At 61.6% G+C, this 57671-nt stretch carries 38 protein-coding genes and 2 pseudogenes (1 of these 40 running past the window's edge); 20 read left to right on the forward strand and 20 right to left on the reverse strand.

The window, feature by feature from the left end; all coding sequences use genetic code 11:
• The 4 genes and pseudogenes from HMI58_RS04445 to HMI58_RS04460 form a co-directional block, all read right to left on the reverse strand.
• Positions 1-418, reverse strand: a pseudogene (locus tag HMI58_RS04445) (hypothetical protein); the annotation flags it as partial.
• Positions 415-1698, reverse strand: coding sequence for a serine/threonine-protein kinase (locus tag HMI58_RS04450; protein ID WP_171618282.1), 1284 nt, complete (start codon positions 1696-1698; stop codon positions 415-417). The pseudogene HMI58_RS04445 and the gene HMI58_RS04450, both read right to left, overlap by 4 nt.
• A gap of 123 nt (positions 1699-1821) precedes the next feature.
• Positions 1822-3234, reverse strand: coding sequence for an MFS transporter (locus HMI58_RS04455; protein WP_171586366.1), 1413 nt, complete (start codon positions 3232-3234; stop codon positions 1822-1824).
• Between the two features lie 180 nt (positions 3235-3414).
• Complete coding sequence (locus HMI58_RS04460; RefSeq protein ID WP_171618283.1) at positions 3415-4815, reverse strand: NAD(P)H-quinone dehydrogenase; 1401 nt, start codon at positions 4813-4815, stop codon at positions 3415-3417.
• 127 nt (positions 4816-4942) lie between these two features.
• On the opposite strand from HMI58_RS04460, the gene HMI58_RS04465 reads away from it, so the two are divergent.
• From HMI58_RS04465 to HMI58_RS04480, 4 genes and pseudogenes are all read left to right on the forward strand, one after another.
• Complete coding sequence (locus tag HMI58_RS04465; RefSeq protein WP_171618369.1) at positions 4943-5746, forward strand: purine-nucleoside phosphorylase; 804 nt, start codon at positions 4943-4945, stop codon at positions 5744-5746.
• A 26-nt stretch (positions 5747-5772) separates the two neighbouring features.
• The gene (locus tag HMI58_RS04470) at positions 5773-7509 is read left to right on the forward strand and encodes a phospho-sugar mutase (protein WP_171618284.1); all 1737 of its coding nucleotides are present in this window, start codon (positions 5773-5775) and stop codon (positions 7507-7509) included.
• A gap of 179 nt (positions 7510-7688) precedes the next feature.
• Positions 7689-7946: pseudogene (locus HMI58_RS04475) on the forward strand (winged helix-turn-helix domain-containing protein); the annotation flags it as partial.
• 78 nt (positions 7947-8024) lie between these two features.
• Complete coding sequence (locus tag HMI58_RS04480; RefSeq protein ID WP_171586370.1) at positions 8025-8306, forward strand: hypothetical protein; 282 nt, start codon at positions 8025-8027, stop codon at positions 8304-8306.
• Between the two features lie 114 nt (positions 8307-8420).
• Here HMI58_RS04480 and HMI58_RS04485 read toward each other — a convergent pair whose 3' ends face one another.
• From HMI58_RS04485 to HMI58_RS04500, 4 genes are all read right to left on the reverse strand, one after another.
• Positions 8421-9299: an aldehyde dehydrogenase family protein gene (locus HMI58_RS04485; protein ID WP_171618285.1), complete on the reverse strand. Its 879-nt coding sequence runs from the start codon at positions 9297-9299 to the stop codon at positions 8421-8423.
• Positions 9296-10801, reverse strand: a complete 1506-nt coding sequence (locus HMI58_RS04490) for an aldehyde dehydrogenase family protein (RefSeq protein WP_171586372.1) — start codon at positions 10799-10801, stop codon at positions 9296-9298. The genes HMI58_RS04485 and HMI58_RS04490 overlap by 4 nt, the downstream gene beginning before the upstream one ends.
• Positions 10802-10812: 11 nt before the next feature.
• The gene (gene deoC / locus HMI58_RS04495) at positions 10813-11832 is read right to left on the reverse strand and encodes a deoxyribose-phosphate aldolase (RefSeq protein WP_171618286.1); all 1020 of its coding nucleotides are present in this window, start codon (positions 11830-11832) and stop codon (positions 10813-10815) included.
• A 295-nt stretch (positions 11833-12127) separates the two neighbouring features.
• Positions 12128-15766 (reverse strand): PKD domain-containing protein, encoded by a 3639-nt coding sequence (locus tag HMI58_RS04500; protein ID WP_171618287.1) that lies wholly within the window; start codon positions 15764-15766, stop codon positions 12128-12130.
• A gap of 839 nt (positions 15767-16605) precedes the next feature.
• Here HMI58_RS04500 and HMI58_RS04505 point away from each other — a divergent pair.
• The 9 genes from HMI58_RS04505 to HMI58_RS04550 all read left to right on the forward strand — a co-directional run bounded on the left by HMI58_RS04505 (position 16606) and on the right by HMI58_RS04550 (position 28952).
• Positions 16606-17652, forward strand: coding sequence for a hypothetical protein (locus HMI58_RS04505; RefSeq protein ID WP_171618288.1), 1047 nt, complete (start codon positions 16606-16608; stop codon positions 17650-17652).
• Between the two features lie 200 nt (positions 17653-17852).
• Positions 17853-18890 carry a hypothetical protein gene (locus HMI58_RS04510; protein WP_171618289.1) on the forward strand — a complete coding sequence of 346 codons (1038 nt, stop codon included), beginning with the start codon at positions 17853-17855 and terminating at the stop codon, positions 18888-18890.
• Positions 18891-18949: 59 nt separating this feature from the next.
• On the forward strand, positions 18950-19831 hold the full coding sequence (locus tag HMI58_RS04515; RefSeq protein WP_171618290.1) for a hypothetical protein: 882 nt from the start codon (positions 18950-18952) through the stop codon (positions 19829-19831).
• A 13-nt stretch (positions 19832-19844) separates the two neighbouring features.
• Positions 19845-20780: a glycosyltransferase family A protein gene (locus tag HMI58_RS04520; RefSeq protein WP_171618291.1), complete on the forward strand. Its 936-nt coding sequence runs from the start codon at positions 19845-19847 to the stop codon at positions 20778-20780.
• A gap of 1230 nt (positions 20781-22010) precedes the next feature.
• Positions 22011-23615 carry a hypothetical protein gene (locus tag HMI58_RS04530; protein WP_171618293.1) on the forward strand — a complete coding sequence of 535 codons (1605 nt, stop codon included), beginning with the start codon at positions 22011-22013 and terminating at the stop codon, positions 23613-23615.
• Positions 23612-25162, forward strand: a complete 1551-nt coding sequence (locus tag HMI58_RS14915; RefSeq protein ID WP_318779134.1) for an oligosaccharide flippase family protein — start codon at positions 23612-23614, stop codon at positions 25160-25162. Before HMI58_RS04530 ends, HMI58_RS14915 begins: the two co-directional genes overlap by 4 nt.
• 158 nt (positions 25163-25320) lie before the next feature.
• Entirely contained in the window at positions 25321-26979 is a 1659-nt protein-coding gene (locus HMI58_RS04540) for a DNRLRE domain-containing protein (RefSeq protein WP_171618295.1), read from the forward strand.
• A gap of 213 nt (positions 26980-27192) precedes the next feature.
• The gene (locus HMI58_RS04545) at positions 27193-28119 is read left to right on the forward strand and encodes a hypothetical protein (protein WP_171618296.1); all 927 of its coding nucleotides are present in this window, start codon (positions 27193-27195) and stop codon (positions 28117-28119) included.
• Between the two features lie 170 nt (positions 28120-28289).
• Positions 28290-28952 carry a hypothetical protein gene (locus HMI58_RS04550; protein ID WP_171618297.1) on the forward strand — a complete coding sequence of 221 codons (663 nt, stop codon included), beginning with the start codon at positions 28290-28292 and terminating at the stop codon, positions 28950-28952.
• Between the two features lie 60 nt (positions 28953-29012).
• On the opposite strand, the gene HMI58_RS04555 is transcribed toward HMI58_RS04550, so the two are convergent.
• Complete coding sequence (locus tag HMI58_RS04555) at positions 29013-29864, reverse strand: sulfotransferase (protein ID WP_171618298.1); 852 nt, start codon at positions 29862-29864, stop codon at positions 29013-29015.
• A 216-nt stretch (positions 29865-30080) separates the two neighbouring features.
• Between HMI58_RS04555 and HMI58_RS04560 the strand changes: the two genes are divergently transcribed.
• The 3 genes from HMI58_RS04560 to cysC all read left to right on the forward strand — a co-directional run bounded on the left by HMI58_RS04560 (position 30081) and on the right by cysC (position 33535).
• The gene (locus HMI58_RS04560; protein ID WP_318779133.1) at positions 30081-30989 is read left to right on the forward strand and encodes a sulfotransferase; all 909 of its coding nucleotides are present in this window, start codon (positions 30081-30083) and stop codon (positions 30987-30989) included.
• Positions 30990-31094: 105 nt separating this feature from the next.
• Positions 31095-32222, forward strand: coding sequence for a sulfite exporter TauE/SafE family protein (locus tag HMI58_RS04565; RefSeq protein WP_225667892.1), 1128 nt, complete (start codon positions 31095-31097; stop codon positions 32220-32222).
• The gene (cysC, locus tag HMI58_RS04570; protein WP_171618300.1) at positions 32219-33535 is read left to right on the forward strand and encodes an adenylyl-sulfate kinase; all 1317 of its coding nucleotides are present in this window, start codon (positions 32219-32221) and stop codon (positions 33533-33535) included. Before HMI58_RS04565 ends, cysC begins: the two co-directional genes overlap by 4 nt.
• Positions 33536-33557: 22 nt before the next feature.
• Here the strand turns inward: cysC and cysN are convergent, their stop codons facing one another.
• Genes cysN through HMI58_RS04585 form a run of 3 tightly spaced genes read right to left on the reverse strand, consistent with a single transcriptional unit; the run spans position 33558 to position 36541 of the window.
• Positions 33558-34808, reverse strand: a complete 1251-nt coding sequence (gene cysN / locus HMI58_RS04575; protein ID WP_171618301.1) for a sulfate adenylyltransferase subunit CysN — start codon at positions 34806-34808, stop codon at positions 33558-33560.
• Positions 34808-35728 (reverse strand): sulfate adenylyltransferase subunit CysD, encoded by a 921-nt coding sequence (gene cysD, locus HMI58_RS04580; RefSeq protein WP_171618302.1) that lies wholly within the window; start codon positions 35726-35728, stop codon positions 34808-34810. Before cysD ends, cysN begins: the two co-directional genes overlap by 1 nt.
• 39 nt (positions 35729-35767) lie before the next feature.
• Positions 35768-36541, reverse strand: a complete 774-nt coding sequence (locus HMI58_RS04585; protein ID WP_171618303.1) for a 3'(2'),5'-bisphosphate nucleotidase CysQ — start codon at positions 36539-36541, stop codon at positions 35768-35770.
• Positions 36542-37347: 806 nt separating this feature from the next.
• Here HMI58_RS04585 and pssD point away from each other — a divergent pair.
• A complete protein-coding gene (pssD, locus tag HMI58_RS04590) occupies positions 37348-37797 on the forward strand; it encodes a PssD/Cps14F family polysaccharide biosynthesis glycosyltransferase (protein WP_171618304.1) in 450 nt (149 codons plus the stop codon).
• A gap of 650 nt (positions 37798-38447) precedes the next feature.
• On the opposite strand, the gene mfd is transcribed toward pssD, so the two are convergent.
• A complete protein-coding gene (mfd, locus tag HMI58_RS04600; RefSeq protein WP_171618306.1) occupies positions 38448-42071 on the reverse strand; it encodes a transcription-repair coupling factor in 3624 nt (1207 codons plus the stop codon).
• Positions 42072-42287: 216 nt separating this feature from the next.
• On the opposite strand from mfd, the gene HMI58_RS04605 reads away from it, so the two are divergent.
• The 3 genes from HMI58_RS04605 to nhaA are packed head-to-tail and all read left to right on the forward strand — an operon-like array spanning position 42288 to position 44431.
• Positions 42288-42791 carry a DUF2505 domain-containing protein gene (locus HMI58_RS04605; protein WP_171586377.1) on the forward strand — a complete coding sequence of 168 codons (504 nt, stop codon included), beginning with the start codon at positions 42288-42290 and terminating at the stop codon, positions 42789-42791.
• A 12-nt stretch (positions 42792-42803) separates the two neighbouring features.
• Positions 42804-43025 carry a hypothetical protein gene (locus HMI58_RS04610; protein WP_171586378.1) on the forward strand — a complete coding sequence of 74 codons (222 nt, stop codon included), beginning with the start codon at positions 42804-42806 and terminating at the stop codon, positions 43023-43025.
• A 53-nt stretch (positions 43026-43078) separates the two neighbouring features.
• Entirely contained in the window at positions 43079-44431 is a 1353-nt protein-coding gene (gene nhaA / locus HMI58_RS04615) for a Na+/H+ antiporter NhaA (RefSeq protein ID WP_171618307.1), read from the forward strand.
• Here the strand turns inward: nhaA and sufU are convergent.
• The 7 genes from sufU to HMI58_RS04650 form a co-directional block, all read right to left on the reverse strand.
• A complete protein-coding gene (gene sufU, locus HMI58_RS04620; RefSeq protein WP_171618308.1) occupies positions 44428-44898 on the reverse strand; it encodes a Fe-S cluster assembly sulfur transfer protein SufU in 471 nt (156 codons plus the stop codon). The two genes, nhaA and sufU, sit on opposite strands and share 4 nt — an antisense overlap.
• Positions 44898-46196, reverse strand: a complete 1299-nt coding sequence (locus HMI58_RS04625; RefSeq protein ID WP_225667891.1) for a SufS family cysteine desulfurase — start codon at positions 46194-46196, stop codon at positions 44898-44900. Before HMI58_RS04625 ends, sufU begins: the two co-directional genes overlap by 1 nt.
• Positions 46197-46278: 82 nt before the next feature.
• Positions 46279-47775, reverse strand: coding sequence for a sugar transferase (locus HMI58_RS04630; RefSeq protein ID WP_225667890.1), 1497 nt, complete (start codon positions 47773-47775; stop codon positions 46279-46281).
• A 459-nt stretch (positions 47776-48234) separates the two neighbouring features.
• On the reverse strand, positions 48235-50874 hold the full coding sequence (locus HMI58_RS04635; protein ID WP_345890612.1) for a LuxR C-terminal-related transcriptional regulator: 2640 nt from the start codon (positions 50872-50874) through the stop codon (positions 48235-48237).
• Positions 50875-50917: 43 nt separating this feature from the next.
• On the reverse strand, positions 50918-53569 hold the full coding sequence (locus HMI58_RS04640) for a LuxR family transcriptional regulator (protein ID WP_171618311.1): 2652 nt from the start codon (positions 53567-53569) through the stop codon (positions 50918-50920).
• A 457-nt stretch (positions 53570-54026) separates the two neighbouring features.
• Positions 54027-56627 carry a helix-turn-helix transcriptional regulator gene (locus HMI58_RS14920; protein WP_171618312.1) on the reverse strand — a complete coding sequence of 867 codons (2601 nt, stop codon included), beginning with the start codon at positions 56625-56627 and terminating at the stop codon, positions 54027-54029.
• 95 nt (positions 56628-56722) lie between these two features.
• A protein-coding gene (locus HMI58_RS04650) for a LuxR C-terminal-related transcriptional regulator (protein WP_171618313.1) crosses the window boundary here: on the reverse strand, positions 56723-57671 show its 3' end. Its footprint extends 1382 nt past the window's final position; 949 of the gene's 2331 nt are visible here — the last part of the coding sequence; its start codon lies beyond the right edge, outside the window; it ends in the stop codon at positions 56723-56725.

Consider the following 57671-nt stretch of genomic DNA (forward strand, 5'->3'; position numbering starts at 1 on the left):
CGGCCGGGGTGGCCGGCGGGGGCACCGGCGTGTTCGTGGTCGGCTCGGGAGCGGGTGCCGGCCCGACGGGTCCGGTCTGGCCCACCTCGGCCGCGATGGCAAGGAGCAACTCGTCGATGGTCGACTGGATCTGGGTTGCCCGTTCGGCGGTGACAGTGCCTTGCCCGCGCGCCACGGTGACTTCCTGACGCAGTTCGGCGGCGAGCTGCGTGGCGGCTACCTGATCCCCGGCGGCCGCTGCAGTGGCAATCTCCCGGACCGAGGCCTGGAAGCTTGCCGCCGCGTCCGGGTCCAGCGCCGGCGCCCCACAGCCCGACAGGAGCAACGCGGCACCCAGCGATGCCGCCGCCCACTGACGGTGCGCCCGCCCAGCGCGGCCCCACGTAGGCGGTCTTCCCGGAACGTGTGCCCGGCTCATGGTTGCACCCTCTCGTAGAGCTCGTTCAGGAGTTCGCCAGTGGTGCCGGGTACCGAGGGAAGCTCCTCCATCGGCGCCTGGCCACCCAGGTTCAGGCCAAGAATGACAACCAGACCGACAACCACCACCGCGGCTGCAGCGAGCACACCCACCAGCCAGGTCCGGCGTCGGCCGGGTCGGGAAGTGCCGGACCGGGACCCTCCCGCCTGGCCGTGCGTGGAGGGGGCTCGGCCGGACCGGTCATGGCGGGGCTCATCACCAGTGGGCAGGGTGCGGGTACCCAGAGCGGTCCCCCGGGAGTCGTCAGCGGGCCAGAGGCCGGCCGACGACTGGGTCTCGGTGACGGCGGGCCCCGTCGCGAGGACAGTGGTGGGCGCTGGTTGCCGGGCGGGTTCGTCCGGCAGGGAGAGCTGAAATGGCCGGGCCACCGGGGTATCCGCGCGGAGGACCTCGGTGCGGGGCTCGGGTTCCTTCCACTGGGCGAACTCGGCGGCGACGGCACCGGCGGTGGGCCGGTCGTCGGGGTTGTCTGCTGTCATCCGTGACAGCAACGATTGCCAGGCTGGCCCGAGTCCAGCCGGAATTGCGGGCGGCCGGTGCAGCCTGGCGACAGCGGTTTCCAGGCTCGTCCCGGGGTAGGCCCGCGCACCGGTGAGGCATTCCAGCAGGACCAGCCCGAGCGAGTAGATGTCAGTCGGCGTTCCGACGGTCCCGCCACGCGCCTGTTCGGGACTGAGGTAGGCGGCGGTGCCGATCGTCTGGCCTGTGGCAGTCTGCCGGGCGGCGTCGTAGAAGCGGGCGATCCCGAAGTCGGTGAGCAGGTAGCCGAAAACCCCACTGTCAGGATCGGTGGTGCGGGTCAGGATGTTTGACGGTTTGATGTCGCGGTGCAGGATGCCTCGCTGGTGGATATACGCCAGCGTCCGGGCCACATCCCATCCGGCCGAGCGGACGGCGTCGGCTGGGAGCGGGCCGTCTGCCAGCAACGCCCCCAGATCGGGGCCCTCGACGAGTTCCATCACCAGGTAGGTTGACCCGGATGAGGTGCTCGACGAATCCATGTCCAGCACCCGCACCAGTCCCGGGTGGTGCAGTCCCGCAAGCAGCCGCGCCTCGTCCGATCCGCGGGAGACGCCGTCGGCGGCCCCTGGCCGGAACAGCTTCACCGCCACGTCCCGGCCGAGCCGGGTGTCCCGGGCGTGGTAGACCTCCGCCATCCCGCCGACGCCGACGACGCTGCCGAGGAGGTAGCGTCCGTCAGCCAGTGATTGGGTACTCATGCCGCCTCCGCTGGTTGATTTCCTGACCGATTCTACGTGGGACGCATTCCACGCCCCCAGCACCCGGTCACGACGACGGCGCGGCACCCGAGGGTGCCGCGCCGTTGTGAAGGGGTAAGACGGTTACGCCACGTTGTTGTCGTAGTCGTGGTCGCGGGTTTCCCTGCTGAGCCAGAGTGCGATGAATGTGGCAACAGCCGCTGCACTGAGGTACAGGCCCACCAGCAGCGTGCTGCCGTCGGCCAGTTGCCACAGGGCGATGGCGACGAACGACGCCGGTGCCGCACCGATGACGCTCGACATGTTGTAGGCGACCGCAGAACCGGTGTAGCGGACGTTGGCGGGGAACAGTTCCGGCAGGATCGCCGCCATGGGACCGAAGGTCAGGCCCATCAGGATGAAGCCGATGATCAGCAGGGCCATCGCACCGGTGGTGCCCGCACCGAACAGTGGCACCCAGGTGAACCCGAACAGCGCGATCCCGATGGTGGTGGCCATCAGCATCTTCCGGCGGCCGAACCTCTCGGCGAGCGGACCGGAGACGAGGGTGAAGATACCGAAGAACACGACACCGATGATGAGCATGATGAGGAAGTCACCGCGGGCGATACCCAGCCCGGGGACGAAGGCCTCGGCTGCAGCGTCGTCGAAGCCTCGCCCGGCCGCCTCGGCGGCGGCACGTGCGTCCTCGACCGATGCGGGGGTGGTGCCGAAGGTGAGGGTGAATGCGGTCATCAGGTAGAACAGCACGTAGGTGGCGAACATGATGAATGTGCCGAGCAGCAGGGGACGCCACTGGTGCTTGAAGACGCTGGCCAGGGGCAGCTTCACTACCTTGCCCTTGTCCTTCACCTGCTGGAAGGAGTGGCTTTCGATGAGCTTGAGCCGGACGTACAGTCCAACGATGACCAGCACGGCGCTGAGCAGGAACGGTACCCGCCAGCCCCAGGCCAGGAACTCCTCGTTGCTGAGGGTGGCGTTGAGGTAGACGAACAACAGGTTCGCGAGGATGAAACCGATCGGAGCACCCAGCTGCGGGAACGTGCCGTAGACGGCTCGCTTGTTCTTCGGTGCGTTTTCGGTGGCGAGCAGTGCGGCACCGCTCCATTCGCCGCCCAGGGCGAGACCCTGGAAGAAGCGCAGCAACACCAGCAGCGCGGGCGCCAGGATGATCCAGCCATCCACCTGCGCGGTCGGGAGCACACCGATGAGGAAGGTGGCGATACCCATGGTCAGCAGCGACGCGACCAGTGTCCCCTTGCGACCGATCCGGTCACCGTAGTGGCCAAAGATGATCGATCCGAGGGGGCGGGCCACAAACGCGACGCCGAAGACGGCGAAGGAGCTCAGGATCGCGTTCGCCGGGGTGGCGTCCGGGAAGAACAGCGCCGGAAAGACCAGCACCGACGCCGTGGCGTAAATATAGAAGTCATAGAACTCGATGGTGGTTCCGATGAGGCTCGCGAAGATGACGCGGCCCTTGGGATTCTTCGGCTTGGAAGCACCGGCGTCCACGGCGGACGGGGTTGTTGACATGTCTGCGGCTTTCTCTCACTACGGCGGGCCAAAGGCACCGCGATCAGGTGGCTGAATGCATCAATCAGACCAGCAAGGTCCAACAGGTGGATAAATTTGTCCAGTATGTGGACAGCGCAACTGAGAGCTAGGCTACAGCACCGCTGACCGTTAGGGCAGGGTGCAGGGAACTTTTTGTTTCTAGAGCCTGACGTGCAGGCGTCGTGCGGCTTCGGAGATTGAGCCGGTCAGCGACGGGTAGACGGTGAACGTGTTGGCTACATCGTCCACATGCAGCTTCTTCGTGACGGCCAGCGCCAAGGGGAATATCAACTCCGAGGCGCGGGGCCCGACGACGACACCGCCGATCACCGTTCCGGACCCCTTGCGGGAGATGATCTTCACAAATCCGTCGGTCACGTTCATCATCTTTGCGCGGGCGTTGGTGTGGAGGGAAAGCTTCACGACGTCGCCCTGGTAGCGGCCCGATTCCACGTCCGCCTCGGAAACCCCCACGGTGGCAATCTCTGGGGCAGTGAAAATATTGGAGGCAACCTGCTTGAGCTTCAGCGGGGTGACACTGTCACCCATCAGGTGGGCCATCGCGATACGGCCCTGCATGGCGGCCACCGATGCGAGCGCCAGCACCCCCGTGCAGTCCCCCGCCGCGTACACGTTCGGGGCCGAGGTGCGCGAGACACCGTCGACCTTGATGTGCCCCGACTCGGTGAGCTGGACTCCCGCATCCTCCAACCCGATGCCCGCGGTATTGGGGATGGAGCCGACCGCGATGAGGCAGTGGCTGCCCTCGACCGTCCGTCCGTCGGACAGGGTGACGACAACGCCGTCGCCCTGCCGCTGGACGCCCTGGGCACGGCACTCCGAGAGCACGGTCATGCCGCGGTTCCGGAACACGTTCTCAAGCACCTCGGCGGCGTCGGCGTCCTCGCCGGGGAGCACCCGGTCACGGCTCGAGATCAGGGTGACCTTCGAGCCGAGTCCGTCATAGGCGGATGCGAATTCAGCCCCCGTGACCCCTGAGCCGACCACAATAAGGTGCTCGGGTACTTCGGTGAGGGTGTAGATCTGGGTCCAGTTGAAGATCCGTTCACCGTCGGGCTGCGCCGTGGGCAGTTCCCGGGGGTGCGCACCAACCGACAGGAGGATGGCGTCAGCCTCGACCGTGGTGGTTTCGTCGCCGGCCGTGACCTCCAGGCGGTGGTTGTCGAGCAGTTTTCCCTCGCCGAGGAGGATCTTCACGCCCACCCGCTCCAGTGCACGGGAGATGTCAGCGGACTGCTCGGCGGCCAGGCGCAGCAGTCGTTCGTTGACCTGGCCCAGGTCCGCGTGGGCAGCCTTGGTGTTCTCAAATCGCACACCCAGCTCATGCGCGGAATCGACCCGGGCCATAATGTCAGCGGTGGCGATCAACGTCTTCGACGGCACCACGTCGGTGAGGACAGCTGCCCCGCCGAGCCCCTGGCGCTCCACGATGGTGACGCTGGCACCGAGAGAGGCAGCGACCATCGCCGCCTCGTATCCGCCGGGCCCGCCGCCCAGGATGGCAATTCGAAGGGCACTGAAATCTAGTTGGCTGGTCACAACTGACCATTCTGTCCTATCCCTGCTGCGCTCTCAAACGGTTAGGGCGGTCCGCGCACGTCCCCGCCGGTGGCAGCGGGCCGGGAACTGAGGGTAAGTTTGATCAGTGATCGAGAACTCCACGTCAATGACGCCGACCGACCCCTTCGACCTGGCACGCGCCGCGGCTGAGTTCATCGCCGCCGAGACCGGCGTCGCCAGCCACGATATTGCCCTGGTGCTGGGCTCGGGGTGGGGTGAAGCAGCCAACCTCATCGGGGAGACCACCCACACCCTCGAGGCATCGGACATCCCCGGGTTTTCCGCCCCCGCCGTGGAGGGACACGTGGGGACTGTGCGTTCGGTTCTGACGACGTCGGGCAAGCGCGCCCTGGTGGTCGGCTCCCGTACCCACTACTACGAGGGCAAGGGCGTCAGGGCAGTGGTCCACGGCGTCCGCACCGCGGCCGCCGCCGGGGCCAAGGTGATGGTGCTGACGAACGGCTGCGGCGGGCTGCAGGAACAGTGGACCCCCGGCACCCCGGTCCTGATCAGCGACCACCTGAACCTCACCGCCACCTCCCCCCTCGAGGGCGCCACCTTCGTGGACCTGACCGACCTCTACTCGTCTCGGATCCGCGACCTCGCCCGCGAGGTCGACCCGACCCTGGACGAGGGCGTGTACGCACAGTTCACAGGCCCCCACTACGAGACACCCGCCGAGGTCAGGTATGCGAGGACCATCGGCGCCGACCTGGTCGGCATGTCCACGGCGCTCGAAGCCATCGCTGCACGTCACGCCGGCATGGAAGTCTTCGGGATCTCGCTGGTCACCAACCTCGCGGCGGGCATCAGCGCAACACCGCTGAGCCACGCCGAGGTCATCGAATCCGGCGCCGCCGCCGGACCCCGCATTTCACGCCTGCTTGCTGACATCATCAGCCGGCTCTAGAACCTGACCAAAGGTAACCAGAAGTCATGACGCACGCCGACCACCAACCACTCCTCGATGCTGCCCACGCCTGGGCCGCCGAGGATCCGGATCCGCAGACGACGGCGGAACTTCAGGCACTCCTGGAGCGGTACGCCGACGACGACAGCGCCACCATGGTGGTCCAGGAACTGCAGGACCGTTTCAGCGGCCCGCTCCTCTTCGGCACCGCCGGCCTGCGGGCCGCCCTCGGAGCCGGGCCCAACCGGATGAACCGCGTGGTGGTGCGCCGGGCAGCTGCCGGCGTTGCCGCCTACGTGCTCGGGATCGCCGACGGCGCCTACACCCCCCGTGCCGTCGTCGGATTCGATGCCCGCCACAATTCCCGCATCTTCGCTGAGGAGACGGCGGCGGTCTTCACTGCCGTCGGCATCCAGACCTTCCTGATGCCGACCGAGCTGCCGACCCCGGTGCTCGCCTACGCGGTCCGCGCACTCGAATGCGAGGTGGGGGTGATGGTGACGGCCAGCCACAACCCGCCCCAGGACAACGGCTACAAGGTGTACCTGGGCGGACGTGCCGTCGACGACGCTGGACGGGGCGCCCAGATCGTCGCCCCGCAGGACACCGAGATCGCCGACCGGATCGCAGCGATCGGCAGCCTGGACAGCATCGTGCTGGCGCCCGAGGGTTGGAACATTCTGCCCGGGAGCATCGCCAAGGACTACGTGACCGCTGTGGTCGGCCTTGCTGACCGCGAGAGGTTCCCAGACCGGGACCTGTCCATCGTGTTGACGCCCATGCACGGCGTGGGCGGACAGACCGCGCAGGACGTCCTGGCCGCAGCAGGCTTCGGGTCAGTCCACGTTGTCGCCGAGCAGGCCGAGCCGGACCCCGACTTCCCGACCGTCGACTTCCCCAACCCCGAGGAGCCGGGCGCCCTCGACCTTGCCCTGGCGGCAGCTGTAGCCCAGGACGCCGACCTGGTGCTGGCCAACGACCCCGACGCCGACCGGGTTGCGGTTGCAGCGAAGGATCCGGCCACCGGTGAGTGGAGGATGCTCCGTGGGGACGAGACCGGGGCGCTGCTCGGCCAGCACCTCGCCGCCCGCCTGGTCCAGGACACCGCGTCCGACGCTCCCGCACCGGTTTTCGCCAACTCGATTGTCTCCTCACGGTTGCTGGCAGGTATCGCAGCGGCGGCCGGCATCGCCCACACCGAAACCCTCACCGGGTTCAAGTGGATCTCCCGTGTGCCCTCCCTGGCCTACGGCTACGAGGAGGCGCTGGGTTACTGTGTGGCCCCCGAGAAGGTCAGGGACAAGGACGGCATTTCCGCGGCCCTGCTGATGGCCGAGCTGGCAGCAGCCACCAAGGCGGCTGGCCGGACCCTGTTCGATCTGCTGGACGACCTGTCACTGTTGCACGGGTTGCACGCCAGCGACCAGCTGTCCGTCAGGGTCGGCAGCCTCGGACTGCTGGGCGCCATGATGAACCGGCTGCGGGAAAACCCGCCGCAGGCCTTCGCCGACTCAGCGGTCGACGTCGTCCAGGACCTCCTCCTGGGCCAAGCCGGGCTTCCCCCCACCGATGGGCTGCTGTTCCTCACCCGGGACAACACCCGCGTGATCATCCGCCCCTCCGGTACCGAACCCAAGCTGAAGTGCTACCTCGAGGTGGTGGAACCGGTCGAGTCCGCCGCTGAGCTGGAGGACGCCAAGGTCACCGCGCGGGCACGCCTGGACGCGGTGCTCAGGGACGTCGAGGAGTCGCTGGGCCTGTAGGCGGGTGCCCACTGTTGTTTTTCGGCGTTCACGTCCGCGAAACACCTGGGCAATCAGGGCTACCTACGGTGAAGTGGTCCAGCCGCCGTTCCAGCCCCGGAGATCGACCAATGCAGCTCGCAGCCCCCACTGGCTCCCCCTCCCTGTCCCGCCGGGCGGTCCGGTACGAGGGTTCTTACGGCAGCATTGAACTCCGCGGCAGCACCCTGCGCATCAACGGGGCTCCGGTCCGCCTGGCACCGGCGCCGTTGGCCGTCTTCGGAGCGCTCCTCGAAGCCCGTGGTGCGGTCCTGACGAGAGCCCATCTGGCGTCGATACTCCCGGGCGTCGCGGACGCGCACGCCCTCGATATGACGGTCAGCCGGCTGCGGAAGGCACTCCCCGATCCCCGGCTGGTCGCGACGGTGGTGAAACGCGGTTACCGGATACCGGTCTGAGCGCCGCTGCGCCGCCTCGCGCCCGCGTGCAGTTATGGTTAAGGGAGTATCGTTTTCGCACATCTTCGAGGAGACTCAATGGCACACCCCACGACTTCGGCATCCTCGGAGCGGTCCGCTCCAGCCAAGCAGCCCACCCACTCCGGGGAAGGCCACCTCGTCAACAACCTGGTGACGTTCGCAGTGATGATGGTCATGTTCCTCGGATCGATTTTCGCCCTGACCTTCTTCGACCAGAGCAACGTCTGGGCTTTCGCCGTGTGCCTGGGCCTGTTCTTCCTGGCCTTCTGGGTACCGCAGACTCTCCTCGGGCGCTCCGACACCGGTCCTACCCTTGCCAAGGGCGACCGCAAGGCCTAACCCGGGGCGCACAACAACCGCACACAAAAGTGGCGGACCAGCAGGACAGTGGTTGAGCAACCACTCCCCTGCAGGTCCGCCACTTTTGTGTGAGCGGGATCCAGACCGGTAGGCCTAGATCAGGCCCTTGGTATGCCAGACTGTCTTCGTCTCGGTGAAGAAGGTGATCCGGTCGATCGAGGGGGCGCCGGCGTCGGGCCCGGTCTCCGGGGGCAGCACCCGCTTGAGCGTTTCCGCCGCCGTGATCTGCAGGTCCACCCAGTCGAGGTGCTCGGCACCGAGCAGGTCCAGTGCGTTCACATCAGCGTGGGAGGCCAGCCAGGGCGCGATTTCCGCTGGCGAGCCGCTGAGGATGTTCACGACGCCGGCAGGCACGTCGGAGGTGGCCAGCACTTCTCCGAGGCTGAGCGCAGCGAGGGGTGCCCGCTCGTTGCCGATGACCACCACGGTGTTGCCGCTGACCAGCACGGGGGCGACGGCCCGAACGAAGCCGAGCAGCGAGCCGGATCCCTGCGGTGCGATGACCGCCACCACGCCGGTGGGCTCGGGGGTGGACAGGTTGAAGTAGGGGCCGGACACCGGGTTGGCATTACCCGCCACCTGCACGTACTTGTCAGCCCAGCCGGCGTACCAGACCCACAGGTCAATGGCCTCGTCGACCTGGGCAGTCGCGGCAGCGGCCGATACACCCTCGGACGCCGCAATCTCGTCGGCGAACTGGGCACGGCGCCCATCGAGCACCTCAGCGATGCGGTACAGCACCTGGCCCCGGTTGTACCCGGAGGTACCGGCCCAGCCGCTGACAGCCCCGCGGGCGGCGGTGACGGCGTCGCGCGCGTCCTTGCGCGAGCCCTTGGCCGCGTTGACGGTGTTCAACAGGGGTCCACCCTTCTTGGTCGGTACCTCGTAGACGCGTCCGGATTCGCTGCGGACAAACTTGCCGCCGATGTAGAGCTTGTAGGTCTTCGGTACGCCTAGCCGTGCAGCGCTCATTTGGAGCCTCCCAGTGGGGTCTTGGACATGAGGGCCGAGACAACCGATTTCTCAGCGGTGCCCGACGACGCCGGTGCGAGGTAGGCACCCAGACCGTGGCGGCCACCCTCCCTGCCGTAGCCGGATTCCTTGTAGCCGCCGAACGGTGAGGCGGGATCGAACTTGTTGAAGGTGTTGGCCCAGATCACACCGGCACGCAGCTTGTCGGCGACAGCCAGCACGCGGCTGCCCTTGTCCGACCAGATGCCAGCCGACAGCCCGTAGGGGGTGTTGTTGGCCTTCGCGATCGCCTCGGCAGGGGTGCGGAAGGTCAGCACCGAGAGCACCGGCCCGAAGATCTCGTCCCGGGCAATGCGGTGGCTGGTGGACACGTTGGTGAAAATGGTCGGCGGGAACCAGAAGCCCTGCTGTGGCAGGTTACTGTCGGGGCTCCACCGGGTGGCGCCCTCCTGCTCCCCAATGTCGGAGAGTTCACGCATCCGGCCGAGCTGGGACGCCGAGTTGATCGCCCCAATGTCGGTGTTCTTGTCGAGGGGGTCACCGACGCGCAGGGTGGACAGCCGGGCCTTCAGCCGGTCGACCACCTCGTCGTGGATCGATTCCTGCACCAGCAAGCGGGACCCGGCACAGCAGACCTGCCCCTGGTTGAAGAAGATCCCGTTGACGATGCCCTCGATGGCCTGGTCGATCGGCGCATCGTCGAACACGATGTTCGCGCCCTTGCCGCCCAGTTCGAGGGTGAGCTTCTTGCCGGTGCCGGCGGTTGACCGGGCGATGGACCGTCCGACGGCGGTGGAACCGGTGAAGGCGACCTTGTTGACGTCGGGATGGTTGACCAGCGCTGAGCCGGTGGGGCCGGCACCGGTGACAATGTTGACGACACCCGCTGGCAGGTCGGCCTGCTGCAGGATCTCGGCGAACAGCATGGCGGTCAGGGACGTGGTCTCCGCAGGCTTGAGGACCACTGTGTTGCCGGCGGCAAGGGCCGGGGCGATCTTCCACGCCAGCATCAGCAGCGGGAAGTTCCACGGAATCACCTGGGCAGCGACACCCAGCGAGCGGGGGTTGGGGCCCATCCCGGCGTGGTCGAGCTTGTCGGCCCAGCCGGCGTAGTAGAAGAACCAGGCGGCGACCAGGGGCACGTCGACGTCGCGGCTTTCCTTGATCGGCTTGCCGTTGTCGAGGGTTTCGGCGACCGCCAGTTCACGGGCGCGTTCCTGCACCAGGCGGGCGATCCGGAACAGGTACTTCCCCCGGTCGGTGCCGGAGAGTTTCGACCAGGTCTTTTCATAGGCGCGTCGGGCGGCGGCGACGGCGGCGTCGACGTCGGCCTCGCTGGCGCACGAAATGGTGGTGATCTTCTGCTCGGTGGCAGGTGAGATGGTAGTGAAGGATTCGCCGTTGCCGGGAACGAACTCACCGTTGATGAACAGGCCGTACTCGCTCTTGAGGTCCAGGATGGCCGTGGACTCCGGGGCGGGTGCGTACTCGAGAAAAGTCATGGGTTGGATCCTTAGTCGATCGTGACGTAGGCAGGGCCGGAGTAGCTGCCGCTGGTGAGCTTCTGACGCTGCAGGAGCACGTCATTGAGAAGGCTGGAGGCGCCGAAGCGGAACCGGTCCGGCTGAAGCCAGTCCTCCCCCACCGTTTCGGCGACGGTGACCAGGTACTTGATGGCGTCCTTGGAGGTTCGGATGCCGCCGGCAGGCTTCACCCCGATCTTCTCCCCGGTGAGCCGGTGCCAGTCGCGAACCACTTCAAGCATCGACAGGGTGACCGGGAGGGTCGCCGCTGGGGCTACCTTGCCGGTGGAGGTCTTGATGAAGTCGCCGCCGGCCAGGATCGACAGCCACGAGGCGCGCCGGATGTTGTCGTAGGTGTTGAGCTCCCCGGTCTCGAGGATCACCTTCAGGTGGGCGTAGGAGCCATCGGCGCGGCGGCAGGCTTCCTTCACCGCAACGATCTCGTCGAAGACCAGGCCGTAGCGCCCTGACAGAAAAGCACCGCGGTCAATGACCATGTCGATCTCGTCCGCACCGGCTGCCACCGCGTCGGCGGTGTCGGAGAGCTTGACCGACCGTGAGGCCCGCCCACTGGGGAACGCCGTGGCGACCGCTGCGACGTTGATCCTGCCGGCGGCGTCGGCGTCGTGGGCCCTGCCCAGCGCCTCCACGGCGTGGGGCACCATGTCTCCGTACACGCAGACTGCTGCGACACGGGGGGTGGACAGGTCGTCGGCGTCGGGGACCAGCGCCTTGGCGACGAGGGATCTCACCTTGCCCGGCGTATCTGCACCCTCCAGGGTGGTCAGGTCGATCAGGGAGATGATCTTGTCGAGGGCCCAGGCCTTGGAGGTGGTCTTGATCGACCGGGTCCCGAGGGACGCTGCACGTGCCTCAAGGCCTACGGCGTCGACGCCGGCGATGCCTTCGAGGTAGCGTTTCAGGGCCTTCTCGGTCAGGTCCCCGCCGATCACTTCCAGTGCCCGTGACGCAGGCGCTATAGCGGTGCTCCCGGTGGCAGTAGTTTCCATCGTTGAGTGTTCTCCGTACTTCGGTTCGGTGCCACGGCGGGACGGTTCCCACAGTCGGGCGACAGGGCCGCGGCGACGCTGCTGAACGGCTGGTTTCCGCAGGCTGTGGGACAGGGGGTCATACCCGTGTGGTCGCGTTCGACTTTACCACCGCGCTCCGGGCACAGCGATGCGCTCCGGCTTGCGCGACGGGGTATAGCTGGCCACAAGATTGCCCAAGAACGAGAACAGCGGACCCCTCCACGATCCGTGATCGTGAGGGCCCGCTGTTCCTTTTGCTATATCGCTCCGCTGGCTAAGGCGAACTAGGTTTGATGACGACGGTGCCCATCACGGCGTTGCCCGTGGCGCTGTTCGCGGTTGCGGTCAACCCACCCGCGGTGGGCACGCTGACAGGCCCGTTACTGTCTCCCGCGAGCCAGCTCATATGCCCGGCACCCGTACCCGCTCCGGTCTGCCGAACTGTCACCCCACCGGGAGCAGTCCAGCCGGTGGTGGCAGCAGTTTTGTCCGCCCAATAGGACAACACCCAGTCACCAGCCGCCGCAGGCAAGGATGGAGTCGTGTGCTGTGCACGGCTGACGGTTTCCGTCTCCAGGTCAAAGGAGGCCGCGGCAATCTGCGCCCCACGGTACACAGCAATGACGAGAGTCCCGCGGTTAAAGTTTGCCGTGCGCACCGATACCGTGGATCCCGCATCGGCTGCGGTGGCGATCCGCCCGTACATCACGGACCGCATCGAGGTGGTGGCACCTTCAGCCGATACGTCCCATCCCGGGGGGTGCGTAAGCCCCACCGTTCCCGAGTTTGTGGAGAACATCGCCACCATCACATCACCTGCCTGAACCTGGGCTGGCACGGTGGCACTGTGTATGGCTGCCGACCCGGAGTTGCTGCTTGCCGCTGATGCCACAAACGTGACCGGTGTCGTCGGTTCCGTCTCACCGCTCACCACGATGCTCCGCGAAACGGTTCCCGTCGCCCCAGCGTTATCCGTCACGGTCAACGTCACGTCATAACTACCCGCCTCAGGAAAAGTACGCGTAACAATTTCCCCCTCGGCTGCAGGCCCACCCGCGAAAGCCCACACATGGCTACTGACTTCACCGTCGGGGTCCGACGAATCGGACCCGTCGAACGTACAGGTCAACTCCACACAGGAATCAGTGAAGCTTGCCGTCGGCGCCTCATTCACCGGTGGAGCGGCGCTGACGGTCACCTCCTGCGTGGTCGAGGATGTGGCACCGTCATCGTCAGTGACCGTAAGAGTCACGTCGTAGGTTCCAGCCGATGCAAACTCCCGGGTGAAGACTGCTGCCGTCCCGGATCCGCCGTCGCTGCTGGTCCAGGCGTACGACCCGATGGTCCCGTCTGAATCGGTCGACCCCGCGCCATCAAACGTGCACTCAAGGCCATCACATGCCTGGGTGAAGCTGGCCGACGGCGGCTCATTGCCCGGCGGAGGAGCCGTTCCTGGCTTGGCGATCAGAGCCTTCGCCGTCCAGTTGGTGCCATCCAGGGCCGGACCACTCACGGTGGAGGACGTTCCGGAAACGGTTCCGTCACCTACCGACTCCGTCCAGTCCAAGGCATTCAGATTGCCGTCCGCGGAAGCCCAATACAACGTGTCGTCGGCCAGGAACATGCCCCGCACGTTGCTCCAGGTCGTACCGCCCGTCGGGCCGGCAATAGTGAACCGCTGGGCCCCGACAATCCCACTGTCAATCTCGAAGTGCCGCATAAACAGACTGGTTTGGCCTGCCAGCGTGAAATAAATGCGGCCATTGGAGTAGAACAGCCCCGTCATCGACTGCATTTCATTCGCGAAGTTCGCCAGGCCGTTCAAATTGACGACTGTGGGTGCGCCAATCTGTGATCCGTTAAAGGATCGTTGATGAAGTTCCCCGTTGGCCATTGCAAGATACATGGATCCGGCGGCCACGAACCCGCCGCGCACACTGTCCCACAGGACGGCACCCGTCACAGTCGGGCTAGCCTCTGCCCCCTCACCACCCGTGAAATACAACTGGCTCAGCTGGTTGGCTTGGCCGGGATCAGGAGCGGGCGCATCAAGATCGAAAATCTCGATCGCATTGACCAGAGGATTTTCAATGACATGAAGGAATTCGACGTCCACTGTGCCGTCGCTGGTGATATCCCGCGTGAGCATGGTTCCCGTATCGTGACCCACGCTGGCGTTGATGTCATAGTTCTCGAAGGCCATCTGGCCGTCGACCGTCATTGAGAACACTCTGGAACCATTGGCCTGGGTACAGGAGCAGCGGTCCGAAAGGTAGATTCTCACCTGGATGTCCTTGCCCGCGGTTACGGGGAACGACCATTTCATCTCGGGTGCGCTTCCTGCGTCCCAGCGTTCGGTCGAGAATACCGACCGGGGAGTACCGGCAGGCACGGCCCCAGTAACCTGCGGAACAGCGGCGTAGGCCGCAGCGCTGCCCGTATTTCGATAGGTGCTGCCCGGCGGGACAACATCGCCAACCCAGTCCGGCCCTGCGTCAATGGACGGGATAGTATCGCCGCCTGCATTGACCCGGTAGAGGTACCGCGGATCCACCGAGCCATTCGGGCTGCCGCTCTGCAGCACATCAACTGGTAACGCGGGTGCCGAAGCCTTCGGTATTGCCGTTCCACCGGCCAGCGGGAACAGGGCGATCTTCGCACGATATTGGTATCGTGCGATGCGATCTGTGTCGGACCCGACCCACAATCCTTGCGACGTTGCGAGAAGATCGAAGACACCACGGCCACGGTCCCTGCCAGGATTCCACTGCATCGGCAGTCCGCTGAGTGCGCTCAGCGCCCCGATGCCTTCCCGCTCTACGGCACCTGGCCCGACAGCGTCAGCGCGGAACGGGTTGTTCATCCAACGATTGTGTCCGCCGAAGTAGACAGTATCTCCGGTTGCTTCCAGGGCGTAAACGCTGTCACCACCTGTGTAATCCACCCACACCGGGTCGATGGCGGGCCCGCGAGCGTCGGTCTGCCACCGGGATACGGTATCGCAGAGGGTCGGCGGACCGCTGCCGTACCCGCCCATGGAGCCCAGCACGAAGTAGGATCCGTCGGGCGAAATGTCAAGGTCGTTCAGGTAGTACGCGAAGACGGAGTAGCAATTCGGCTTCCACCGATTGGTTTGCCAGTCCGCCACCGTTGATGTGGCCGAAGACAAATCAACCATTCCCACCTGAACTCGATCCAGGCCATTCATGGACGTGAAATTTCCGGTCACCACCATGGTCCGACCATCCGGGGTGACGTCAAACTTGTGGACGAAGGTGTTCCCGCCGAGGTGGGTCCCGGCGAAGACGATGTTGGTGTTGGTGCGAAGGGCACCGGAGACAGGATCCAGTTCGGCGAGCGCGGTCCGTGCCTGGCCCCTGACGGCGGTGAATTCTCCGCCGATGAAGAGCCGGTTACCGGAGAGTTTCATGTCGTGGACGACTGCGTTGATATTCCCCGCATTGAATGCGGTGATTCGGGCTCCGTTGCTCAGAGCAAGCCGCACCACCTTCGGGGTGCTGGCACCATTGAGCATTCCAAACTGCCCACCGATGTAGACCGACTGCCCATCCGCGGCGGCGACCACGCTGCGCACGGTGTTGTTGAACTGCGGCGCAAAACCGGTGCTGATCTGACCGTTGTTCTTGTTGAACGCAACGACACCGTTGCGCGTCAAGACGGGTCCGCCGGCACTGGCCTGAACCTGAGTAAATGACCCCCCGAGAACAATCGTGTCACCGACCTCGGCGACTGAGAGCACAATTCCATCAAGCACATGGGGCGTGTAGTTGACGGGTGTTGAACGGACCACCGATGACAGAGTCTGTTCTGATGCGGTTGCTGCTCCGGGAATCGCGACACCGAAGCCAGCAACCATTAGCAACCCAAGAAGGATCGAAATGAATCTTTGCACTGACATTCCTCTTCCAGTTTTGGCTTACGCCAGAGCGGAATTGCCGCACCCCCTTGTGCAGCAAACTGAGACCGGACGAGGCCTCGGATGCATCATTATGTGATCAAACATTTCTAAAATAAACACTCAAAGCGCGGATCTGATACTGGTCTTTCGTCAACCGCTACTCGCTTTTCGGACGGCCATACCGGTAGTCACCGACCAGCCGATCGGTTCCGAGGCGATCCTCGCTGAAAAGGCGACCGGTTCCGGGGCCTAGCTGCCCAGGTTGAGCTCGAATTTCCGTGAATCGTCGCCCGCAGCACTGATCTTCAGCGCCGCTGGCTGTCCACGCCTGCGATGTCCGCCCCTCCCACTGTTCCGCGACGGAATACTCGACGAACACGTCGCACCACTCTCGTAGGCCACTCCCAAAAAGGTGGTGATCGCACTATGCTTTCGATCACCGAACATGAATCAAATGAAAATACGAGGGAATCTTGGATCTGGGGACAAGAGGGCACGGTCGGCCGCGTCTTCCGGCTGCCCGGTCAACGAGCCGCTTGTTCCCTTCCTTAGGCCCGTCCTGGCCATTCGTCTTGTTCTTCGCCGGTTTCCCACTTTGGTGGGCTCTCGGCTTTGGGGTACTGGGATTCCTGCTGATGGCAGTCCCTCTTGGCTACCACCTGCTCCGTAGACGGGCGCTCAGGGTCCCACCGGGCTTCGGTGTCTGGCTGCTATTCCTCACAGTCGTCTGTATCGGGTTCTTCGTTCTCTGGGAACCGGTCCCCGGACTGCTTCCAGAAGCTGGCGCCCAACGCATCTTGCCGTGGGCTTATCGCGTCGTATGGTTTGTTTCGGTGACCATTGTCCTCCTCTTCATCGGCAACAGCTCGGAGAAGGAGCTTCCGACAAAGCGCGTCGTCCTCTTGATGGCATGGATGTTTGTCATCACCGTGGCCGGAGGCTACGCTGGCCAATTCTTGTACCGGATTGACTTTCCCTCACTGCTCGAAATCGTTCTCCCCCGCTCGGTCGCGTCTAACAATTTCCTCAATAACCTCATTCACCCAGGGTTAGCTCAAGTACAGAGCATATTGGGGTACGAGAACCCGCGTCCGAAGGCTCCATTCGAGTACGCCAACTCGTGGGGAGCAAACTTCGGGATGTTCCTGCCGTTTTTCATGCTGTCGTATATTTACACCAAAACCACCACCCAGCGAATCATCTTCGCTGTTATTTTAGTTGCTGCAATTCCACCGGTAATTTTCTCGCTCAATCGAGGGTTGTGGTTCGCGCTGCTAGTAATGGCAGTATTTGCGAGCGTTCGTCTTGCGATAAAGGGAAAGTGGTTAGCAGTCGTAGGTCTCGGCCTAGTGGCGGTCGCCTCCTATCTGGTCTTATTGCTGACTCCCTTGGTAGACCTCATTTTCGCCCGTCTGGATAATCCCCACAGCGATGAGGGACGGTCCAACCTGGCGGACACTGTTCTGCAACTGGTGGTTTCATACTCGCCAGTCGTGGGGTTCGGCGCACCCCGTGCCCGACAAAGTAACTTTTTCTCGATCGCAGGAGGTGCAACAGCCGATTGCGCCCAGTGCGCTCCTCCTCAGTTGGGCACCCAAGGCGCACTGTGGTATCTGATTTTCGCCACGGGTTTCCTCGGTCTAGCTCTATTCGTCTTTTTCATTGTCCGAAGCACCATACCTGCGCTCAGACACCCGGAACCGACAGCTTCCGCCATGGTCTACCCGACATTGTTCTTCTTCTGTGTCATTCCCTTTTACGACACTATTTCTGCACCCCTCATGACCTTGATGATAGGTATCGGTCTGCTCTGGCGGCTTGAACGGCAGCGCGCTGTGCCAGCCCCCCATCACATCTCGACCTCGAAGGAGTCCCCCTGATGCGGACAAAGAGACGAAGCCAGCCGCTCATAGACCTAATCGCAACCCTGGAGGACCTGTACCCGGGATCCTCTGTTGACGTTGGATGGGCTTCATCAAATGGCACGGAATTTCGGCTTGTTCCGGGCCCCCGCCGTCCCCGCATAGTGGTACCCGCAAAGTCCCGCCGCGCAGCATCAGAGGCGATAAATCGCCCCAGCATGAACGACAGTTTCTGGCGCTCAGCGCCTCGCCGCCTGCTGTCTACTGCCTTGTCCACCGGCTTTGGTTCGGCACTGATGCCGTTAGGGCTGTCGGTTGGCCCGTCTCCGGATTCGATCAGCGTCTACCTGTCGGAGGCAGTGGGAGAACCGGTGCTGCTTTCGCTCACTGTCGGCGCTGCACGAGCCAACAGGAAACCTATCCTCAACGTTCACCGAAGCGATGGTACGGAGATAGGGTTCGCGAAAGTTGGACTGACCCCGCTCTCGAACCGCCTGGTAGCGCATGAGCACCGTGCGCTGCTGTCTTTGGTCTCCGCCGCGCCGGACGGCTTCACAGCACCCACCCCGCTCCATCACGGCGTCTGGCGCGGCAACCAAGTGTTGTTGATGTCCGCCCTTCGCTCAGACAGACAACAGGTCAACGGGCAGTTGCCGATCGAGGCGGCAGCACAAATTGCTGCAACGACGAAAATCCAGGTCGTTTCCATTGAATCCAGCGGGTGGGTTGCGGAACTTTGTCGCTCCGTCGAACAGTTCCGTGCCACCGAGGACGAGCGGCTGGCCTTGGCTCTGGACCGGTTCGTCCAGACTTACGGAGACCTTGAGCTCCCCTTTGGTGCCTGGCACGGCGATTTTGGTCCGTGGAACCTTGCCTTGACGTCCGCCGCACCGATGATCTGGGACTGGGAACGATACGATCTCGAAGTGCCTGTGGGCAGCGACGTGATCCATTACGTGTCACATCAAGCACTAAGACGGCAGGGTGATCTGAGTGCTGCCAGGAAGGTTTTGGAGGATTCATGCCGACCGGCCCTGCGCCAAGTCTTGAGGGCCGCAGGTCTTCCTGGCTTCGCCAACAACCCGATGGCACTTGACGCGATTGTCATTGCGTACCTGCTAACTATTGCCGTTCGGTTCACCTCGGACAGCCTCACCCCCCAAGGCCGACCAGTCCAGGCTTTGGCCAGATGGCATCAGTTGGTCATTTCCGACCAACTGGAACGCACTGTGACACGAGCGCTTGAACGACCTTAGTCAGGGGACACGTATATGAACTATCTCTTTGTTGCACGCCGTAGTGGGACCATAAGCCGATGATCACCCGAGGGGATCTCTACCTGCCGGTCGAGGGGCTGAGCCCTTCCGCTGAAGTCCAATCCGGTCATCGGATCGGGTTCGCCCGGCGGCACTGGGTTCTCTTCGTTGTCTTGACTACGCTCTCTCTGACTGTGGGCTTGACCCTCCACTATCAGAGCGAGCCACGCTACACGGCGCGGACCGACGTTGTGGTCCTCGCCGTATCGGACCTAGCGACCGAAAGTTCAAGGCCGGCTGACGTTTCCATTGACTCCGCAGTACAGGTGCTCCTTTCTGACCGGGTCCTCGGTGAAACCGCACGAGCGCTTGAATACCCCGGCCGTTCCAGTGGGTTGCTCAACGACATGACTATCTCTCCCATAGTCAATTCCCGCATCTTGCGGATTTACGTTTCATCCCTGCAGCCGGAGGTTGCCTACAATGCCGTCAACACCCTGGCCGAAGATTTTCTCAGAGCCCGCCAAGTCTCTTTGTTGGCCGCTGACAACACCCGTTCTGAATCTATTCAGGCGCAAATCGAGTCCATCGACCTCAGCCTCGAACAATTGGACAATCGAGTCTTCCTCACGGACGATAGTGCGGCTGATTCCACTGCTGAATTGACAGATGAACGGGCTGCCCTTCAAACAGAACTTGCTGCCATTGCCGTCAACGTACCGGAACCAGGTTACATATCGCATATGGACCCAATGCCTACCGACAGTGGGCGGACCGGGCTTCCGATCATTGCAGCGTCTTCTGTGGCGCTTGGCTTTGCTCTGGCAGCGCTGATCGGGGTGTGGCGAGATCGTCGCACCACCCCACGACGCCGCCTCAACCAACCAGCCCAGAAGTTCGCCAACGGAACGGCTACCACCGGTTCCTCACGGCCCCGATAGATTGGCTATTCGCGTGACCCATCCTGAAAATATCCCGACCGGTATGGTCGATGTGATCGTCGCGACTCGTGACCGACATGAACTACTCCTGGAATGCATCGACGGCATTCTCCAGCAGACCTATACCGGCCGAATCCGCATTACCGTGGTCTATGATCGCAGTGTCCAGCGACCAGGTCTCGAACTGAACTCGGACCTCCGCCAGGTTCGGGTCATGGACAACCATCGCAAGCCCGGGCTGCCAGGATCACGAAACTCTGGCCTTCTGGCTGCCGAGGCCCCTCTCGTCGCTTTCTGCGACGACGACGACAAGTGGAGGCCTGACAAGTTGGTGCGCCAGATAGCTGCCATCCTCGAGAACGAGACCATAGGGTGCGTGAGCGGTATTGAGGTGCACTACGGAGACAAACGGATCACGCGGATTCCTGCGGTGAGCCAGATCACTCAGGACGGGTTAGCCACTAGCCGCCTGACGGGCGCCCACCCGTCCACCTACCTGTTCAATAGGGAGTACCTGTTGAGTGAGGTCGGTCTTGTCGATGAGGAACTACCGTACGGATATGGCGAGGACTATGACCTGCTGGTGCGCGTGGCGCAACGCGGTCGTATAGCTGTCCTTCAAGAGGTGACCGCCGACATTCTTTGGCACCCCGACGGCTCATATTTCTCGCAACGGTGGGAAGCGATGGCGGACGGAGTCGATTATCTTCTGAAGAAGCACCCGTTCATTAGTGCCAGCAGAACCGGCGCAGCCTGGATGGAAGGTCAGCGAGCCTTCGCGCTGGCAGCACTGGGAAATCGACGCCGAGAAGCAGTCCGCTCTGCCACTAAGTCCCTGTCCCACAGCCTCGGCGAACCAAGGGCCTACTTGGCCCTGGCCATGACCATCAACTTGATCCGGCCAAGGACAGTTCTGAAAGTTCTGAACTCGCGCGGGCGCGGTATCTAGCTCGGCAGGCGGGCCCGCCTGAGCCGATAACCCAGCCGCATTGGCAGGCTGAGAAGCCCGGCAACTCGCCGATCACGCGCTGGCATCTGTTCTTGCCAATCCGAATCCTTCCGGATAGGTAATGTTCCGGTGCGAAAGCGCATAGGATTGCCGGCCACAGTGTGGTGCGCGGACAGGACGACCGCGCTATCGGTAATGTGTGAGGTATCGGTCTCCCACGGTTTCATACCTGCGAAGGAGAGTATTTCGTCAATTGTTTGCCGCGGCCGGGCCATGAACTCCTCATAGTGCACCGTTTTCACGGGAACACGCAGCAGCGATAGGGCATGGAAAAGGGCCCCGTAGATGGACCAGTTGAAGACCGCAGCAGCGGTGGAGTAGCGGGGCATATACGCTTCAGCCGAACCAGTCTCGGGTCGTTTGACAACTTTCGCCCACGAATAAGCTACTCCCCTGGGGTCTCTCACAACCAGAACGCATTTAAGGTGGACCGATGACCGTCGCAGTAAATAAGCGTAGGCTGGGTGCTTGCTTGAATCGATCAGGAGACTGGCGCCGCCGAGACTCTGGGCGGCACCGTACATGGCGTCGAGACGACGCAGCAACCTCTCTCGCTGCATTCGGCGCGTGGGACCTGTGAAACCGGTGATCAGCTCCACCAGATATCGATTACGCACCACGGATGTGCGATCCCGCAGTGCGGTAGAAGAGTCAATGCTGTCCCATCCGGCAAAAGCCTGCTGACCTACTGCAGTCCAAAATGGGCATTCAGAGAACGGCCGCGAGCAGCCGCATAAATCGTCGTCACGAAGCCCCCGCTCCCACAAGTGGAGAACCTCGCCCAATCCAGTGACATTCGGGCATTCAGCCAGGCAACGCTCCAAGAGGGTGGACCCGCTCCTCCCGAACCCTCCGAGCATTAGGACGGTTGGAGCGTTGTCCTCGCGCTGTCGGTCCTGTTCTTCTTTCGCAACACGCAGAGCTGGTCTTCTGAACATGGCGAGCCGTTTCCCCTATCCGGATCAGTGTCCCCGAGTGCTCCGGAACGATTGATCTCAATTCTGTCCCGATGGACCAGGCAAGACGGTGCCAATTCATGGTTTGCTGGGCCGCTACAGGACCGAGACAATTCGTTGTCAATATTCCGTCGTTTGGGCAGTTGGTTATGTCAGAATAGTCCAAGCAGCCATACTTCGGGTCGTTCGGTACGACAAATTGTGGGGAAAGTATATGTTTGATGATTCCACCGCCCGTTCTGCCTTTTTCACCCGTGCAATCAGCAGGCAGTGGCAAGTCCTCGCAGCAGCTATCGTGGTCGGCCTGTTGGTGGCAGCGGCTTATGTGACCACCAACGCCGCGAAGTACTCATCGACGAGCATCGTGTTCCTGGAACCGCTCGCAGGTAATCCGTATTCGCCTGCTACTCCGCCGTCCCGTGCTGAACAGTTGGCCGCACTCACTACAGAGGCCGGTCTCGTCTACACGGACGCAGTTGTTGATTTGGCCTCGGAAATTGGAACGACTCAGGGTCGCGACCTTGGGGCCAACATCAGAAACAATGTTGTCACCGAAGTTCCGTCGAACTCACAAGTGGTTCAAATCACCTACACCGAGTCCACTCCCGAGCTCGCCCAGGCAGGCTCACAGGCCCTGGCTGAGGCCTATCTCCAGTACCGCAAGGTGCGCGCGACGCGGGTCGTGGAAGCCCGCAGCGAATTGAGCACCCAACAACTTGAGTCCATCTCGGCCCTTCTCGATGGAGCAACTGAGGCTCTCAACGCCGCAAGTGAACTCCCCGAGAGCGATCAAGCTGAAGCCCTGGACTTGGAACAGCAAGTCATCCTCTATGCGAATCAGCTTGCACAGGTCCGCCTGGATCAGACCGATGCAGCCGCCACGTCGATCTTGCCGGGCGATATCATTAGCCCGGCCCCTCTTCCGTCAAGTCGAGATGGCGCCCATCCGCTATTGGTTGCTACGGGTATTCTCCTGATGACAATATTTGCCGGCATCCTCTTGGCACTCATCCGTGAGCATGCCGATAAGAGGATCCACAACAGCCAGGACCTCGTGGCGTCCGGCGTTACACCGATCCTGGGTGGAAGTAACCTTGAGCTCAACAGGTCTGATGATTCGGCGACGCGTGAAAAGTACCGTCGCGTGTACAACTCCTTACGCCACCTGACCACCACGCCGCATAATGTCCTGATGATTTCTGGCGCTTCAAACCAGACTCCTACCTGGGAAGTTGCGGCGGGTATAGCCGAAGCACTCGAGGAGGCTGGCCTACCGGTAACTCTCGTGCTGGCCTCCGAAGGCGCTCCGAACATCACAGACCCCGAGTCGGCAGGACTGACCGATCTCTTGTCCGGGCGGCATCGGTCTGCGAGCGCGCACGAGCTTTTAGTGGAAGTATCTGGGCTCATATCTCTTCTCGGAGTCGGAACGCAGCCGAATCGGCTGGGATCGCTCGTTCAAAGTCACTCGCTTGAGACCGTCTTTGTAGACCTCAACAGCTCTGGACTGGTCATCATTGCCGGCCCATCGGTGAATTCGGCTACTGGAGGGGCACTGGCCCGAGTGTCATCAGCAGTTCTTTTGGTTATCGAGGAGAACGAGACAGAGATGTTCGAGGTGGTGACAGCCCGGGAGGCCCTCGAACAAACCCGGACGGAGGTCGTGGGTGGAGTGCTGCTCCGCTCATCGAAGAGGTCATCGAAGAGGTCACGGAAGCCTGTCGAAGGGTCAATCTTCAACCTCCGAGGGCAGGATCCGACTCCGAGGCATGCCTCGGTATCGACCGAGGCCGGTCTGCAGCACCCGACTCATACGTGAGGAGCGAAGAGCTACCGTCAGCCAAACCCGGAGGTCCTGACGGGAAAACTGCCGTTTCAACGATCGCGAGGTCGGGTGGCGCGAACCTCATGGGCGCCGCGATTTCCGCACTGGCGAGTTTTGCGATCGTTATTCTGGTCTCACGAATGTGGAGCCTGGAGGTCGCGGGTTCCCTATTCGCAGTAACTTCAATCTTTCTCATCGTGCTCGCGCTGTCCCAATTGGGAATCGATCAAGGGCTGGTCAGGTTTATTGCCTGGAATACAGCACGGGGCGACGGCGGTCATAACCGCCACCTGATCACCCGCGGCCTGGGCGTTGCACTTGGGACAAGTGTTGTCATGCTGTTGGTCGGGCTTGCCTTGGCACGCCCCCTCAGCCGCCTATTGGACGGAGACGGCAATTCCGAGGCAATTCACTCGATTATTGTGGTTTTTGTTGTCGCCTTGCCGGTGGCAGCCGCGTACGAACTACTCCTAGCCATCACGCGTGGTCTGGCAAAGATGCGACCGACCATTCTGGTTGACAGGATATTCCGACCCTTACTGCAGCTGGGAGCAGTAGCGTACGCCGGTATCACAGGAGCTGATTCCGGCGGACTTGCACTGGCCTGGACTGCACCCTATGGGGTGGGCCTAATGTGTGCACTAATTGGCCTGTGGCTGATCCGACGTGCAGACCCCGGGGTTTTCACATCTGCACCGTCTATCAACAGAAAGGCAATCTCGTCGGAGTTCTGGCGTTTCACCATCCCCAGGGGCTTCACCCGCCTTGCACAAGTAGGGCTTCAGCGAGCCGATATCGCTATTGTTGTCATCGTTGCTGGCCCCGACGCAGGGGCGCTTTATACGGCGGCCACGCGGTTCCTTGTCATGGGGCAGCTTGCAGCCAGCGCGATACAGCAAGTCAGTGAGCCACAAGTAGCCAGGCTGTTGGCCGTACAGGATATCGATGGCACGGCAATGGTTGCGCGTCGGCTCACAGTGTGGACAGTCCTGCTCACCTGGCCAATCTACTTGGTCATAGCGGTCTACGCCGAGTTCCTGCTGGAGCTTCTGTTTGGCAGCGCTTACGGTGAAGGGGCACTCAGCCTACAGATCCTTGCTCTAGCGATGTTGTTCGCTACCGCCATGGGCCCGCTTGACGTTCTCCTCCTGATGGCGGGGCGCAGCAGCCTTTCGCTCATCAATACGATGACAGCACTTATTGTCGATGTTGCCGGGTGCCTCCTCCTCATTCCCCACCTCGGCATCACCGGGGCCGCGATCGCTTGGGCAGCTGCGATCCTTGTCAAGAATGTGTTGTGTTTCATCCAGGTGAAGCGATCACTCGGCATCACGCCAGCATCGAGGGAAATGGCGGTGGTATCTCTAACCCTCGGCGTACTATTTGGAGCGCTACCTTGGCTCTCCCATCATCTTGTGTCAGTTCACTCCTCCGTTGAAGTGGGAGTGCTTTGTGCGGTCACGACTGGTTATCTCACCCTTGTGTGGCTGCGGCGGGGGCAGCTTTTGGCTGGCCGTTCACGGGCCCTTCCACTTGGCTAAGGGGTTGCCGCTCGCACAGGAAGCGCGTCCGCGTAACATCAGGCCCGCGGTTTCTCTTGTCAAGAGAGTATTGTTACGATCTGGTCACCATCACCTATCAAAATGGTGCTTCGACTTGCTAGCTGGGGACAGGTAAGCAGCCGAATTGGAGTCTACCCATGGTGAACATCACCAAAAAAACAACTAGATCGATGCGTGGGTTGCGTGCAGCCTCACGACTTTCCAGGCGAGACAGCATCCGGCCCTTGACTGCCGCCGGTGCAATCGCCGTTCTTGCGTCCACAATGTTGGTCGCGGGAACAGCAGCCCAGGCTGCCACGACGTCTGCAAGCACCGCTGACGCCTACACCATTTCAACGATGCCAAATGAGAACCGTGGCGATTCTGACAAGATCGCCGTGGGACTGGATGCTCAGGACCAAAAAACGGGCTATCTAAAATTTGACCAGTTCACCTACCCTGGCCCCAGCGATGAAGTCGAGCTCGAACTCTCGCTCACTGGCGGGGAGCCAGGAGAGTTGATGATCCACCAGATCACTTCGGACTGGACCGAGCAGGCCATTACCTCCGCCAAAGCTCCGGTGGAGGGTTCCCTTGTCGGTCGAACAACCGTATCGGGGGGGTCGGGCACGGTCAGAATACCTCTGAATAACCTTCAGCTTTCAGACGGCGCCTTATCGCTGTCGCTGACCCGCGACGGCGAAGGCGTGAGCCGGATAGCCTCCCGGGAGCTTGGCTATGAGAAAGCACCCAAAGTTGTCGTGAGCGGGGAGACAGAGCAGCCCGCGCCCCAGCCAACACCTCCTCCGGCTCCTGTACAGCCGCCGGCGCCAGCCCCGCCGACCGCCGACCCGAGCTGCAGCGTTTCAGCGAAGCTGGTACCTAGTTGTGGGAGCTGGTTCGGTGCAAGCGCAAACCCGCTAGGTGGGGAAAGCTGGGACACCGCACTCACCGACTTCGAACAGACCGTGGGCCGAACGATGGACATCGCACACTACTACAAGCGCGGACAGAGTGCCCTATTCCCTAGCAGCGGCGAGTTGCGCCGCCAAGACGAGGCAGGCAAGAATCGGATCCTTTTCTACAATTGGAAGCCAGTCGGTCTCACCTGGCGTCAGGTCGCGGACGGCGCCGCAGACGGCTACCTCCGGGATCTTGCCTCTCACATGAATGACAACGCGCAGAAGGCCTTTTTCCTCTCACTCAACGCTGAGATGGAAGACATGGTGAATCAGACCCCTGGTTCCGGCCAGACAGCATCTGATTTCAGCGACTTCTTCCGTCATGTGGTTCAGGTGTTACGCGCCAACGGTGTGAACAACGTCGTCACTGTGGTGAATTACATGGGGATCGAGAAGTGGGGGGAGATGCCCTGGTTCAACGAGCTCTACCCCGGCAACGATGTCGTTGACTGGATTGCTCAAGACCCCTACGCCTTCGGTAAGCCGCCGGTCTGGCTGACTGACTTTGAGGGAATGGTCAACCGTACCAATGGAGGCTGGCCCGGTTTCTACAACTGGGCAGCGACGAATTTTCCTGACAAGCCACAGATGTTGGCAGAGTGGGGTGTAGACGAGGATCCGAACTACCCAGAATACAAGACCGATTTCTTCGAAAGTGCGAACGGCCAGCTGGCCCAGCATCCGAAAATCAAGGCTTTGGTCTACTGGAATTCTTCGGGTTTTGACAAAAATGGGAATCCAATATTGGTTGGCGAAACACGTGCCGACTCTAAGCCAAGCACTCTCTCGGCGTTCAGGAGCTTTGTTGACAGTGATAGTTTGACTGCACCTCGCGAGAGCTACTTCGGGGAATGATCCTCGCTCGTTGAGACGGGTGGGGCCGCTAGCCACTATTGCGGTCCCACCTGATGCTTTTCCTGGGAGCTGCGGTTAGGATCGAAATCTGGGCCGAGGGGGCGAGTGATGAGATTGGGACGAACTGTTGCGATCGGCGTAGCCATTTCTTTGCTGGCAACCTCGTGCAGCGCACCCGAAGAGTCTCCGGCACCGTGTCGGATACTCTTCGGCGTGGCAGCGAATCCTGTTCCCGGCGAGAAATGGGATGCGGCGCTCATCAAGTTCGAGGAATCCGCGAACAGAAGTGTAGATATTGTTCATTACTACAAGCGTGGACAGGAAGATCTCTTTCCAAACGAGAACGAACTTCTCAGGAGGGATGAGCCGGGCCAACCGCGAACCCTTTTCTATAACTGGAAACCTGACGGTCTAACGTGGCGCCAAGTCGCAGATGGGGCCGCTGACCCCTACCTGACGGATTTGGGGAAGCACTTGCAACGGTACGCCGATCAGCCCTTTTTTCTCTCTCTTAATGCGGAGATGGAGGACGAGGTCGATGAAACTGTCGGTTCGGGTCAGACTGCGGACGACTTTCACGACTTCTTTCGCCACACGGTGGAAGTGCTGTCACGCGACAATCCAGTCAATATGACCACAGTGATGAACTACACGGGTAGCCAGAAATGGGCGGAAATGCCTTGGTTTGAAAATCTCTACCCCGGCAGCGACGTTGTCGACTGGATCGCCCAAGATCCGTATGCCTTTGATCTGGAGGCAACCCCCGATCTCCTGAGCCTGGTGAACCAGACCGACGGCGGGCGTTGGCCGGGGTTTTACAACTGGGCCGCAGCCACCTACCCGGACCGACCCCAAATGCTCGCCGAGTGGGGTGTCAATGACTCGGCTGACCTCCCAGAGGCGAAAGCAGCATTCTTCGATTCGGCAGAGGAACAATTAGCGAGGTTACCCAAATTGAGGGCACTCGTCTATTGGGATCATTCAGGCGTGGACGCCAGTGGGACACCTTTGCCAGTGGGTCGCACGAGTGTCAGCACATCCCCAGAGTCACTCGCAGCTTTTCAACGGTTCGTCGGTGGACCAACCCTTAGTGAGAACCGGATTTGCCCGATCAGGAGTTCGCTCAAGCCGACAGAATGACCTCTATACCTTGCGCGTGCACTCGGTTAGGATAACTTCACCTGTACCCCTACGGGATACTTGCAGTCTCCGCCGGAAGGCCACGCATGAATCGCTCCGTCCGTTTCCTTACCGTCGCCATCGCCATAACGTTGACCGGTTGCTCTGGCGCACCGTCACCGGAGCCCTCGGTGAGCGACGCCGTCCCCGAGAGTCCGGTGACGTCCTCTCAGTCTTCAGGCGAACCGGATACGACTGGTTCTTCAGGCGAACCAAGCTTTTCACCTCCAGTTTCACAGCCGGCCCCAGATGCTTCAGCGTCCGCCGGATCTGATTCCGAAACCGAGGAACCAGGTCCTGAACCCACGGCCGGCTCCGAAGCGACACCGGCCGTGCCGACCGGCCTCAACGACCGTGGCAATCTGGAAGAAAGCGTTGGTGAGGTGAGCATCTTTCAGGCGGAATCCGGCACGGAATTTGCGGCCCTGGAAGCCGAGGAGATCCAGACCGATTTTCAGTGCACTGGGGCTGCCGCTCAAGAAAGCGTCAACGGTCAGTTCGTTGCCATCAGCTTTTCCGTGGCGGCGCAGCCAGAACTGGCAGAATCGGGGTGGCCCTCCCTCTACATATCTGCGCGTGAATTCAGGGCGTGGGACGCCGATGATGAACCAGTCCCCGACCCGGTCGGTAGCAGCGCTGGCTGCGTAGAACCGGACGAATTACTGCCGAGTCCGGTCGAACCGGGGGAGGATTTGAAAGGCCTGATCATTCTCGATGTGCCCACAGGGAGCGGCTCCGCAGCGTTTACCGTCGGTGGCTTTGAAGGATCGTACGGCTGGGAGTGGGAATGGTGAGGGCTTCTGCCAGCCTTCACCAGTCTCCGTAGCAAAGCTGCCCAGCCTTCCCGCTTCACGCTAACACCAGGACAGAGGGTGCCCAAGCATCTCAGCAAGTCGTCTGTTCGACTCGTCGAACTCGGCATCGAGCCGGTTCCTGATCGATTCAGGCATGGCCGAACTCGGTCGGGAGTTCGCACGGATCGACTCTTGGGGAAACCAATGGGGCAGCTCAAGAAAGCCAAGCAGCTCGGACCATTGGGGCAACCCCGGGGATAGGAAGATCTCTGAATCCAGAACCATCACATTGTTGCGGCCAACTGCCGAGAACAGCCGTTCCAGCTGGGTTGCATAGAGACCACGTCCCACGTAGGCGTGATGCTGGTGGGAAAAGGACTGATACCCAGGATCTGCGATGATGCGCTCATGTTCGCCAGCGAGCCGTTCCGGTTCAGCATCCAGCGCGGCCTCAAACGAGAGGGTCTCAAATCCTCGACCAGTTTCTTGCTTGAATGCCGAATAGGCGCGTTCAACAGGGTCCCGCAGCAGCACGATCACTTTGGCTTCGGGTAATTCGGCGGAGATCCGTGAGCCAGCAAGCGGATGATACAGGTAATAGGGGCTGGCTTCACCCGTGATTGCTTGCTGACCTCTCGTGGCACGCATCAATGGAAAGTGCGCGGCATAAAACTTGGGCCCTCGCCGGAACCTATCTGCGGTGTCGAAATAATGGATGCCCTTGGTGACCCGCGGCGGGTGCACATTCGGGTGGCCAGCCAACAAGCGGAAAAGGCTGGTCGTACCGCATCGTTGGGCGCCCGCGATCAAGAAGCCTGGCCGCATTCTGTGCCCAGGGGTTATCTGGCCGACACCGGTCAGGGCCGACCGCAAACCGCGTCGCCCCAACGTCCTCATTGCGCTGTTCACCATGCGACTATCCCCCTCGTGAATGCCCGTCTCGGCTGTGCTAATCAGTTTTATCAGCGGGGACTGTGAAAGTACACCTTCAGATCTAGGTGCTGGGATGACCCCACCACTTAGACGCACACGGCCCCGGTGGTGGATCGGTCTGGTCTGCTCTTGCGCCGCTCAGGAGGCTCTCATAGCATCAGCAGCAGGTAGAACACCAAACCAGGGGGCAAACCAGTGGCTATTGATGACCACTCAAGTGAGAGCACTCACCAAGGACGATGCCCCATCTTGGTCACAGGAGTGCCTCGTTCGGGCACCACATGGCTTGCCCGTGAGCTTGCCGGCGCCCCGGGGACTGCTTTAGCGGGACGTGAACCCATGAACCCCAGGGGGTCGCAGTACGGTCTTGGGGGTACGTTGCGGGAGTGGGCGAGACTCGAGGAGTTCAGTCCGCGCCAGGCTCGTCTACTGCGCTCTGCCTACCGCGGGCTGAATCCGTTTGTCTACAGCCGCTATGGACAGCGGCAATGGGCGGCAGGGTGGCCGTGGACCCGAATGATCATGAAAGATCCCTTTGCGATGCTGTCGCTGCCGGCGGTCGTATCAACGACCATGGCACGTCCGGTCTTGATCTATCGCCACCCTGGCGCGGTGCTCTCGAGTTACCGGCGAATGAAATGGACAGCGGATCTGGACGAAGTGCGTCGGGTGATCGCCCCTTCGATCGAGGACTTTGGCACCAGCTCTAGTTCTGGAGACCATCGGGACGTCTTAGAGATGGCACTTTTTTGGGCAATGCTGAATCAGCAAGCGCTGGCCGACATGGAGTCCTTGCCCGGGTCACTCGTGATCTCCCACGAGGAACTTGCTTCCGGCGGTTCGAATGCGATGTGCCGGCTCTACGAACTGTGTGGACTGCGATGGGACGGGCACACAAGAGACAAAGACAGGAAACATCGGGGCCTCGGCCGACGCAGCCCGAAAGCCAACGCGCTTCACAATCTTCACCGGCCTCCCCAGGAAGTGGCCGGTGAATGGCGGTCCCGACTGACCAATGCCGAGGTGTCCATCCTTGACGGAGTTGCTGGAGAAACCCTTCTCAATCTGGATTCAAAACGGTCGGTTCTTACTGGAAGCGGATGAAATTGTTCCCCCAATTGTCGCCATCAGGAAAAATTCTTCGCTGAGCCCACTGGATTTGTGCCGCGACAATGACCAGAGATATCACCCCGGCGGTAAAATCTCTGGTTGGACCGTCGACTTTTTTGCCTCTTCCTCAATTCGTTGTCGCCAAGACATTTGACCGAGAACGGGTTTTTCTGGGGTCGGCAACGATTAGTGTTCATTTTTGCTTTCGCAACCAATGAGGTTGTGGCACAATCATTTTCCATGGACCTAACCATGGTTGTCGCCGCATTCGGCGTGGGGATCGTAGTCGGATTGACGGGCATGGGCGGGGGCGCTCTCATGACGCCCATTCTGGTTCTTTTTTTCAATGTTCCGCCCCTGACAGCAGTTTCAAGTGACCTCATGGCGAGCGCCGTGATGAAACCGGTCGGGTCGGCCGTTCACCTGCGTCGGGGCACCGTGAACCTTCAATTGGTCAAATGGTTAGCCATAGGCTCCATCCCATCTGCGTTCTGCGGAGTATTGATCCTCAAGGCCCTCGGTGACGAACAGAGTGTTCAGGCGGGTATCAAGCTGGCCCTCGGCATAGCCCTCATGATTACAGCAGTACTTCTTGTGGTCAGGGCGTACATGAGATTGGTGGAACGGGCGCGAACACGGAGCGGAGCAGGATCGAAGCTGCCGCAGGGGCGGCCCGAGGTCACTCCACGGGTTATACCGACACTTCTCCTGGGAGCGGTCGGAGGCCTGATTGTGGGCTTGACCTCGGTCGGTTCCGGCTCGATCGTCATCATCGGACTCATGATGATCTATCCCGGGTTGAAGGCCAGCCAGTTGGTCGGGACTGACCTGTTGCAGGCAGTGCCCATGGTTGCTGCTGCTGCTGTGGGGCACATGCTTTTCGGGTCACTGGACCTCGGAATTGCATTGCCCCTCATCGTCGGCAGTATTCCTGGCGTATATCTCGGGGCGCAGATGTCGTCGCGCCTCAGCGGGGGGTTCGTGCGCCGGGCTCTGGCGTTCGTTTTGTTGGCCTCCGCCCTCAAGATGCTCGGCGTGGACAACGTCACGACTGGCGTGATTCTTGTGGCGGCACTACTGGTGGCCCCTGTCCTCTGGATGTACCTGCGACGGCGTTATGGTTTTCCAGCCCTGGCTTGGACCGAGAAACGACAGCGTTCGGAGGCCCGCAAACTCGCCGCTGCGGCTGCTGCGGTAAACGACCCTGATCAAGGTAACCAAAGATGAACATAACCGCCGGACACACACATTTTATCGAACCCACTCAGGCCCTGGATGGATCGATGCTGGATGAACTTGAATTACTATTGGGAGGATTGTACGGGCCGGCCAACGGCTACTGCCTTCCGGGTCAGTTGCCAGCTGGTTGGCCCACGGAGTTCACCCTCGCAGTCCCCGAGGCTATCGCTCAGGACGCACTTCAGCGCGGCGCCCTCCTGATCACAGATCCGGACGGCACCCCGTTGGCCAAACTCACCGTCACGGATGTACAGCATTCCTCATCGGGAGCCTTCCTCGCTGGCAGCATCAGCAAGCTACAACCCGCCGAACATCCACCAGTGCGGAATCTTCGCGTCACGGGGCCGCTGGCCCGATCCGGAGCTGGTGGCCCACAAAGAATTCTTGTTGCGGCTTTCGCCAACCCGCCACAGGCCGACCAGATAGCTCTCACCATGTCTACTGCGCGGGAAGCCGACTGTGATCTCCTCCTGCTCGCCGTGGTTGACAGCAACCAGACCGGAACCCGATTCGTCCAGGAAATGCTTGACAGCCTCAAACTTTGTGCGGATCAAATCCCCAACGCCAGCGTGCGTCTTTTGGTCCTTCCCGCAGATAAGGATTCTGACGGGACACGCGCCCCTTTGTTGCGGCGCTACGTCCTCGACCGCGTCGAGGCGGACGTGGTCCTCGACTTCACTACCCGGGTAGCCGAACGGACTCCCCCGCCTGCCTCCCAGGAGCGCGGGCTCGTCGTTCTATTCACCGGGTTCTCCGGCTCAGGAAAATCAACCCTGGCGCGAGAGTTGGTAGAACGCCTTCGGATAGTTGACAGTCGGTCTACAACCCTCCTAGATGGGGACTCCGTGCGCAGGATGCTGTCCTCGGGGTTGGGTTTCTCCCGCGCCGATCGCGAGATGAACGTTCGACGAATCGGATGGGTTGCTTCTCAAATCGCAGGCGCGGGCGGTATCGCGGTGTGCGCTCCGATAGCTCCCTATGATTCAACGCGTCAAGAAATTCGCGACATGGCTGAATTGGTCGGCGATTTCCTCCTCGTCCATGTCTCCACCCCATTGGCCATCTGCGAACAACGGGACCGTAAGGGTCTATACGCTAAAGCACGTGCTGGGCTGATCAACGAGTTCACGGGAATTGATTCACCCTACGAGATCCCCACCGATCCCGACCGCTGCTCGATAGATACTTCATCTGTAGCAGTCGAAGACGGCGTCACTCGAGTATTGGAGGCCATAAGCCTCCTCCGCCCTCCCCCTGCTGGCGGGCCGAATGCCGCAGGGCGGCAGATCCTCACACGCTAAGGATCTGCCACCATACAACGGATCAGTCGGCTCCGACAATCATTCCAGCCCCCACCGTGCTGTTGCTGAACTCATCGATCAGAACAAAGCCGCCTGTTTGGCGATTGCGGCGGTATTCGTCGGCGAGCAGAGGCGACGTCGTGCGGAGGCGAACCCGGCCTATCTCATTCAGCTTCAGATCATCCACGCCGGAGTTCCGATGCAGAGTGTTGATGTTGAGTTCGTAATGCAGTTCCTTGACGAGCGCCCGGGCGTTCCGGGTCGTGTGCTTGATCGCCAATTTATGGCCTGCGCGAAGCGGCTTGTCACTCATCCAGCAGACCATTGCATCGATGTCCTGTGAAACGGTGGGCTGGTTGTTCGCCCTGCAGATCATGTCCCCACGGGAGATGTCCACGTCGTCTTCCAGCCGGACCACAACGGACATCGGTGCATACGCCTCAGCTAAGGGGCCATCGGCCGTCTCGATTGATGCAATCCGCGAGGGCAACCCGCTCGGCAGGACCAGTACGTCGTCCCCCGGCCTCATCACGCCGCCCGCAACTTGACCGGCGTATCCACGGTAGTCGTGGTTGCGGTTCTGATGCGGACGGATGACGTATTGAACGGGGAAGCGCACATCCACCAGGTTTCGATCGCTTGCAATGTGAATGTTTTCAAGGTGGTGCATGAGGGATGGCCCCTCATACCACGGCATGTTGCTCGATCGTGTTACTACGTTGTCACCCTTCAGCGCGGATACCGGAATCACCGCGAGATCAGTGATGTCGAGCTTCGCCGCAAACTCTACAAACTCGGCATGGATCGACTCGTAGACTTCCTCCGACCAGCCCACCAGGTCCATTTTGTTGATTGCAAGCACCAGATGGGGAACGCGGAGTAGCGAGACCAGAAAGGCATGCCGCCTGCTTTGTTCCACCAGACCTTTGCGAGCATCCACCAGGACAATGGCCACATCAGCGGTAGAGGCGCCGGTGACCATATTGCGCGTGTACTGGGTATGGCCAGGGGTATCAGCGATGATGAATTTGCGTTTCGGCGTTGCGAAGTACCGATACGCCACATCAATGGTGATTCCCTGCTCCCGTTCGGCGCGGAGACCATCCGTTAGCAGGGCAAGATCCGTGTACTCATCTCCCCGGTCCCTGCTGGTCCGCTCGATTGATTCCAGCTGATCGCTGAAGATGGATTTGGAATCGTACAGCATGCGGCCGATCAGGGTGCTCTTACCGTCATCCACTGACCCCGCCGTAGCAAAGCGCAAAAGATCCATCAGAAATACCCTTCCTTCTTGCGGTCTTCCATGGCCGCCTCGCTTACCTGGTCGTCGCCTCGTGTCGCACCTCGTTCAGTGATCCTCGTTGTCGCTACTTCCGCAACAATCTGGTCAGCCGTCGCTGCGTCCGATCTGACCGCTGCGGTGAGGCTGGCGTCACCCACCGTGCGATAACGTACCGTCTCAGTGAAAACCTTCTCGCTGGCGTGCGGTTTACAGAAGCGGTGAACCCCAAACAACATCCCATTCCGTTCGAATACCTCACGTCGGTGGGCATAGTAGATCGATGGCACTTTGATTCCCTCGTGAGCGATGTAGCTCCAGATGTCCAGTTCGGTCCAGTTGGAGATCGGAAAGACCCGGATGCTCTCGCCGACCTGCACTTTGGCGTTGTAAAGGTTCCACAGTTCTGGTCGCTGATTCTTTGGGTCCCACTGCCCAAATTCGTCACGAAAAGAGAAGACCCTCTCCTTTGCTCGTGCCTTCTCTTCATCCCTGCGTGCGCCACCCATTAGCGCGTTGAAACCGTTCTTTTCGGCAGTTTCCAGCAAAACAGGCGTCTGAATTCGGTTTCTGGATCCGTTGGGCTCCTCCTGAACGAGGCCGCGATTTATAGCTTCCTGCACCGATCCAACAACAAGATTTACTCCTATCCGTTTGACCATTTCATCTCTAAATTCCAAGACTTCGTCGAAGTTATGGCCTGTGTCGACATGCAAGACTGGAAAAGGCACGGGTGCCGGGGCGAACGCCTTGACCGCTAAATGCAACATAACGATGGAATCTTTTCCTCCCGAGAACAATAGTGCGGGGTGCTCCAACTCCGCCGCCACCTCACGAATAATAAAGATCGCTTCAGACTCCAAGGCTTTCAACTGCGTGAGGTTATACCGAGGGCCTTCATCGTTCTGAGCCATAGCGCACTTCCCATCTTTTGAGACCATTTATTGACGTATCTAAATTAGAGTTTTTAATTCCTTGACCAAGAAATCCGCCAGGTTCGGACGGCAAATCAGAAGATCGGGCAAGTAGGGATCCCGCTGGTTATATTCGAGGGGTGACCCATCAACGCGGCTGGTGTGGAATCCCCTGCTGTGTGCCACGATCACCGGTGCAGCTGAATCCCACTCATACTGCCCACCCGCATGCACATAAGCATCAACCTCACCCCGCACCACAGCACAGGCTTTATACCCGGCTGATCCCATTGGAACCAACTCCGCATGCGTGGATTCGGCGAGTGCATTGACAATAGATGGGGGCCTGCTTCGCGAGACGGCGATTCTCATCCGACCCTTATATGTGCTTTCTTCAACAACTCTCGGGCTGCTATCTAGAATCACTCCATGACCAGGCAACGCCACCGCTCCAACCGAGAGTTTGCCTCCTTGCCACAGGGCGACATGAACCGCCCAATCAGTTCGACCTTCTGAAAACTCTCGTGTTCCATCCAGCGGATCAATGATCCAAACCCGATCCGATTGCAACCTCACTAGGTTGTCGGCGGCTTCTTCCGATAGAACTGCATCTGTAGGCCGATGATGGTCCAGAGCCGCGCTGATCAAGAGCTGGGATTCGGCGTCTCCTTGAGTTTTGAGTTGTTCCGGGGTTAGTTGGCGGTCCACTGCTGTTCGCTGGAGTTCGAGAAGCATCTCCGACGCTGCACCTGCCAGCTTGACGGCCAGATGTAGATCAGTAGCACCCGAGCCTGGCTCTGATGTCAGATTCATGACACCTCACCTACGTAGGTCTGGTTGTGGCCGAGTCCATCGTCGATCACCGAGGAACAAACTCTTCCCCGCGGCTGATCAACTTCGGGTCGGACCCGTCGAGGTGGAACACCGCTTGCACCGATGAACCGGAAAGTGCTCACCGAGCAGACTTCCTGACGCACCCCAGATGATCGTTCGTGAGAGACCGCAGCATGGAGACCCTTAATACTGTCGTGACGAATGGTTCCTAGAAGAATAGAAAGACCACAGGTCCCACGCACGCGTAACGCCTACCCGCCGTTGACCTTCCCAGTACTTGCCTTTTGACGAAACGACACCTGACGATCCACGGTATTCACGCGAGTATGTGTAGATCTACACGGGAATTGAGAACGGACTACTTCCTACCAGACAGTTAATCAATAGTCGGAAGTCATTTTTCCGCGCCCCTAAACGCTGGTTCTTTGACGACCTTCAGTTGCAGTTGGCTCAGGAATCTTGAGCATCGCATCTCAGGTCTGACCCAGGAATGCTGATAGCCGCTGCATTTCGGATGGTCTCCCACCCCCGGACCTGGTTCGAGGGTCTACCCTGCGCGATGGTCCGCCGACTCGATACTCTGACCGTCGTGTCGCTGATATTCCTGGCGGACTTGCCTTCGTGGGTAGTACCTGGATGAAGTTCAAGTAGGCGGTACTCGTGTCCTGAACCACCCGCTCCCCTAGGCTGCTATCCATTGTTCCGGTAGTGACTCCGAAGCTTTGCACTTCGGGCGTACGCCATGTTTAATCCGTCGCGGGGTAGATCCCAGGGAGGAAGAATTGATGAAAATTTTGCTTGTAACCTCCGCAGGAGGTCACCTAGCGCAGTTGCTCCCATTAGACGATTGGTGGCGTACCCACGCACGATCCTGGGTTACTTTCCGACGCCCCGAGGTGGAGGCAGCTTTAGCAGAGGAAGATGTCACCTGGTGCTATTTCCCCACTACCCGAAACATTCCCAATGCTTTTAGGAACCTTTTGTTGGCATGGCCTACGTTGAAGCGGATTAGACCCGATGTGGTCGTATCAGTCGGTGCCGGCGTTAGCGTTCCGTTCTTCCTTATCGCGAGAATGCTCCAGATTCATACGGTATACATCGAGTGCTTCGACAGGATAACGATGCCTACCCTGAGCGGCAGACTATGCTACCCGCTCTCCGACCTGTTTTGCGTGCAGTGGGAAGAACAAATGCAGTACTACCCAGATGCGATCAATATCGGACCAATACTATGAGCGGGTTTCTCACCCAACCACAGGTGGTGGTATCGCTGGGCACGGATCACCATAGATTCGACAGACTTGTCGATTGGATCGACGAATGGCTCGCCTCAACACCGTCAGCCCCGAGTTGCCTAGTGCAGCATGGTGCGAGTCGCGCCCCCCGCTATGCAGAAGGGATAACACGGATGCCGCGACAAGAACTGTTAGAGCTGTACCGTCGCGCAACGGTGGTGGTGGTTCAAGGCGGCCCAGGGTCCATTCTGGATGCCCGCGAAGTAGGCCACATACCCATCGCCGTGCCGCGTAGACCTGAACTTCACGAGGTTGTCGATAGGCATCAACTTGCCTTTTCAGACACCATGGCCAGATATGGGAACGCAAGGGTGGTAGACACCTGTGAGGCGCTTTCGGAAGCTATGGACAGCGCTTTTCGACAGCCGGAATCCATGCGGACCGCTCCCCGCCTTTCTGGGGCAAAAACAGCGGCGATGAAGCTTGACGAAGCCATTTGCCAACTCGAACTAAGCGGGCACAAACCCGTCGCCCTCCGACGGATTAAGCAGATGGCGATTCGACGCCACTAGCCAGAACGCATACTGCTCCCTCCTGTCGTCCCAGTGGGGGTCAAAGAATGGGATAGGTCTATACAATCCTGCAGACCTCTAGTCCGTGAAGATCGCGTCCACCACGTTCTGCGCCCAGGTGAGGATGTCGGCGTCGGACAGGTCCCTGCCGCCCACCGGCGAGGTCTTCGGTTTCGGGATCAGTGCAGCGTTCAGCGCCGGTTTCAGTGACGACCCCGGGTACATGCGCTTGAGCCGCATCTCCTTCGATTCCGGCAGCTTCGCTGGCGCAAACTTGATGAAGTTTCCCTGCAGCGCAACATCGGTCAGGCCAGCGGCACGCGCCGCCACCCGGAACCGCGCGACCGCAATGAGGTTGACCACCGGGGCGGGAGGCTCCCCGTACCGGTCGCCCAGTTCCTCCACCACGGCGTCGATGGCCTCGTAGGTAATCGCTGAGGCCAGTTTGCGGTAGGCCTCCAGGCGCAGCCGCTCCCCCGGCACGTAGTCGTGGGGCAGGTGGGCGTTGACCGGCAGCTCGATCTTCATCTCCGCTGCCTTCTCCTCCGCATCACCCCGGAAGTCCGCGACCGCTTCACCGACGAGCCGGATGTACAGGTCGAAACCCACCCCCTGGATGTGGCCCGACTGTTCCCCGCCCAGCATGTTGCCTGCACCGCGGATCTCGAGGTCCTTCAACGCGAGCTGCATGCCGGCGCCAAGCTCGTTATGGGAGGCGACGGCCTTCAGCCGCTCCAGGGCCACCTCGCCCAACGGTTTCTCGGAGGGGTAGAGGAAGTAGGCGTAGGCGCGTTCGCGCCCGCGCCCCACCCTGCCGCGGAGCTGGTGCAGCTGGGACAGGCCGTAGTTGTCGGCCCGGTCGACGATCAGGGTGTTGGCGTTGGAGATGTCCAGCCCTGTTTCGATGATGGTGGTGCACACCAGGACGTCGAAGCGTTTCTCCCAGAAGTCAACGATGATCTGTTCCAGCCGGGATTCGCTCATCTGGCCGTGCGCGACGGCGACCCGCGCCTCGGGCACCAGTTCTTTCAGGTGCGCAGCGGTCCGGTCGATCGACGACACCCGGTTGTGGACGAAGAACACCTGCCCCTCGCGCATCAGTTCGCGCCGCACGGCCGCTGAGGTCTGCTTGTCCGTGTAGGGGCCAACATAGGTGAGCACCGGGTGCCGTTCCTCGGGCGGGGTGGCCAGGGTCGAGGTTTCCCGGATGCCGGTCAGCGACATTTCGAGGGTTCGGGGAATCGGGGTAGCACTCATTGCAAGCACGTCCACGTTGGTGCGCATCTTCTTCAGCGCTTCCTTGTGTTCCACTCCGAACCGCTGTTCCTCGTCGACGATGACCAGGCCCAGGTCCTTGAACTGGACCTGGTTGGACAGCAGCCGGTGGGTGCCGATGACGACGTCGACGGCGCCGGAACCAATCCCCTCGGTGGTCTCCCGCGATTCCTTGGCGCTCTGGAACCGGGACAGCGGTTTGACCCGCACCGGGAAGCCGGAGAACCGTTCGGAGAAGGTCTCGTAGTGCTGTTGCACCAGCAGCGTGGTCGGCACCAGGACGGCGACCTGCTTGCCGTCCTGGACGGCCTTGAACGCCGCCCGTACCGCAATCTCGGTCTTGCCGTAGCCGACGTCGCCGGAGACCAGCCGGTCCATCGGCACCTCGCGCTCCATATCCGCCTTGACCTCGTTGATGGTGGTCAGCTGGTCGGGGGTCTCGATGTAGGGGAACGCCTCCTCCAGCTCGCGCTGCCAGGGGGTGTCGGCGGAGAAGGCGAAGCCGCGCGATGCCATCCGGGCCGAGTAGAGCCGGATCAGTTCCCCGGCGATCTCCTTGACCGCCTTGCGCGCCCTGGACTTGGTGCTCGCCCAGTCGGATCCGCCCATCTTGCTGAGCGCCGGGGCATCCCCGCCTACATACCGGGTGACCTGGTCGAGCTGGTCAGTGGGGACAAACAGCCGGTCGCCCGGAGCGCCACGCTTGGAGGGCGCGTACTCGAGCACGAGGTATTCACGGATGGTCTTGGTGGGTCCCGCGCCGGTGGCACGCTGCAGCAATTCGACGAAGCGCGCCACACCGTGCTGCTCGTGCACCACGTAGTCGCCCTCACGGAGCTGCAACGGATCAACGGCATTGCGCCGTTTGGAGGGCATCTTGCGCATATCGCGGGTACCGGAGGCGGTGGTCCGGCCCAACAGGTCAGCCTCGGTCAGCAGCCCGAGCTTGAGTGAGTCGAGGACGAAACCCCTGCCCGCTGACGCCGTCGTGATTTCGATGATCCCCGGCTGCGGTGGTGACTCTAGTGAGTCCACCCGGGCCGCCGGAATGTCGTGGTCGTGGAACAGTTCCGCGAGGCGCGCGGCCGGACCGGGGCCCTCGGTGGCGACGACCACCCGCCATTGGTCGCGCACGCGGCCACCCAGGAAGTCCATCATTTCGGCCACGTCGCCCTGGTAGCCGCGGGGCTCCCGCGCCCGCACCGTGAAGGCGTCGATCTCGGGCAGGAATTCCTGCAGCGACTCGTCGGAGCCGAAGGAGGTGATAGACCACCAGGCGACCTGGTTCGCGAGCGCCGCCGAGCGGGTATCGGTCAGGGACCTGAAGCTCGCCGTCTGCAGGTCGGCGCCGAGTGCGCCGCCGAGGTCGAGCGGTGCAGCGCCGCCCTCGGACGCCGTCGACCAGGCCGCCTCAAGGAATTCCTCGTTGGTGGCGGCCAGATCGTGGGCCCGGGTCCGCACCTTCTCGGGCTCGATGATGACGGCGATTGATCCGGCGGGCAGCTCGCCGACCAGGGGCACCATCGCATCGACCAGTACCGGGGCGAGCGACTCCATTCCCTCCACAGCAATACCGCCGGCGATCTTTTCCAGCATGGCAGCGGCAGCGGGCAGGTCCGCCTTGAGCTTGGCAGCGCGGGACATCACCGACGGGGTGATCAGGATTTCCCGGCAGGGCGGCGCGAACAGCATGGCTGGCTGACCGTCCTCCTCGCGGGCCAGCGAGCGCTGGTCGGCGACGGCGAACCAGCGCATCGCTTCGACCTCGTCGCCGAAGAATTCAATCCGCAACGGGTGGTCCTCGGTGGGCGGGAACACGTCGATGATCCCACCGCGCACCGCGAACTCGCCCCGATGGGTGACCATGTCTACGCGCGCGTAGGCGGCGTCGGACAGCGCCCGGACCACGTCGGTGAATTCGGCGTCCTGTCCCACCCTGAGGGTCACCGGCTGCAGTTCTCCGAGCCCCGCGACCAGGGGCTGGACGACGGCCCGGATGGGCGCGACGATCACCCGCACCGGTGACCCCTCCGGGTGGGCGAGGCGGCGCAGGACTGACAGCCGGCGGCCGACGGTGTCTGACCGGGGCGAGAGGCGTTCGTGGGGCAGCGTCTCCCAGCTGGGGAACTCCTCGATGTCGGCGATGGGCAGATAGCTCCGGAGTGCCGCGGCGAGGTCTTCGGCCTCCCGGCCGGTGGCGGTGACGGCGAGCACTACCGGTGCACTGGTGTCCTTCGCGGCGTTCGCCCCGGATGCTATTGAGGACAGGCCATCCACCATTTCGGCCAGCAGGGCTGCCCGCAGGCCGGCCGGTGCGCCGATCTGCAGGTCGGTGTTCCGGTCAACGACTCCGTGCGAGGCATTCGTCCTCACCCGGGCGAACGATGTGTCCTCGATCAGTGCGGCGCGCAGTCCGTTCAGGCTCAATGGTTCTCCTCGAGGGTCCGACAGTTTTCGGGGATAACGTTGGCCGCGGTAGGCGGCTCCAACCGGTTTATCCAGCACAAAAGCCCGAAATTCTGTCGAATTCCGGGGATACTCCAAGCCTACCCTGCGGGACCCACCCGGCGGCCCGGGAAGGCCCTAGGATGGGTGGGACGCAAATCGCATTCCACCCCACCGCCCATCCATCACGGAGGAACCTTGGCACTGAACGCTTCGACCACCCTGCCCTACGACGCCGCTACAGTGACGGGCGTCTTCACCGACGAGGCTTTCCTGAAGCACGTCAGCGAGAAGGTAGGGGGCACCCTGAAGTCAGTCACCGTCGACGGCGACACCTCCGCCGCCTTCACCCTTACCGCCGTCCGGACGCTTCCCACGAAGCGTCTCCCCGACATGGTGCGGAAGTTCGTCGGCGAGTCCCTCACCGTCACCCAGACGGAACACTGGGCTGCACCGGCTACCGATGGCTCCCGGACCGCCAAGGTCACCATGACCGTCGCAGGCGTGCCGGTCACCGTTGACGCCGAACAGCGTCTGGTCGCGGCCGGCACCGACACCCGGGTGGACCTCACCGGGACCGTCAGCTCGTCGATCCCCTTCATGGGGTCGAAGATCGCGTCGGCGGCTGAACCCATGATCGGCAAGGCACTGAACCTCCAGGCCACCGAGGCACGCAAGTGGCTCGAGAGCCACCAGGGCTAAGGAGTCATCGCTGTGTCGCTTCCTACCCCCCTGGCCCTGATCCTCATCCTTGCCGGCGTCTGGACCCTGATCGTCTGGCCGCCTTTCCTGCGCCGGATCTTCAAGGACCCACGTTCCAAAGACGAGTCGGGTGCACCTACCCGGTTCCTCAAGGTGCACTTTATGCTGATTACCACCTCAATGATCCTGGGCGTAGCCACCCTCGTGATCGGCGTCCGCGCCCTGGTTGGCTAAAGCATCGACGTGGATATCAGTATCGAATTGGCGAAATCAGAGAAGGTCGCACCGTGAGCAACAACCAGGAACCCCAGGCCCCGAAGCGGGTCCTCGAACGGTCGAGCTACCCGGAGTACCTGCGGCTCAATGAGATTCTCCGCAAGGAAACGGTCGGCGGCATCCTGCTGCTGATCGCCGCCGTCGCTGCCCTCATCTGGGCCAATTCGCCCGCTTCGGCAAGCTATTTCGCGATTCGGGATTTCGAGTTCGGATACGAACCCTGGCATCTGCGGCTGAGCGTCGGCGCCTGGGCAGCGGACGGGCTGCTCGCGATCTTCTTTTTCCTGGTGGGCCTCGAACTGAAACGTGAGTTCGTCGCCGGGGACCTGCGCAAGTTCAGCCGGGCGGTGGTGCCGGTAACTGCTGCTGCCGGCGGCGTACTGGTGCCCGCCCTGTTCTACGTCATCGTCAACCTGTCCTCCCCCGAGTCCCTGCGGGGGTGGGCCATCCCGACGGCGACCGACATCGCCTTCGCCCTGGCCGTCCTGGCTGTGATCAGCTCCCACCTCCCCAGCGCACTGCGGGTATTCCTGCTGACCCTCGCCGTCGTGGATGACCTCATCGCGATTGCCATCATCGCCTTCTTCTACTCCGACGACGTCGAGTTCACCTACCTGCTTTTCATGCTGGTGCCCCTGGCGCTTTTCGGTTTTCTGGCGCAGAAGAACCCCAAGTACTTCGGCCGCCACACCCCTGCGGCCTGGCTGATCCTGCTCCCGATTGGTATCGCCACCTGGATCCTGATGCACGCCTCCGGCGTCCACGCCACTGTCGCCGGTGTCCTGCTCGGCTTCCTCGTGCCGGTTCTCCGCAAGGCCAAAGACGGCACAGTGAAGATGCCGCGGCCCAACAAACCAGGACTGGCCGAGATCTTCGAGCATCGCTTCCGCCCACTGTCCACCGGATTCGCTGTCCCGGTGTTCGCGTTCTTCTCGGCGGGTGTGGCCGTCGGCGGCACCGAAGGGCTGATGTCGGCGCTCGGGGACACCGTCACCCTCGGCATTATCGCGGGACTGGTGCTCGGTAAACCGATCGGGATCCTGCTGACCACCTTCGTGCTCACCAAAACGACCCGCGCCAACCTTGACCCTGATCTGCGCTGGATTGACCTGCTGGGAGTGGGCATGCTGGCAGGGGTTGGCTTTACGGTGTCCCTGCTGGTCAATGACCTCAGTTTCGCGCAGGGAACCGAGCACAACGACCACGCGAAGGTCGCCATTCTCGGCGCCTCCCTGATCGCCGCCCTCGCCGCCACAGTGATCCTCCGGAGCCGGAACAAGCACTACCGCCGCGTCGAGGAAGCCGAACGGGTGGACGCGGACAACGACGGCGTGCCCGACCTCTTCGAGGAGCCGGACCGCTAGGGCAGGTCCCTGACCGACGTGTTAGCCGCGAGCAGGGCTTCCTCCAGTGCCACCCAGGCCAACATGGCGCACTTGACCCGCGCCGGGTACTTGGAGACTCCGGCGAGAGCAGCCGCGTCCCCAAGGACCTCCTCGTCCGCGGGGACTCGACCCCGCGAACGCATCACAGTCCGGAACTCGTCTACGAGGTCCATCACCGTGTCACGGTCCTCACCAACCACCAGATCGGTCAGGACTGAGGCTGACGACATGGAAATCGCGCATCCGGCCCCGTCCCAGCTGACACTTTTAAGAGTGCCGTCGACCAGGACGGCCCGCAATGTGATCTCATCGCCGCACACTGGGTTCAACTGGTGGGATTCGCCCTGGTTGCCGGCGCCGTCATGGTCCAGCAGGCCCGCACCGTGGCGCTCCTTCGCATGGTCAAGGATGATCTGTTGGTAGAGCTGCTGCAGGTCGTCGGACATTACTTCACTCCAAAGAACGGGCGGACACCGGCGACGGCTGCCAGGAAGGCATCCACCTCATCGCTGGTGTTGTACAGGTAGGTGCTGGCGCGTGTGGTGGCCGTGAGGCCGAGCCTGCGGTGCAGCGGCTGCGCACAGTGGTGGCCAACCCGGACGGCGATGCCCGCGTGGTCAAGATACTGGCCGACGTCGTGGGCGTGGACACCGTCGACGTCGAACGCGGCCAGTCCGATCCGCTCCGTCCCGGCTGCGGGTCCGAGCACCCGGATGCCCGGGAGCTGGCTGAGTCCTTCCACCAGTTGGCGGCCCAGGGTTTCCTCCCAGTCCTGCACCCGGTGCATTCCGGTTTCGGTCAGGTAATTTGCTGCAGCCGCCATGGCGATGGCCTGGGAAATCCGTTGTGTCCCGGCCTCGAAGCGCGCTGGAGCCTCGAGGTATTCAGCGCGTTCCATTGTCACCGTGGTGATCATCGATCCGCCTGTGAGGAAGGGCGGCATCGCGTTGAGTAACTCACCCCTGCCGTACAGTGCCCCGATCCCGGTGGGTCCGAGCATCTTGTGCCCGGAGAAGGCCATGAAGTCGATGCCCAACGCGTGCACGTCGACCGGCAGATGGGGCACCGACTGGCATGCGTCGAGGACTGTCAGCGCGCCGTGCTGGCGCGCCATCGCGACGAGTTCCGCAACCGGGTTGATGGTTCCGAGCACGTTTGATGCATGGGTGAAGGCGACCACCCTGGTGGCGGGGCCGATGATGGCGGCCGCGTCTTCGAGCCGAAGCGCGCCGTCGTCGTCTACGGGTATCCAGCGCAGCGTGGCACCGGTGCGGGCGGCGAGCTCCTGCCAGGGAATCAGGTTGGCGTGGTGCTCCATTTCGGTCACCACGATCTCGTCTCCAGGGCCCAGCACGAACCGCTCAGCGGCGGGTCCTCCCCGTCCAGCTGACGCATTTGAGAAGGAGTATGCCACCAGGTTCAGCGCTTCGGTGGCGTTAGAGGTCCACACAATCTCGTTTACTCCAGCGCCGACGAAGGCGGCAATGGTTTCCCGGGCCGCCTCGTAGGCATCAGTAGCCTCCACGGCAAGCGTATGTGCCCCGCGGTGGACGGCTGAATTTCGCTGTTCGTAGAACTCCTGTTCCGCTTCCAGGACGGTCAGCGGGTTCTGGGAAGTGGCGCCGGAGTCAAGGTAGACGAGCGGACGGGAGTTTACCTCTGTACCCAGGATCGGGAAATCGTTGCGGATCCGCTGCACCTCGGTATTGTTCAGGGGGTGAAGCGGAGCAGAAGGAATGGGCAAATGATTCTCCTCAGTGGTTACACGGGGCCCCTATACTCTACGCGCCCCGAGAACCACCGGCTGCTCCCGTTGTCTGGCAAGGCTAATACGCGCCAACGGGCTGGACCATGACCTTGAAGGTCCGCCACATAATCATCAAGTCCCCAGTTACAGACCAGTTCTCCACGTAGTAGAGATCGAGGCGAACGCTCTCGTCCCATCCGAGATCGGATCTTCCACTAATCTGCCAGAGACCAGTGAGGCCCGGCTTAATGAATAGGCGCCGGTGGGTGTGTCCGGCGTAATCAGATACCTCACTAGGCAATGGTGGACGTGGCCCGACCAACGCCATGTCCCCGCGAAGCACATTGAAAAGCTGAGGAAATTCATCAATGGAGTACCTTCGCAGCCAACGTCCAACGCGAGTGACCCGGGGGTCGTTATGCATTTTGAAAAGAAGTCCACTACCCTCGTTGCGGTCCCGGAGCTCGGCCAGGTCGGCCTCCGCAGTGACGACCATCGTTCTGAATTTGTACATGGAGAATTCAGCGGACCCCCGTCCAACACGATTCTGCTTGAAAATTACCGGTCCCGGACTGTCGCGTCGAATGATCAAAGCCACAATGGCAAACAGGGGGGCGAGAACGATGAGTGCGGAGAGAGAAACCGCCACATCCATCATCCTTTTGACGACGTGCCTTCCCCCTGTAAATTGAGGCATCTCCACGTGCATAAGTGGTAGACCTTCAACTGGCCGCATCTGGATCCTTGGACCCGCCACATTGGTCAATGTTGACGCGAGGACCAGCTCTGTCGCTGTCCGTTCCAAACGCCAGCCGAGCTCACGAATATACTTGCTTCCCTTATGGAGGTGGCCAGCAACAATTACTGCATCCGCTCCTGTGTCGGCAACTAACTTTTCTACCTTGCCCAGACCAAAGACCACCGGAACTCGCCGGCTGCCAGCTTGAATGCTCTGTGACCGATCTCTGCCCTCCAGCACAGTCCCGACGACGTCGTACACTGCCCCTGTCTTTTTGGCTAGTTGACCGACCACGTACTCGACGTCATCGTGGCGTCCCACAACAATGACCTTAGATAGGAACAACCCAAATTCGCGCTGGCGCATCAGCCAGTTTCGCCACACCCATCGACTCAGGAGTAAGCCGATGAGTCCAGCGGGAAGCATGATCAGAAGAAAATTGCGAAAGTCCTGCAACTCGAAAAGCACAACCGCAACCGCGAGCAAGCTAAAGGTCGCTGTGCTGGCCTGAATGATGCGTTTGTACTCGGAAACCCCGATACCGATCAACCGAGGGTCCCTGGTTCTGAACATCGAGAGCATGACCAGCCAGCCAACACCGATCGCGACAGCGGAAGTTAGTATCCCGGTTGGGGCGGCCCCGCCTACCGGGTTCTTCAGAATCCAGTCGGTGCTGATGACCACGGAAGAAAGTACAACGAGAGTGTCCGTGACCCGCAAGGAAACCTGATATCGTCTCCGCCAAGGCACACCAGAGACTGCAGCAGCCCGGGCGCGGGCTCGGGCGCGGGTGGATCGGAATGGAAACGATACGGCCTGTTCTTGAGCCTGATACATGTCACGCTACCGATGGACGGCCCGCACAGGAGTGCAGGCCGTCCACCATGGAAGGAGCCGACGACGGCTGGGGACGAGCCTTGGTCTCGGAAGGCTCCGACATCGCCGGCTCCGCTGAGGGAGGACGGGTTCGGGAGCACGGGTCTGACGGAACTGGACCAGACCGCTCCCGGGTCCAGAACGGAATCTTGGGGCCATACCTGGCCACCATTCCATCGCCCAGTACTGGTGGGAAACTGACTACTTCAAGGCGTTGGTGGCACACGCCGCGTATAAGATTGTCCGACATGTCGAGACCCACTTCACAAAGACCGAGAACTACTTTCCCGGCAAGCTTATGGATTCGTCCGAGGGCGGGCACGAGTGGTAAATACTTGACTTCGACGTGGTGATGCTACTCGAACTCTCGCGGTCAGGTCGGACATTACTCGCTATGTGCGGCGCGGACAGTGAGTAGGCCTAAGACGGGTGGAGATCCTGCAAATCCTCGCGGCGGCTGATGCCGAGCTTCGCGAATATTCGGTAAAGGTGCCCCTCCACCGTGCGAACCGACACTCCGTGCTGCTCGGCAATGTCGCGATTTGAGTGGCCCCGTGAGGCAAGGGTGACGATGTCCTGTTCTCGCTGTGTCAACTTTGTCGCCGACTGAGCCTCCGCAAACTGGCGCCCGCGGAATCCTTCCAGCTTGTCGATCATCGTATTAAGGGCGGGCTGTAGGGCCCGGGAGCGTTGCGTCTGGCCCTGCGAAGACAACAGGTTGATTGCAGTGCCGAGACACTCGGCAGCAATCAGGAAGTAGTGAGCGTCTTTGGCTTTAAGGGCGGTGGCTTCCAGCCGAACTGGATCCTTCTTCAGCATCCCGACGGCCATTGCGTTCACCACAGCACCATCGGCCCCCTCAAAGGCGGTAGTGATCCGACTCAACGGAGTAAGCGACTCGAAGTCACCCAGGCGAACCGCCAGCTCCAATGCCGAAGCGGCAAGGGTGGCCATGCCCGTGGATTCAGCGTCGCCAGCTATACGACGAAGTTCGTTTATCGACGCTGACGCACCGATCAGCTGCGCGTTCGCCCCTACTACGTGAATCTTTCCCTGCAACCGGGCCTGGAGCGATCCATAGGCAGGCAAGGCAGCAAACTCGTCTGAATAACGCTGGGCTCCCGCGGTGTCCCCCGCCATAGCGCAGGCATAGGCCGCCATCCCGGTGGACATGCTCAACAGCTGGGCAATGTCTGATTCACGGAACCCTTCGACAGCGAGCATCAGACGTTTCCTAGCGGTACGGATACGCCCCTGACGCAGAGCCATCAAGCCTTCGAAATACTCGAGAATCCCACCAAAGTGCACCATTCCGCCGTCGGCTGCTTGCGAGTAGGATGCCAGGAGCGATCCGATCGCTTTCCATTGTCCGCTGCGGATGAGTGACATGCCGTGCCGCGTGATGACGAACTCCTGGTGGCGCAGGAAGCGGTGACCGTTCGCTCCGATGATGTTCAGTGCCTCGCTGGTGGCAGCGGCACCCGCCAGTGGCCGGCCTGTCGACCCAAGTGCCTCTCCCAGCAGGGCCAGCGCAGCCAGGCGGGTTTCCTCCGTGCCCTCCGGGTTGTCCCTGATGGCGACCAGTTGGGTCTCCGACTCGAGGTAGCGCCCCTCAAGGTTGAGCACGAAACAGGAGAGTATCCGGATTCCCATCCGTGATAGAAGGACGGAGCGGCTTGAGGACCCCCTTCGTTGCTGCTCGATACGGTTCACCGCCGACTCCCAACGATGGACATCATCGCGAATTTTTTGGGAGGTGTCCCCTGCCCTCATTCTCAGGTCGATCGACAGAAGGGTCGCCTCTTTGGCTATCCGCAGGCTGCCGCAGTTGAGAAGGGCTTCGTCAACCAATTCCCTTGCATAGAGGAGATCCCCACGTGTCATCCGGGCGTGGGCAATTTCTACCAGAGCGCGCGATTTCAGTTCTGGTGCCTGGACAACCCTCGCTGCACGGAGGGCGAAGGTGGGATCGTAGAACCGGTTAGCGACGATTGCGGCTTTTAGTAACGTGGCGTCGTCCAGCGTGGCGCCGCAATCGAGCCCCCAAGACACCCAACGAAGGAACCCTTCAACCGAATCCGCCTGATTTTCGACCAGATGAAGAAGCCGCTGGCGGATTGTGATGCTTCGCCCAATTGGCACTTGAGCTCGGATGACCTCGCCGTACAGGGGGTGGGCGAGAGATACGCGTCCGTCAGGCCCGGGTATCAGTGAGAGCAGCTGGTCGTCCACCAACGTATCCACTGCCTGCGGATCACAGCTTTCATACAGGACGGTCAACAGTATGGGCTCCGCAAGCGCAACGGTCTCCAGCACCTCAAGCTCCGACCTCGAGCGACCTCGCAGCTGTCCCTGAATCAGATCTGTCAGACGTAGGTCAATCCCCGGTCGTTCACCAGACAGGCACCATACTCCGTTCCTTTGTACCAGATACTTCGACCGGGCCTCAGCGTGCAGCAGAGCCAGCAAAAACATCGGGTTGCCCTCAGATGTCTTGCCGAGTACTGCACTCACGCTGGCAAGAATCTCGTCGCCCAACTCTCGGACACACAGTTCGTGGATTTGCTGGCGGTCCAGCGGAGTGAGGTCGTGTCTGTGCAGCATCCCGTCATGCGAAAGGGCTAGAAACTCGGCTGGCGGTCCGGGGTTAGGTCTGGCAAGAACCAGAACCCGTGCTCGTTGGGTGGCGATGAGCTGTGCCAGCAGAACGCTTGTGCTGTCGTCCAGGTCGTGGGCGTCGTCGATGATGAAGAGGGGAACAGCCCCGTCGCTGCCCTGCTGCCCCAAATGCCTAGTCAATGCGCGATAGATGGCGATCGGAGACCCTGCGTCAGCAACCGACAGATCGGACAGATAGGGGGAGAGCGCACCAAAAGGCACCTTCTTCAAGGAAGGCTGGGCGCTAATGTGGACCACCGGGACCCGACCGTCGAGTCCATCGCCAACCGCCCGCGCCAACGCGGTCTTCCCCAGCCCGGGATCACCAACGACGATCGCGCCGAAGGCATGTGCCTGGGACAGTTCTGCCAAGATATCCCTGAGCAGGGATTCCCTGCCCACTAGGTCGGTTACCGGCGTCGAAACACGAGGTTCGGGGTCGGGACTAGTCAAGGATCAGCTTCAGTTGACTGCGGTTTGCTACCCCTAATTTCGCGTACACCTGATACATGTGGCCTTCAACTGTTCTGATCGACAGGGTCAGCATCGTTGCGATTTCGCGGTTGCTCATTCCATTCGTTACCAACCGGGCGATACTACGCTCGCGCTCGGTGAGCAGGTCCAGAGCGCGCTGCTTGAGTGCCCCGTTCCCACGCCCGATCGAACGGAGAATATTTCCAGCTTCAGCCGCCGCGCTCCGTGCCCCTTCCCCCGTGCTGCCAGCCGACAATCGCTGGACGAGGTTGGCCGCATCGACGGCCAACTTTTGATTGCCGACGTCAGCGGCAATCTTCGCGGCCTGGAGGATCTGGGCGGTGTCACCGGACGCCACTCCTTTGCCAAACAGCGCACAGGTCTCGGCAAATGCCCCTTGGCTGTCCATTCCGCTGGTGGCGAGCCGTTCAGCGACATCAGATTGCCCTAATTGTACGGCCTGGCAGAGGAAGAAGAGTTCGTGCCCATAATTGCCCTTCGCCCGATCCTCGTCAGCGAGCTGAAGCATCTCCCGAGCTGCCTCCGGGTTGTCCCTCGTTGCCGTTGAAGCCAAAACAGCAAAGTACTTGGTGGCCCGTGCGGTATGCCAGTCATACCGTCGGGAATGCAGGTCTACCTGATCCAGATGGGAGAGGGAAAGCTGGGCATCCCCGGTGAGGGTATACGCGTAGGCTGTGGCTGCCTCGGCCAGGCTGAGGAACTCGTGCCGGTCGCGGATTCGCAATTGGCTCAGGGCTGGAAGCAGCTTGGTCAGCGCCTCAGTTCCGCGTCCGGCGTAAGCGAACAGGCAGCCTTCCGCCAGTTCGAGGGATGTGCCATCGAAAATTCCCGCGAGCATTCCCTCCTGATGGTCGCTGATCATCGCCAGACACAGCTCCCACTGGCCGGAGATCAGCATGACCGAGAACAACCGCACCTGGGCCGCCTCTACGAGAAGGGGATCCTCGATCGAGTCCGCCAGCCTAGACATTACCAACCGACTCAGCTGCACCGCGTCTTCCTGGCGCCCCGTCATACTGAGAGCTTCAGCCAGCCACCCACAAAGCTGGTGTCGAGCGGCCGGATCTATCGAATCACTTCGTTTCAGCAGCTCGTTTATCGGCTCGATCATCGCGGCGTACCGTCCGTTGTGGGCGTTGAGCTCCGCATCGAGTAGTTCGACCTCAGCGAACAGTCCATCGAAAGCGTTACACTCCGCCCGCCCAGCCTGGAACAATCGTTCGCGAATCTCGGCCAGGAGGGTGTCAGCCTCCATGAAACGCGCATGGTCTCGACTGAGAAGCCTGCACCTAAGCACCTGCATGAACACCCAGTCGTGTAGGTCCACGTTTTGCGGATCCGAGGAGATGAAATCGTCGAGGGTCTGAAGCGCACGCGCGGTATCGCCCTGGACGCCGTAGGCCCTAGCTTCCTCCGTGACTTCCGGAGCGCCCACTTTCTCTGCTGGAATCGAGCTAAGAAACCGGAGTGCGGCTTCGGTGTCGAAGTAGCGGTTGGCGAGCTGCGCTGCCTCGATTGCCAGACCAGGATCAATCTCCAATGAACCGTCCAGACACCAGGCAGCATAGTTCATTCGGCTCAGCGCAGGCATGGGGAGCCTGAGCGAGGCTGAGGCTAGCTGGTGGACGAGCTCACGACTCCGACCCACAGATACCTGATGACGAATGACTTCGCCTATCAGGCCGGTTGCGACCCGCACCATGGGTTGCTGGGTCAGCTCGATCTCAAGAATCCCGGTTTCCATCAGAGCATCGACTTCATTCCCGCCTGCAAAATCTGCGAGCAGCTCCAGCGGCATCACCCCGACGATTGCAACAATTTCGGCGGTTCTTCGCTGGTCAGGGGACAACCGGGCAAGACGCGCAGATATCCGTTCAGTAATGATGCGGCCGGGATCAGGTGCCCTTCGTGGACCCGCCACCCAGATTCCGTCTTGAGTGGTGATATACCCGGACTCCACCTGTTCCCTCCCGATGGCTTGCAGGAAGAGCGGATTTCCCCCGCTGGCGTGCCAAGTGTCGAGCACGACGGATCGGGAAACGGGTCCCTTAAGGCCGAGCGTCAGCAACTCGGCGCTGTCGGCCAGTGACAACGGCTCGATATCAACCCGACGGATGAGCTGATCTTTCCAGAGGTCGCTTAACTCGTTGGGTGATGTATGAAGGGCTTGGGCGACAAGCAGGACCTTCACTGCCCCAGTTCTCACGAGGTGCGCTATTGCCATCGCCGAGGCGCTATCGAGGTCCTCTATGTTGTCGGCAAGGACGAGCGTCCGTTTGCCGTCGGATCGACCGGCAAAGAGTTTTTGCAGACTTCGTAGCAGTATCAGTGGGTTGTCGACAGCCTCATCATCGAGTTCACTCAGCACGAAGTTCAGTGCGCCATAGGGCATGTCCGCAGTTAGTAAGCTACCCCTGATGTACAGCAGTTCAAATCGAGCTTCAACGTCGCGGGCCACCTGCTGCGCAAGCACTGTCTTGCCGATGCCCGGGAGCCCCGTAAGGACTGCTCCCAGATAATCCTGGGAGTCTATAGCCTCCCGCAGGATCTTTATCTCATCATCACGGCCAACGAGCGGCCAAGCTCCTTTTACACCAAACATAGCGCCCCACTACATGGTGCAGGTCGGCACGGCGAGTCGTCCCAGCCCGACGGTTCCAAGGAAGCGGAGGATAGTCCCACTCCCACCTGTGACGCTAGAATAGAGTCCGCCTCGGCATCTAACGTACTAATGAATAACCATACGCTGGATAAGCAGTTATGGCACGGAAAATGGACGAGAAAACGTGAGCGGTCTCACGGCACCCGACGCGGTGTGCGAGCTTTTACCCATGGAGGGGCCGACGGCGGGCTGGGGATCAGCCCGGTCTCAGAAGGCTGGCCGCCGCCGGCCCGACCGTGGGGTCCGCCGCTAAGGGCGGAAATCGCCACCGCGGAGAAAATGACCCGGGTGACTCAGTAAGACTATGGATGGGAAATGACCCCCGCACGCGTAGTCGCTACTCGACTTCGCACTGGTTGTTACTTCAGGTCTGGTTCGAGATACGCAGCTTTGAAGCTCAACTGAGGCCTGCCTCCAGCAGTCCGGCGATCAGATCGTCTCGGCCGCCGATTCCAAGTTTTAGGTAGATCCGGTACAGATGCCCCTCGACTGTCCGGCGGGAAACCGTGAATTGAGTGGCTATTTCCAGGGACGACGCTCCCTCCGCGGCAAGCCTGGCGATCTCATGCTCCCGGCGGGTCAGGGCCACCCGGGTCAGGGCTTCATCGGTGATGGCACGGGTCCGCACCCGTCCCAGTACAGGAATCAGCCCGCGCAGTTGTTGTAGGACCGCACGCTGTACTCTTTCCTCGCCCCGTTGCCCGTAGTATGCGGCGCTCCGCGCCATGCACTCGGCCGCCACCAGATGCCTGCCTGCGGTGAGCGCCGACTCCGCCGATGCCACCAGCTGGGCGGGGTCGGTCGAACCTGCCGCCCGTGCAATGATGCGGATGGTATCGGAATTGGATGGGCCCAACTCGTTCGCCAGTTCCTCCAACCGGCCAGCACTGACCGGATGCTCCAGGAGGAAGAGCAGTTCAAGGATCTCCGCCTCGGCATACACCAACCCCCGCGCCTGCGCCTCAGCGGCTGCCTCCTCGATCGTCGCCACCTCCTCGTTCCTCATGGCCAGGGGGCACTTGGCAGCGGAAACGTACGCGTCCGCCACCAGCCGCTGCGGGAGGAAGCCGCGGTAGGGGAGAGCTCGGTAGTCCTGGAGGTACCGCACGGCACGCTCATCGGCCCCGACCAACCGGCTGGCGAAGGCAGCGGTCCCCAGGCATAAGGGGAGGAGCATCTCCGGGTCGTGGCGACGAAGCTCCTCGATTCCGGCCACTAGGAGGTCACAACTCGCATCGATGCGCCCACATCTGAAATCCAGTACGCCCTGCAACATCATCAGATTGCCGCCGAAATGTTTCAGCGGAGGAGGCGCTGTCTGATCAAATGACTCACGCAGTAGTGCGAACCCTGCCTCATCCATTATCCGCACCAGCAGTTCCCCGTGGCGGGTCACTGCTGTGCGATAGTGCCTGGCGAGATCCCCCACCGTTTTCGTGGTTGCTATTGCCGCGAGCGTCAGTCCCTTTGCCTCAGATGTCTTCCCCGTGGCCGCCAGCGCTTCTCCCATCAACATTCGCGAGAGCAGACCAACGGTGGATGAGGGGACCGTGTCTCTGACGACTTCGCGCAGCCCCTCAATTGCAGTGTGGTAATCGCCGGTCAGACAATGCCCGACGTGTCTCAGGGTTGCCGCACCACATTCGGCCAGCTCCCCCGGACTGGCAGGATCGTCCTTGGGGTTCTCCTGATCACTCACCCGCCGGCCCGCCGCTGCCCAGCGTTCAGCAATCCCATGGATATCCTGCGCATCGCCCCCTCGCCGCAGGGCAATGTGAGTCTCCGTGACAGCGGCCTCCGTCAGTGTCCACAGATCGGTCGCCTCCTCGATGAGCCCGCAGATCTCGGCCGTGGCCGCATCGGTGTCAGCGAGGTCCAGGAAACTTCGTGCCGATTCCGCCCGCGCCGCCGTCGCGAATTCAGGCGCGGTGACCGCTTCCGAGAATCGTTGCGCTTGGTGGGATGCGAACCGGTTATTGGCCTGTCGGGCTGCTACCAACAACTCCCGGTCCGGGATTCCTTGCCCCAGGTCCATCGCCAAGCCCACACTGGTACTGGCTCCTGCGGCCGCCAGAACCTCACGTCCCTGCGGGGATTCTCGCAGAGTTCTGAGGATCTCGATCCGTCGACCCGGAGGGACGAGGTGGCGGATCACTTCCCCGTATACGAGGGGTTCGACGACGACATGGCGCCCGCCGCCGTGTCCGCCCGAATAAGCCAGCAGATTCTTAGACAGTCCCTCCTCCATGGCAGCGGCGTCCAGCACGTGCGGTGCCGCGGTAGCGGGAATACCGCCTAGCAGCGCGACCGTCTCGATCGCCCTGCGGATGAGGGGTGAACAGCCCAGGAGTAGCGCCGTGACCTGCCCTTCCAAGTCCTGTCCAACAGATTTCGGGACGGCGACCAACAGCCACACTCCGTTGCGATCGACGAGTGCCCCCGTGGAGCGCAGGTGGGAGATCAGCGCCCTGACGATGTAGGGATTCCCCTGGGACAAATCGGCAAGGAATGACGTTACTCCTGAACTGACAATTCCCCCGAGCTCACGTAGGGAAAGCGTTTCCACCTGTTCCCGGCTCAACGCCGCTAGCTCGCACCGCGTGAGCAGGCCGTCCAGGCAGAGGGAATAGAGCTCCTCAGGTGCGCTCCCCAGCGACCGGGTGAGGACCAGCAGTCGAATCTCCCGGCCCAGCGCTAGCTGTCCGAGCAGGTGGCTGCTCTCCTGATCCAGGTCTTGGGCGCTGTGAACGATGATCAGCACCGGCAGTCCGGCTTGGGAGGAGATGGTGTGAAGAGCGGCCCTGATCAGTCTTAGTACCGCCAGCCGTGACTTAAGATCGTACGGCTCTGATTCCAGCAGCAGGGGCGCCAGCGGCCCATAGGACACGTTGCTCAGCGAGGCATCCGCGTGGATGGTCAGCGGGACCACGGTGCCTTCCAGCCACTTCAGGACCTGCGCCGCCACCGCAGATTTGCCGATTCCAGCGGGGCCACACACCCAGGCTCCACTGACCAGTGGGTCACGAATACTGGATGCGATAGAGCTTATGTCGTCGGACCGCCCGACCAATGCACCAGCCCCAATCTGGACGTTCACCGTCTCAGCGCGGTGCTGAGATCCACCTTTGCCAGGAGCTCAGCCCTTGTCCGGACGTGAAGTTTCGTGTATATGCGGTGCAGGTGCCCTTCAACGGTACGGACGCTGACATCCATGGCGAGTGCCAGGTCCCGGTTGGTCCTGCCATCGACCACGGCGGTGACCACCTCGAGCTCCCGTCGGGTGAGAGAGGCAAGCTGCTGCCGCGCCCCAAGTGCGGTGCCGTACACACCGACGATGTCGCGAACCCGATCCGCGACGTAGGCGATAGTCGCCCGCTCCCCGGATTGGGCAGCGATCTGCACCGCCGATGCGGCCGCGTCCCGGGTGAAAGAGAGGTCACCGAAATCCTGCGCCAGGTCCATTGCCTGCAACACCAGTTCGGCATCCTCCGCATCCAGGCCCTTGGCGTAAAGCTGGCTCAGTGTAGCGAACCGTCCTTGGCAGGTTGCGCTGATTTTGAGAACTGTCTGCGCAACGCCGGCGTCGCCAAACCTCATAGCACTGCACAGGGTCATCAGCTCCCAGGATTTATTGCCCAACGCCGTGTCCTCCCGGCTCAGCTCCCGTAGTTCGAACGCGGACCGGTCAGCCGATGCGGTTCCGGCCAAGGCTAGCGCCGCAAAGTGTTTGGTCAGCCGTCGCACTGTCCACGATGCCGTCCGGGAAGGCAGGCCGGCGATCGCCAGGTATTCGGCCGCCTGCGCCGGGTTATCCGCAGCGCTGACGAAGGCCAGAGCGGCGGCAGCGAGAGGCGCGGCACCCGTCGGGTCGTGCACCTGCAGTTGACGCAGGGCCGGAAGAAGTAGGCTCTCCGCCTCAGCCGGCCGCCCGGCTGTCGCATAAATCAATCCTGCGGCGAGCTCCTCGTAGGTTCCAGTGCCGCGTGCACGGCTCAGCAGATGGTGCGACATCTCGAGCATGCCTGTCAGATTCCCCGACACC

Origin of the sequence: Arthrobacter sp. 147(2020) (assembly GCF_013116715.1) — a bacterium.
Lineage (GTDB): Bacteria > Actinomycetota > Actinomycetes > Actinomycetales > Micrococcaceae > Arthrobacter_D.

What these genes read in the sequence shown, in the direction of transcription:
- HMI58_RS04510 (WP_171618289.1), top strand. Translation starts at nt 17,853, where the DNA reads ATGAACGACAGTTTCTGGCGCTCAGCGCCTCGCCGCCTGCTGTCTACT.
- cysD (WP_171618302.1), bottom strand. Translation starts at nt 35,728, where the DNA reads ATGGCTCAGAACGATGAAGGCCCTCGGTATAACCTCACGCAGTTGAAA.
- HMI58_RS04585 (WP_171618303.1), bottom strand. Translation starts at nt 36,541, where the DNA reads ATGAATCTGACATCAGAGCCAGGCTCGGGTGCTACTGATCTACATCTG.
- HMI58_RS04470 (WP_171618284.1), top strand. Translation starts at nt 5,773, where the DNA reads ATGACGCACGCCGACCACCAACCACTCCTCGATGCTGCCCACGCCTGG.
- pssD (WP_171618304.1), top strand. Translation starts at nt 37,348, where the DNA reads ATGAAAATTTTGCTTGTAACCTCCGCAGGAGGTCACCTAGCGCAGTTG.
- HMI58_RS04530 (WP_171618293.1), top strand. Translation starts at nt 22,011, where the DNA reads ATGTTTGATGATTCCACCGCCCGTTCTGCCTTTTTCACCCGTGCAATC.
- deoC (WP_171618286.1), bottom strand. Translation starts at nt 11,832, where the DNA reads ATGGAAACTACTGCCACCGGGAGCACCGCTATAGCGCCTGCGTCACGG.
- HMI58_RS04450 (WP_171618282.1), bottom strand. Translation starts at nt 1,698, where the DNA reads ATGAGTACCCAATCACTGGCTGACGGACGCTACCTCCTCGGCAGCGTC.
- cysN (WP_171618301.1), bottom strand. Translation starts at nt 34,808, where the DNA reads ATGGATCTTTTGCGCTTTGCTACGGCGGGGTCAGTGGATGACGGTAAG.
- HMI58_RS04465 (WP_171618369.1), top strand. Translation starts at nt 4,943, where the DNA reads ATGACGCCGACCGACCCCTTCGACCTGGCACGCGCCGCGGCTGAGTTC.
- HMI58_RS04540 (WP_171618295.1), top strand. Translation starts at nt 25,321, where the DNA reads ATGGTGAACATCACCAAAAAAACAACTAGATCGATGCGTGGGTTGCGT.
- HMI58_RS04455 (WP_171586366.1), bottom strand. Translation starts at nt 3,234, where the DNA reads ATGTCAACAACCCCGTCCGCCGTGGACGCCGGTGCTTCCAAGCCGAAG.
- HMI58_RS04630 (WP_225667890.1), bottom strand. Translation starts at nt 47,775, where the DNA reads ATGTATCAGGCTCAAGAACAGGCCGTATCGTTTCCATTCCGATCCACC.
- HMI58_RS04555 (WP_171618298.1), bottom strand. Translation starts at nt 29,864, where the DNA reads ATGGTGAACAGCGCAATGAGGACGTTGGGGCGACGCGGTTTGCGGTCG.
- HMI58_RS04640 (WP_171618311.1), bottom strand. Translation starts at nt 53,569, where the DNA reads ATGTTTGGTGTAAAAGGAGCTTGGCCGCTCGTTGGCCGTGATGATGAG.
- HMI58_RS04485 (WP_171618285.1), bottom strand. Translation starts at nt 9,299, where the DNA reads ATGAGCGCTGCACGGCTAGGCGTACCGAAGACCTACAAGCTCTACATC.
- cysC (WP_171618300.1), top strand. Translation starts at nt 32,219, where the DNA reads ATGAACATAACCGCCGGACACACACATTTTATCGAACCCACTCAGGCC.
- HMI58_RS04480 (WP_171586370.1), top strand. Translation starts at nt 8,025, where the DNA reads ATGGCACACCCCACGACTTCGGCATCCTCGGAGCGGTCCGCTCCAGCC.
- HMI58_RS04490 (WP_171586372.1), bottom strand. Translation starts at nt 10,801, where the DNA reads ATGACTTTTCTCGAGTACGCACCCGCCCCGGAGTCCACGGCCATCCTG.
- sufU (WP_171618308.1), bottom strand. Translation starts at nt 44,898, where the DNA reads ATGTCCGACGACCTGCAGCAGCTCTACCAACAGATCATCCTTGACCAT.
- HMI58_RS04515 (WP_171618290.1), top strand. Translation starts at nt 18,950, where the DNA reads ATGATCACCCGAGGGGATCTCTACCTGCCGGTCGAGGGGCTGAGCCCT.